Below are 55,195 nucleotides of genomic sequence, written 5' to 3'. Positions count from 1 at the left end.
CCAGAACAGCGGCAATGGCGACCACCTGGGCGAACCCTGGGCCATACCGCTTGAAGAAGCCCGGCTGACCAGCTTTCTTGCGGTCGACAAGAACAACAACACCGACGATGTGCTGCAGGCCTTTCTGTCGGGCGAGATCATCGACCTGCAATCGCGCATGAATTTCACTAACCTGGTCCGCGTGACCGGCGATGGCGCAGAGGCCAAGGCGGCCCTTTCGGAAACCGACATGCGGGCATTCACCCGCCTGTTCGAACTGCTGGATCTGCCGGCTTCGGAGTTGACCGCCGCGGCAAACGAGCTGGTGAAGACGCACAACCTGGCACTGAAGGACCCCAAGCCATCGCCCACCGCACTGGCGCCAAAGAAGCTGGCCCACCTGGCGTGGCTGGGCATTCGGCCGTCCAGTCTGGCGGTGCTGGAGCCGCATGTGGTGGTGCTGCCCACGCGAACGACGCTGAACATCAACACAGCCAGCGCGCAGGCCCTGGCGGCCAGCATCCCGGGGCTGGACATGGCCCAGGCACAGCAACTGATTTACGAACGGGAGCGCACGCCCTTCAAGAGTCTGAACGATGCCGAGGTGATGATGGCGCGCTACGAATCGGTGCAGCTGTCTGATCTCCACCACGGGGCACGCAGCCGCTTCTTTGAAATTCGCGGCCGCCTCAGGCTCGACGACGTGGTGATCGAGGAACGTTCCGTGGTGGTTCGCAGCGGTCTCAGCGTGAGGGTGGTGTGGCGTGAACGCATTGCCGGACAATGAGTGTTTCCCATTTGACACAGTGTCTCTCTAGAATGGGTGCCCGACCGATGGCCCCTCAACCCCTCACCACCCTGCCGTGCTGATCGTTACCGCCTCCGACTTTTCCGTCGCACCCACGGCTGGCCCATCGGCCATGGTCGACTGGGCGCTGTCTGCTGATGGCGAAATGGTGCTGGACCACGGACAGTGCGCCGCCTCACTGCTGCCGCGCGACGGGGACGTGGTTCTGGTGTTGCCGCCCCGTGCGGTGTCGTGGCACCGTGTGGTGCTGCCCAAGGTGCCGCAAGCGAAGTTGCGCGCCGTGCTCGATGGCCTGCTCGAAGAGCGTGTCCTGAGCGACATCAGCGAACTGCACTTCGCGCTGGAGCCCGGAGGGCGCTCCGGTCAGACGGTCTGGGTGGCGGCGTGTGCCAAGGCGTGGTTGCTGAGTTGGCTGCAGGCACTGGAAAGTGTGGGCCGACCCGTGTCCCGCATCGTGCCCTCGCTCTGGCCACTGACCCCGCTCACGCCCTCGACCGACGCCAACGACGCCAACCTCAGCGCCGAGCCCACCTTGCACTGGGCACATGACGAAGGGGAGCAGGTCTGGCTGGCCACGTCATGCCCTTTGGGTGTGCGTTGCACGCCTTTGCGGGACAGCGCCAACAGCACGTTTGGTGAATCGGCCTTTGGCGGCATGATGCCCGCCTCTTCAGGGCCACCCATCGATATCGCCACTTCTGATCCCAGCACGACGCGCTGGCTGGCCGATCCTTCGGTCGCTGCCATGGCAGAACGCGCGCTGAACCAGCGCTTTGACCTGGTGTCCCGCCCTTCGTGGCTGCTGCAATGCGCCTTTTCCGACTGGAACCTGGCCCAGTTCGACCTGAGCCTGTCGTCCGGCGCCCGCCGGGGACAGCGCTGGCGCCGCACCTTCCGGCGCTGGCGCAGTTCGCCCGCGTTTCGCGCGGCCCGCTGGGGACTGGCCGCCCTGGTGGCGGTTCAGCTTGTGGGGCTGAATGTGGCAGCCTGGGCAGAACGCAGCGCCATTGATGCCAAAAAGCTGGCGGTGAGGCAGACGCTTCAGCAAACCTTTCCTCACGTCAGCCTGGTGCTGGACGCCCCGGTACAAATGCAGCGAGAGTTGACCCAGTTGCTCAAAGTCAGTGGCACACTGTCGCCCGGCGATCTGGAGGCCCAGCTGGGGACCATTGCACAGTCATCGGTTGAGCCTCGTCCCTACCCCACCCAAATCGCCTTCAACAACAATGAAGGACGCTTTGGCGCGTGGAGGGGTTCCGAGGAATCGCTGAACGCAGTCATCCAGGCCATGGGGCGTGCCGGTTGGCAGGTGCGCATTGAAGGCACCGACTTGCTGGTCCGCCCACCCATGCCTTGAACACCATGGCCTCACCGTCTTCCACGCCCCCCTCCTTCTCAGCCCGCTTGGCCAACGGCCTGCAAACCACGTTGGAGCGCCTATCGCCCCGCGAGCGCAATGCGGTGATGGCCACGGCCTGGATTGCAGGTCTTCTGCTGCTCTGGTGGCTGGCGCTGGCACCGGCCATTCAGACACTGCGACAGGCTCCGGCGCAACACGCGCAGGTTGACGCACAGTTGGCCAGCCTCAGAGCCATGGCGGCGACCGCTGGCACGGTGCGCGCGCAGAACACGGCACAGCCCCTGGGAAGAACCGAAGCACTGCGCGCGCTCGAAGACAGCATGCAGACCCTCGGCGAGACCGGTCAACTCAATGTGGTCGGGGACCGGCCCACCGTGACACTTCGCGGAACGCCTCCTGAGGCATTGGCCAACTGGTTGGCCCGCGTGCGCCTGAATGCACGCCTCACCCCGGTGGAAGCACAACTCTCAGGCGGCACCACACCGGCCACCTGGAGCGGAACCCTGGTGCTGGCCGGACCATCACTCGGCGAAGGAAACTGACGCATGGCAACAGACTGGCCACACCGGATGGCATGGATCGGGCTTGTGCTAGGGTTTGTACTGGCTCTGCTGTTTTTTGCGCCGGCACGCTGGCTCGCGCAGGGCATCGAAAAGGCTTCAAGTGGCCAGTTGCGGCTGATCAACGCCAGTGGCACCGTCTGGCGAGGACAGGCCGATCTGATGTTCTCTGGCGGCGCCGGAAGCCGCACACAAACCGTGCTGCCGCGCGGCTTGCACTGGCAACTGGCTCCCCGGCTGGATGCCGGCATGCCAGCGCTCGGCATCCGGTTGCATGCGCCGTGTTGCACACCCAAACCCGTCCATCTGCAAGCCAGGCCCCGCTGGGGCGGCGGCGAGCTGAAGATCGCGGCGTCGAGCAGCCAGTGGCCTGCCGATCTGCTGAGTGGACTGGGCACACCCTGGAACACCCTGCGCATGGAGGGACAGCTCGCCTTGGAAACCGAAGGCATGACGCTGCGCTGGACGCAAGGCCGCGCCAACATGGAGGGCGCCGTTGCCATCGACGCGCTGGACATTGCTTCACGCCTGTCCACGCTGCGCCCGCTCGGGAGCTACCGTCTGGAACTTCAGGCGCTGGAGGATGGTCATTCCGCGTCGCTGGATCTGCAGACGCTGCGAGGCGATCTGCAGCTTCAGGGGTCCGGGCAGTGGGTCGGTGGGCGGCTCCGGTTCGAAGGCGAGGCCCGTGCTGCACCAGGCCGGGAGGTCACCCTGACCAACCTTCTCAACATCATCGGCCGCCGTGACGGCTCCCGTTCGCTGGTCAATATCGGTTAAGGAAACCCTGCATGACCCCCGCCTTGCCACTAGTCAAAAAACAGACATCGCGGCCTACTTCGCGATAGGATTCGGATATGAAAACTTTCTACTTCCGTGCGGCCCCAGTCCGGCGCGACCCCGAGGGTCCGCGAAAGCACGGTATGACACCAGCAGCGCTGGTCCTGAGCAGCCTCCTTCTGGGCGGGATCGGCTCTGCATTCGGGCCATCGGTGATGGCCCAGTCCCGCGCCAGCGAGCCGGTGGTGCTCAATTTTGTGGGCGCCGAGATTGAAGCTGTGGCGCGCACCATGGCCACCATCACAGGGCGCAACGTGGTGGTCGACCCCAGGGTCAGGGGAACCATCAACCTTGCCACCGAGCGTCCGGTGTCACCAGACGCGGCACTGAACCAGTTCGGCGCCGTGTTGCGCCTGCAAGGTTTTTCACTGGTGGACACGGGTGGCCTCTACAAGATCGTGCCTGAAGCGGACGCCAAGCTGCAGGGCAACATCGTGAGTGCGGGCTCGGTAGGCAAGCTGACCGCCTCCAACCAGGTGGTGACCCAGATCTTCCGCCTCAACCACGAATCTGCCAACAATCTGGTGCCGGTGCTGCGGCCCCTGATCGCACCCAACAACACGATCAACGTCAACCCGGGCAACAACTCGATCGTCATCACCGACTACGCCGACAACCTGCAGCGCATCGGCCGAATCATCTCGGCCCTTGACGTGGCCGGGGCAACGGATGTGGAAATCATTCCGCTGCAACATGCCGTGGCCGAAGATCTGGTGGGGCTGGTCACCAAGCTGATGGATTCCGGCGGTGCGGTGGCTGGCGGTGCGGCACCGGCTGACACCGCCGTCAAGACCAGCCTGGTCGCCGAGCCCCGAAGCAACAGCCTGATCCTGCGCGCCGCCAACCCCGCCCGGTTGGCGCTGGTGCGTTCGCTGGTGGCCAGGCTGGACCGCCCGACGTCCGATGCCGCGAGCGGCAACATTCACGTGGTGTACCTCAAGAACGCAGACGCGGTTTCGCTGGCGACCACCCTGCGGGCCGCCATGGCTGCCGAAGCCACCCCGGGCTCCGGCTCGGGCGCGGGCTCGGGAGGCGGCACTTCCGGCATCATGGCCACCTCCACCGCCGCCAGAGGGGGCGCGAGCGCTGACCCGGCCACGGCGCCCGTGTCTGCGAGCACCGGCCCGTCCACGGGCGGGCAGATTCAGGCAGACCCCGCCACCAACTCCCTGATCATCAGCGCCCCCGAGCCGGTCTTCCGCCAACTGCGCGCGGTGATCGACAAACTCGATTCGCGGCGCGCACAGGTTTATGTGGAGAGCCTGATCGCCGAGGTCAACGCCGACAAGGCGGCCGAGTTCGGGATTCAGTGGCAGGGCCCGCTGGGCGCGTTCGGCGATCGAATGGTCGGTGTGCTGGGCACCAACTTTGGCTCCGGGGGCAACAACATCCTCACCAACACACTGCCCATCGCCTCCGGGAACTTCGGTCAGGTGACCCCGCCAGGACAAGGCGTGAACCTGGGCGTGGCCGAGCGCCGCAACGGGGTGTACGTGCTGGGCTTCCTGGCGCGCATGCTGCAGCAGACCGGTGAAGGCAATATTCTGTCCACCCCCAACCTGCTCACCCTGGACAACGAAGAAGCCAAGATCGTCATCGGCCAGAACGTGCCTTTCGTGACGGGCCAGTTCACGAACACGGGCAGCAACGAAGGATCGGTCAACCCGTTCCAGACCATCGAGCGCCAGGACGTGGGCCTGACCTTGCGCGTGAAGCCACAGATCAGCGAAAACGGCACGATCAAGATGACCATCTACCAAGAGGTCAGCAGCGTGCAACCCTCATCGGTCAATTCAGCCACGGGGCTGATCACCAACAAGCGCACCATTGAATCCACGGTGCTGGTGGACGATGGCGCCATCGTGGTGCTGGGCGGCCTGTTGCAGGACGAATACGCGGGCAACAAGGACCAGGTTCCCGGGCTCGGGGACATTCCGTTGTTCGGCAACCTGTTCAAGAGCGAATCGCGCTCACGCAAGAAGACCAACCTGATGGTGTTCCTGCGCCCCGTGGTGATGCGCGACAGCCGCGAAACCAGCACGCTGGCACTGGACCGCTACGAACTCATGCGTGCGGTGCAGAAAGATGCGCAGCCCAAACCCAGTAGCGTGCTTCAGATCAACGAATCACCGGTGCTCGCCCCTCAACTGGCGCCTGGCGCGCTGCTCCCCCCCCTGGGCACCACGGCACCGGCAAATGCGCCTGCCAGCCCTGCGCCCGCCGAAGCAGGTCCTCAACAGTAGGGGTCGGGCTCGTGACGAAATACCCGCTCCCCTACGCCTTTGCGCGGGAACATCAGTGGCTGCTGGAAGACAACGGCGAAGAGGTCACGCTGCTGGGCAGCAACACACCTGCCGCAGATGCCCACACCCAGACACGGCGCCTGTCCGCCTTGTCAGAAATTCTGCGACGCCACAGTGTGAGCGACATTCAGTGGGAGAGCGGTGAGGCAATCTCGCAGCGCATCAGCGCCGCCTACGCGCAAGGCGAATCGAGTGCCGCAGCGGTGGTGAGCGAGGTTCAGGGCGACGCCGATCTCAGCCGCATGATGCAGGACTTGCCCGCCATTGAGGACTTGCTGGAAACGGCAGACGATGCGCCCATCATCCGCATGCTCAACGCCCTGCTCACCCAGGCCGCGCGCGACGGTGCCAGCGACATCCACATCGAGCCCTATGAGCGCCATTCCAGCGTGCGCTTCCGGGTGGACGGCACCTTGCGCGAAGTGGTGCAACCCAACCGGGCGCTGCACGCCGCCCTGATCTCGCGCCTGAAGATCATGGCCGAGCTCGACATTTCCGAGAAGCGCCTGCCGCAGGACGGTCGCATTTCGCTGCGCATCGGCACCCGCGCAGTGGATGTGCGGGTGTCGACGATTCCCAGTGCCCATGGCGAGCGCGCAGTGTTGCGCCTGCTGGACAAGAGCGAAAGCAAGCTCAATCTGGAAGCCGTGGGCATGCAGGGTGATGTGCTGGGACAGTTCGAGCGACTGATCCAGCAACCGCACGGCATCATCCTGGTCACCGGCCCCACCGGCTCGGGCAAGACCACGACGCTCTACGCCTCGCTGCAGCGGCTGGACGCCAGCACGCAGAACATCATGACGGTGGAAGACCCCATCGAATACGAACTGCCCGGCATTGGCCAGACGCAGGTCAACTCGCGCATCGAACTCACTTTTGCCAAGGCGCTGCGGGCCATCCTGCGGCAGGATCCTGACGTGATCATGATTGGCGAGATCCGCGATTTTGAAACCGCGCAGATTGCCATTCAGGCGTCCCTCACCGGCCACCTTGTGCTGGCCACGCTGCACACCAACGACGCACCCAGTGCGGTGACCCGTCTGACCGACATGGGTGTGGAGCCCTTCCTGCTGTCGTCCAGTCTGCTGGGCGTGCTGGCCCAGCGCCTGGTGCGGCGCCTGTGCGTGCATTGCCGGAAACAGGACGAGCGCGGGCGCTGGCAACCCGTGGGCTGTGAGCGCTGCAACCAGACCGGCTACAAAGGCCGAACGGGCATCTATGAGCTGATGGTGGCCGACGACAAGATCCGCGCGCTGATCCACAACCGCGCCGCTGAGAGCCAGGTTTATGTGGCGGCGGAGGCGGCGGGTCTGCGCTCCATGCGCGAAGACGGTCAACGCCTCATTGATGCAGGCATCACGTCTGTGGCCGAGGTGATGAGTGTCACTCGAGATTAGGTTGGAACACCCCCGCCGCGCTTCGCGCGACCCCCTCAAGGGGGCGATACCAGAGGCCCGGCGAAGCCGGTTCCTCGGTATCTCTGGACTGAGACACTTCACTCTGGAGGGACTGGCACAACCCCGCCGTACTGCGTGCGACCCGGCGACTGGCCCTCGCACCCCCACGCTCCATCGTTGCGCGGGTCGCTTTGAAACCTCTCTCTGAACATGCCTGCCTACACGTTTGAAGCCCTGGATGCGAAGGGCGCTACCCAGAAGGGATTGATCGATGCGGATACGGCGCGTTCGGCGCGGGGCATGCTTCGGGCGCGTTCGTTGGTGCCGATCCTGGTTGAGCCGGCGATGGGGTCGTCAGGCACCGGCGGGAGTTCCAGCGGGCTGAATGTCACGATCTGGGCCGGGCGCATCTTCAATGCCACGGCGCTGGCCGTGTGGACCCGCCAACTGGCCGGGCTTGTAGCGGCCGGGTTGCCGCTGGAGCGGGCGCTGGCGGCACTGACGGAAGAGGCCGAGGTAAGTCGCCAGCGCAACCTCATGGCCTCGCTGCGATCCGAGGTCAACGGCGGCTCGCCGTTTGCACGGGCCCTGGCCCAGTACCCCCGCGAGTTCTCCAATTCGTACACCGCCGTGATCGCAGCCGGTGAACAGAGTGGGCAGCTGGGCACCGTGCTGGAACGCCTGGCCGATGATCTGGAGACGAGCGAGGCGCTCAAGAACAAGCTCCTGGCGGCCTCGCTCTACCCCGCCATCGTCACCCTGGTGGCGATCGTCATCGTGGTGTTTCTCGTGACCTACGTGGTGCCCCAGGTGGCGGGCGTGTTCGCTGGCAGCAAGCGCGCCCTGCCCTTTCTCACGGTGGCCATGATCACCATCAGCGACTTCGTCCGTGACTACGGCTGGTGGATGCTGGGCGCCGCGGTGCTCGCTGTGATCGGTGTGGTGATGGCGCGGCGCAATCCGGGCATGCGCCTGAGCATGGACGCCGCCTGGCTGCGCTTGCCTCTGATCGGCCGCCTGGCGCGCGGCTACAACGCAGCCCGGTTCGCTGCCACTCTGGCCATGCTGGCTTCGGCGGGTGTGCCCATTCTGCGCTCACTGCAGACGGCTGCAGAAACGCTGTCGAACCAGGCCATGCGGGCCGACGCGCTTGATGCCTTGGTGCTGGTGCGTGAAGGGGCGCCTCTGGCTTCCGCGCTGGCGAGCAAGAAGCGGTTTCCCGCATTGGTGAGCATGTTTGCCCGGCTGGGTGAGCAGACCGGGCAGCTGCCGGCCATGCTGTCCCGGGCGGCGGAGCAGCTCAGTGCGGAAGTGCAGCGCCGCGCCATGCACATGGCCACCATTCTGGAGCCTTTGCTGATCGTAACCATGGGGCTGGTGGTCATGATGATTGTGCTGGCGGTGTTGATGCCCATCATTCAGTTGAACCAGCTGGTGACTTAGCCCACCCCTGCCGCGCTTCGCGCGACCCCCTCAAGGGGGCGATACCGGTCGTCCGGCAAAGCCGGCCCGACGGTATCTCTGGATTGGGTCATTTCGCGCCGGAAAGGTTGACCCACCCCCGCGCCGTGCCTTCGGCACGTCACCCCCTCAAAGGGGGCAACACCAGCGGCCTGGCAAAGCCAGTTCCGCGGTGTTCCTGGACTCTGGCATTTCGCGCCGGAGGATTGACCAGGGAATGACGGCATGAGCTGAGTTGGATGGGCTGCGGAAGCGCAGACCTTGCTGAATAGCTGATATGTTCGGGAGCCAGCGCGATGCGCTTGACGGACTCTTCCTCCCTCTGATGTTCACCTGGATACTCTGACATGGCAGCTTCGCTGGACGGTCAACTTGTGGTTGCGATTTCTTCTCGGGCGTTGTTCGACTTCGAGGAGGAGAACCGAATTTTTGAGACCGGCGACGACAAGGCCTACATGAATCTGCAGTTGCAGCGGCTGGACCAGCCGGCGGCGCCGGGTGTGGCGTTTTCGCTGGTGCACAAGCTGCTGGCCTTCAATGATGCGAATGCGCAGCGGGTCGAGGTGGTGATCCTGTCGCGCAACGATCCTGTGTCGGGTATGCGTGTTTTCCGCTCGGCACAGCACTACGGCTTGCCCATTCAGCGCGGCAGCTTCACGCGCGGCCAGCCGCCCTGGCGCTATCTGCGGCCGTTGCGGGCCAACCTGTTTCTCTCGACCCACCTGGCCGATGTGCGTGCCGCGCTCGATGCCGGGGTGCCGGCCGCCCAGGTCTACCCGCATTCGGTGCACGCCAGCGATGCGCACCCGAACGAAGTTCGCATTGCCTTTGACGGCGACGCCGTGCTGTTCTCTGACGAGGCGGAGCGGGTGTTTCAGTCACAAGGCCTCACCGCTTTTCAGACGCACGAGGCGAGCAATGCCGCCACACCGCTGGCCGGCGGCCCGTTCAAGCCGTTGCTTGAAGCGCTGCACCGGCTTCAGAACGAAGGCACGCCCATGATGCGCATCCGGACCGCGCTGGTGACCGCGCGCAGCGCGCCCGCGCACGAACGCGCCATCCGCACCCTGATGAACTGGAACATCGAGGTGGACGAGGCCATGTTCCTGGGCGGTCTGCCCAAGGGAGAGTTCCTGCGCGAGTTCGAGCCCGACTTCTTCTTTGACGATCAGACAGGGCACATCGAGTCGGCGTCGCGCCACGTGCCATCCGGTCATGTGGCCAGCGGCATATCTAATTTATGACCCCCCCGCGCCGCGCCTTCGGCGCGTCACCCCCCAGGGGGCAATGCCCTTGGACCGGCAAAGCCGGATCTTCGGCATTTCTCGATGGGGCACTTCGTTGATGAGACTGTTTGGCGCTCCCGTGCCGGGCCTCCGGCGCGTCATCCCCCAAGGGGGCAATGCCCTTGGACCGGCAAAGCCGGCTCTTCGGCATTTCTGGATGGGGCACTTCGTTGATGAAACTGTTTGACGCCCCGGACGTCGCGCCTTCGGCGCGTACACGACAGCCCTTGGCACTGATCCTGCGTCCAGCCTGCTGCGCCCACTGACACTCCTCTTTATCGCCGCTTCCGGAGCCATCGATGACCCAACCCCTGTCCAAGTTCCAGAGCTTTCTCGTCTTTGCCGGCAAGGTGCGGCGCCTGGCTGCGCCTTACTTCAATTCCGAAGAGAAATGGAAAGCGCGCGGGCTGCTTGCCGCCATCATTGCGCTCAATCTGGGCGCGGTCTACATGGCGGTGCTGTTCAACGAGTGGTATCGCTTGTTCTACGACGCGCTGCAAAACAAGGACCAGGAAGTCTTCTGGCGCGAGCTGGGTCGCTTCAGTTACCTGGCCTTTGGTTTCATCATCATTGCGGTCTACCGCTTCTACCTGACGCAGTTGCTGGAGATGCGATGGCGCGCCTGGATGACCGGGCACTACATGAACCGCTGGCTGGCCGACAAGGCGTTCTACCACCTGGAACTCGCGCGCTTTGCGAAAGGCGAAGACGCCCCGCCCGACAACCCGGACCAGCGCATTGCCGAAGACATGAACCTGTTCACCAGCTACTCGGTGACCCTGTCCATGGGTCTGCTCAATGCCGTGGTCACGCTGGTGAGTTTTGTCGGCATCCTGTGGTCGCTTTCGGGTAGCTTTGCGTTCAGCTTCAACGGCAGTGAATACAGCATTCCCGGCTTCATGGTCTGGATGGCGGTGCTGTATTGCCTGGTGGGCAGCGTGATCACGCACTACATTGGCCGACCACAAATTGCACTGAACTTCAATCAGCAGCGCTATGAGGCGGATTTCCGTCACCATCTGGTGCGGGTGCGCGAATACAGCGAATCGATTGCGCTGGACAGAGGCGAGCCGGTTGAGCGTAGACACCTGAGTGGAAGATTCGGCGAAGTGCTGGGCAACTATCTCAAGCTGATCAACGCGCAAAAGCGGCTGACTTGGTTTACCAGCAGCTTCGGTCAGGCTGCAGTCGTGTTCCCCTTTATCGTGGCCGCGCCGCGCTACTTCAGTGGCGCCATCCAACTGGGTGAATTGATACAGATTTCGTCTGCCTTTGGCCAGGTGCAGGACTCTCTCTCCTGGTTCGTGGACAACTACAGCCGCCTGGCCGCCTGGCGGGCCACCACCGATCGCATCACCAGTTTTGAAGAAAGTTTTCAGGCCCTGCAGGCACCAGAAGCGGCCACGGCAGCGACCACCCACGAGGAAGATGCGTTGGCCCTGGACGACCTGCAACTGGCGCTGCCCGGCGGCGTTGCGCTGCTGTCGGCACGTGGCCTGAGCCTGCATCCTGGCGACTCGGTGCTGGTCAAAGGCCCTTCGGGCAGCGGCAAGTCCACCTTGTTCCGGGGCCTGGCAGGCATCTGGCCCTGGGCGCAGCGGCACCTGCGGCTGCCCGCCGACTTCGCGGAGCGGGCCATGTTCCTGCCACAGCGGCCCTACTTCCCGCAAGGTTCGCTGCGCGACGCGCTCGCCTACCCGGCACCGGCCGATCGCTACAGCGACACCGAACTGCAGCAGGCCTTGCGCGAATCGCTGCTGCCCGATCTGGTGAACAAGCTGGACGAACCCGCCACCTGGGGACAGAAGCTCTCGGGTGGTGAACAGCAACGGCTGGCGATCGCGCGCGCGATTCTCAAGAAGCCGCGCTGGCTGTTCGTGGACGAGGCCACGAGTGCACTGGACGAGCCGGCCGAAGCCGCGCTGTACACCCGCTTGCAGGCCCTGGTGAAAGAAAGCGACGGCGCACTGATCTCGATCGCGCACCGGCCCACGGTGGCGGACTACCACGACACCCAATGGGGACTGCAACCCGGTGAGCCTGGCGGCGCGCGCTTTCGCTTGCTGCCGGCCTGAGGTGCCGAGCTGAGCTTGCGCCAGCGCACGTCGAGGCGCCGGGTGAGGACTCCCACGCGCCATCAAAGCGGCGTCAAAGGCAAGAATCAGGGTTTCTACCTATACTTGCCGCTCCTCCTCCGGCCGACGTGTCCGCGCGCCGTGGCCCCGCCCCTCTCCCTCCCTTCGCCGTGCACCACCCCTCCACCCCGGACCTCGCGTCGCCCGTTTCCCCCGTTTCCACTGCGGCCCATCCGGGCCGGGCCATGCTGGCCATGGGCGTGGGCTCCTTCGCCATAGGCACCGGTGAGTTCGTCATCATGGGCCTGCTGCCCGAGGTCGCCACCGATCTGGGTGTGAGCATCCCGCAGGCTGGGCATGTCATCAGCGCCTACGCACTGGGTGTGGTGGTCGGTGCGCCGGTGCTGGCCGTGGCGGCCGCCTCCTGGGGTCGGCGCGCGCTGCTGGTGGCGCTGATGCTGGTGTTCGCGCTGGGCAACTTTGCCAGCGCACTCGCGCCGGGCTATCTTTCGATGAATCTGCTGCGATTCATGACCGGCCTGCCCCATGGCACTTACTTCGGCGTGGCCGCGCTGGTGGCGGCTTCACTGGCGCGGCCAGGGCAGCGCGCGCGGGCGGTGGGTTGGGTCATGACGGGGTTGACGCTGGCCACCTTGCTGGGCGTGCCACTGGCCGCCTGGCTGGGTCAGCACTTTGGATGGCGCACCGCCTTCGTGCTGGTGGGCGGCATTGCCCTGCTGGCGGCCGGCCTGATCCGGCGCGAAGTGCCCGCGATGGCGGCATCCGTGGGGTCCAGCCCCTTGCGCGAACTGAACGCCTTGCGCAACAAGCAGGTGTGGCTCACGCTGGGCATTGGCGCGATCGGGTTCGGCGGCCTGTTCGCGGTGTTCAGCTATGTGAAGCCCACCATGATCGAAGTGGCAGGCCTGCCGCTGTCTGGTGTGCCGGTGGTGCTGGCTCTGTTCGGACTGGGCATGGTGGTGGGCAATGTGCTCGGCTCGCGCCTGGCCGACCGTGCGCTCATGCCCACCGTGGGTGGCGTGCTGGTGTGGTCCATCGTGGTGCTGGTGGCGTTTGTGTTCACTGCGCAGCATGTGGTGGCGGGCGCGATCACCATTTTCCTGATTGGCACTATCGCGGCGATCGGTCCTGCGCTGCAGATCCGCCTGATGGATGTGGCCGGCGAGGCCCAGGTGCTGGCGGCCGCCCTCAATCACTCCGCCTTCAACATCGCCAACGCCCTGGGCGCGTGGCTCGGTGGCGTGGCCATCAGCGCCGGCCTGGGCTGGACATCCACCGGCTGGGTGGGGGCGCTGCTGGCGCTGGCCGGGCTGGGGGTGTTTGGCTGGGCGGTGGTGGATGCGCGGACACATCCTTCGCTGGGGCACAAAGGGCCGGTGAAGGTGGTTTAGGACCCTGCGCGGTAGCGGTCCCAACCCCTGGCACGCAATTCGCACGCCGGGCAAGTGCCGCAGCCATAGCCCCAGGCATGCCGGTGTTCACGGTCGCCCAGGTAACAGGTGTGCGTGTGCTCCACGATCAGGTCCACCAGCGCCTGGCCACCGCCTTGCACCTGTGACGCCTCGCCAAGTTCGTGGGCCATGCGCCAGGTCTCGGCCTTGTCGATCCACATGAGTGGCGTATCGATGAGGAAGCGATGATCCATGCCCAGCGACAAGGCGACCTGCAAGGCCTTCATGGTGTCGTCGCGGCAGTCCGGATAGCCGGAAAAGTCGGTTTCGCACACGCCGGTGACGATGACCTGGATACCGCGGCGGTAGGCCAGCGCGGCGGCCAGCGTGAGGAACAGCAGATTGCGCCCGGGCACGAAGGTGTTGGGCAACCCACTCTCTTCCATGCGAAAGGCCATGTCGCGCGTGAGTGAGGTGTCGCTCACCTTCCCCAGCACAGCCAGGTCCAGCATATGGTCTTCGCCCAGGCGCATGGACCAGACGGGGAAACACTGACGCAACTCACGCAACACCACCTGCCGGGCCTGCAACTCGACGCTGTGGCGCTGACCGTAGTCAAACCCGATGGTTTCAACACGCTCGAAACGCGAGAGTGCATGCGCCAAGCAGGTGGTCGAGTCCTGCCCGCCAGAGAACAGGACCAGGGCGCTGGTGTGGTGGGGGGTGGAAGTCATGCCGTGGATGTTAAAGCCCCCGCGCCGCCGCAGACCCGCACCACACCCTCCCCAGCGGGGGAGGGTGTGGTGCACGGCATCTCATATAAAGGGGCGTAACGCCAACAAATTCCAGTGATGCGGTGGAACCGGCTTCGCCGGGCCACTCGCATCGCCCCCCCGGGGGGTGACGCCGAAGGCGGCGCGGGGGGACCCAATACCGCCCCCCTGGGGGGTGACGCGAAGCGGCGCGGGGGGGACTAATGAAATCTGCCAGGCCGCGGCCGGTCGTGATCCCGGCTGGTGGCCAGCATGCGGATAAGCGAGCGGTTGGCGTGTTCCACACTGAGGCCGTGCTGGTGGCACACGGACGCCAGGCGTTGCAGTTCGCCGGGTTCGCCCTGCACGCGAGCGACTTCCAGCAACGGGTGGTACGGTCCGTCGTTGCGCAGGGCGGCGTCGTATACGCGCCCGGACAGGGGCAGCTTGCCCAGCAATTCGGCCAGGGGTTGGTTCAACAACCGATCGAGCTGGGCAAACAAAGCGGTGGTGTAGACCTCGGCACGCAGGTTGTTCTCCGAGCCGTGCTCGAGCAAGTGCTGGGCCTGCCGCGAACGCATAACCATGGCGTAGCGCACCGGGTGCAGATCGGGATCGAGATCCTTGTCCTTGGGCATGTCGTTCAGCCAGCGGCTCAATGCGATGTAGCCCAGCATCATCAGGGCGTGGCGCAGGGAATCGATTTCGCGGCCCACGCCATAGGCGGCGGAGTTCACCAGCATGAGGATACGGTAGACCAGCACCGGATCCTGGCGCACCAGGCGTTCCAGGTGGTCGAGAGACGAATCTTCAGCGATCGCCTTCTGCACCTGAGCGATGACGCCGTTGTCACAAGCCACGGGCTTGTGGCGGTGGGCGTGCAGCACGTCTTCTTCCGGCCAGCCCAGCAAGCCCCAGGCACCGGCTTCGTCCAAGCAGTGGCGGGCCAGCATCTGGCTGCCCACGCCGGCGTAGATCTGCCCTGCCACCACCGGGCTGGGCGCGCGGCGGGCGGCCTGCGGAATGCCGGCGCTGGCGCTGGCCTGCAGGGCAGCCAGGGCGTCTTCGGCGTCCATGTCGAGCAGGCCGCGCACGTCCACCGACATCCGCGCCGCACCACGGTGCGCGGCCAGGGTGGTGCGCCGCAGCAGCTTGTGGCCCTTGCGGGCAGCGATCGAAAGTCGTGCCATTCGATCTGCGTCTTCGAACTGGCTCGCGGGCACCTCCAGCCAGGTGTTCTGTACCGGGTCGCACGCAAGCGCCTGGCGCAACAGCGTGGGTGAGTCCACCGCGATGATGAGCACCGGCGCACTCTCCGGCCAGTCGTCACCGAGCGCGCGCATGAGGTGCGCGGCATCCACCGCTTCGGGCTGCAGGGTGCGCACTTCAAGGCGCACGGCCGCCAGCTGGCGGGCGCTGTTCCACACGGGCTGGTAGCCCATGGCCATGCTGTCGAGGACGGTGTGACTCATGAACAAATGAAGTGGCGTGACCGCGCGAAGGTCAATTGATCACCTGGAACAGCGACAGGCGCTGCACCTGCCCGTAAGCCTTGATGGCGGCTTCCAGCGCGATCTGCTGGCTCTGGAAGTCCGAGATGCCTTTGACCAGATCGAGGTCTTCTAGTCGCGATTGTTCGGACTTGAAGTCGACCACGCGGTCTTCCATCAGGGTGTCGAGCGAATCGGCGCGGTTGAGCCATTCGCCAGCACGGCCGCGTGCCAGCAGCACGCGGTCATGGCCGGCGTCGAGCTCGGTCAGGGCGCGGGCCAGTTCGGTGGTCTGCAGGGCACTGCGGTTCGGGCTGGTGTCGCGCAGCACGTTGATGGCGTTCTGCACGACGCTGAAGATGTCGGTCGGTGTGCTGGGCACAATCTCGACGGTGTCGCCGGCGGCGGGCAGTCCGTCGAGCCGCAGCGTCAGGCCGTCGAACTGCACCGACCGGCCTTCCACGTAGGGCACGCCGGTGAGCCCGGCCATGGGGTTGTTGGCGGGCGTGGTGACGTTGACCACGGTGAACTGCATTTCACCCGCCACGTCGGCGAAATCGATACGGTACTCGTCACCGGTGAGCGCGGCCGGGTCAGTGACGGTGCCCACGCTGGTGCTCACGCCACCGGTGTTGCCGGCACCCAGGCCGAGCGTGTAGCTGCCGTTGCCACCAGGCACCTGCATCCAGATGGCGTGACCGTCGAGCGATTGTGGCAACGAGGCGGCTCCAGCGGCGGCCTGGCCGCGCAGGCCTTCAAACTGCACGCCGGCACCGGTGGAAGTGTAGAGATCGACAAAGGGCGTGGAAGAACCGCCCAGGCCACCAAAGAGGGTGCGACCGGCGTTGTCCTTGCGGTTGGCCACGTCGATGAGCTGTTCGCGCAGGCCTTCCAGCTGGCGGGCCACGTCTTCGCGCTCGCTGTCGGTGAAGGTGCCATTGCCGGCCGTGATGATGAGGTCGCGCACGCGCTGGATCAGGTCGCCCGACTCGGCCAGGCCGCTCTCGGCCTGCTGCAGGCTGGTCTTCGAAGCGTCGAGTGCACGCAGGTCGGCTTCCACGCGCGTGCGGCGGTTCTGTGCGGTCTCGGAAAGAGTGGCCGACACCGGGTCGTCGCTGGGCTTGAGCACCCGCTTGCCGGTGGCCAGGCGCTCCTGCTGGGCAGCCAGTTCGGCCTGTCGGCGCGCCAGCAAGGCAATGGTGTTGTCGTAGCTGTTGGCGGTGGAGATTCTCATGACAATTCCTCAAACACTCGGAGGACGAACCGTTGAAGCGCAGCACGAGGCAGAGGCGTTCCGCGCGCCATCCAGGGGCAGCGCGGGTCCGGCTTTGCCGGCCCAAGATGCCGTCCCCCTCCAAGCCGAAGGCGCCAGAGAGGGGGAAGCCGCGCAGCGACGCAAGGGGTGCAAGCGCCAGACCGTCCGGAGCGAAGTGCCTCCATCCAGGGGCGACAAGGGTCCGGCTTCGCCGGCCCAAGGCGCCGTCCCCCTCCAAGCCGAAGGCGCAAGAGAGGGGGAAGACGCGAAGCGGCGCAGGGGGTGTCTCATATTCAGCGACCCACGGTCTGCAACAGGCTGTCGAAGGTGCTTTGCGCCACCTGGAGGAACTTGGCAGACGCCTGGTAGGCCTGCTGAAATTGCAGCAGGCGCGCGGCTTCTTCGTCCAGGTTCACCCCCGCCACATTGGTTCGGGCAGTTTCGGCGCCTTGAGCGATGCTGGCGGAAAACTCTGACGCAAATTTGGCGCCCTGCACCTGGGTGCCCAACTCGGAAAACAGACTGATGTAACCATCGGCCAGCGCAATGCCCTCAAAGGTGGGGCGGTCGCGCATGGCGAGCACGCCCACCGCATTGCCCGAGTTCTGTGCGATGGAGCTGGCTGGCGCGGCGTCCACGGTAAAGGTGTCGCCAGCGGTCGGGGTGCCGCGCAGGGTGAGGCTCCAGCCGTTGAGTTCCATGGGAACGCCGGGGCTGAAGTTGTAGGTGGCGGGCGGGCCCACGTTGTCGGGCGGCGGGTTGCCTGGGCCCAGGCCGGTGGCGGTGAACGTGCCATCCGCCTGGAAGGTCAGCGTGACCGGGTCGGTGAGGTTGGGCGAATTCGAGACCGCGTACAGACTCTCGACACTCAGGCCGGTGCTGTTGCCCACACCAGGCACCACCTGCACCGGACTGGCCGCTGCCAGCCGGTCGGGCGACCCGATGGCGAGCTGGATGTTGCGCGCCACGGCCGCAAAAGGCCGCACCGCAAAACGGTCACCCACGTTGCCGGCACCCGCATCCAGGTTGAAGTTCAGCCCATCAATCACGGCAGGCAGGCTGGGGACGACCGTGCTCTGCCCGTCGGACATGCGGATGATGTTGACGCCACCGGCCTCGAAGCGAATGTCGTAGTCGGACGCCATCAATGCGGTGGGGTCGCTCACGCTGGTGCTGATCTGGGCGTTGCCGGTGTTGGTGTTGGCGCCCTGTGCGGTGGCGTTGGCTGGCGGCACGAAGAAATTGGTGCCGGGATTGCCTTGCAGGTCCAGGCCCAGTGCCTGCTGTTCGTTGAGCGATATAGCAGACGCCAGCGCCAGGCGACCGAGCTGGTTTTCCACCACGGTGAGATCCTGGTTCATGAAGCGGACCAGGCCGGCGATTTCGCCACCACCCAGGTTGGCGTCGGCAATCGGCGTGCTCATGCCAGCCTGTGTGAACAGCACCTGCACGCGGGAAGGGTCGGCGCTGTCGCGGCCCACGGCCAGACGCTGCGCGTTCTGGCCCAGCACCAGCGGCTGGCTGCCGCCGACGAAGAGGTTGATGGCGCCGCCCTCTCCCGCCACACTGCTGGTCTGCACGTATTTGTTGATCTCGCGCACCAGCTGATCACGCTGGTCGAACAGGTCATTCGGTGTGTGGGTGCCCCCCTGGGTTTCGATGATGCGTTGGTTCACCTTGGCCAGGTCGCTGGCCAGCTGGTTGACCACGTTGACCGCACCTTCGACCTGTTGGTAGGTGTTGCTGCGCAGGCTGTCCAGTTGACCGGCGGTGTTGCGCAGCCGGCTGGCAAATTCTTCGGCACGTGCAATGACCACGGTACGGGCGGTCAGGTCAGACGGCGAGGAGCTCACGTCGCCCCAGGCGTTGAGCATGCTGTTCAAGGCCGAACCCAGACCCCCTTCACCCAGCGGGAAGGCACTTTCGAGCTGCTGCAGCCGGGAATAACGAATCGCGTCAGCCGAGGCGATGGCCGAGGTGATCTGCGCTTCGCGCGTGAGGTAGGCGTCGTGCGAACGCTCCACCGTGGCGATGTTCACACCCTTGCCGAAGTAGCCGTTGCCAAACTTCTGGTAGCCCGCGGTCTCCAGCTGCACGTTCTGGCGCGAATAGCCCTCGGTGTTGACGTTGGCGATGTTGTGGCCAATGACCTGCAGCGCCGCCAGATTGGTGGTGAGCGCGTTCGCGCCAATGCTCAGCGCTCCCATGGGAACTCCTTTGTGTTTCCAATCAGAGCCAAGGCAGCCGCCGGCGCAAAATGCCCTAGATCCAGGAGTACCGCGGAACCGGCTTTGCCGGGCCGCTGGTGCTGCCCACTTGAGGGGGTCGCGCAAAGCGCGGCGGGGGTGGTCATGCGTTCACCCTCTGCAATGCGAGCGTCATGTTGATCGCTCGGCTGAGCTTGTTGGCGTACTGCGGATCGGTGGCGTAGCCGGCCTGCTGCAGGCCGGTGGCAAAGCCTTTCACCGAATCGAGCTGGCCCATCACCTCGTTGTAGCGCGGGCTCTGGCCGATCAGGCGGGCGTAGTCGCGGAACGAATCGGCATACGAATCGTAGGCACGGAACTTGGCCGTGACCTTGCGTGGCTCGCCATTGATGTATTCGGTGGTGGTGATCTCGGCAACCTTGCCTTTCCAGCCACCAGTGGCCTTGATGCCGAACAGGTTGAAGGAAGGGGAGCCGTCAGCGTGCTTGATTTCGCTCTTGCCCCAGCCGGTTTCATGCCCGGCCTGGCCGATCATGAAGCTGGCCGGAATGCCGGACTCGCGTGACACCACGGCCGCGGCGTCGCTGTGTTGCTCCACAAAACCGGCGGCCCGCGGCCCGCCCGTCTGGCGCCCCAACGTGCTGGGAGGGGTGAGGGCCGGCAGCGCTTCCCGCGCTTCTGCGCCGGTGGCAGCTTTGTCCTGCACGGTGCCTGCGGTGATCTGGCGGCTGAGCTGCCTTTCGATGGCCTCGGACAAGCCCCCGGGCAGGCCGGAGAGCTGCACCGCCATCTGCTGATCCAGCAGTTCGGTGCCCATGTCGCTGCCGGTTCCTTCCATGAGCCCGGACTTCTGCGTGGCTTCACGCATGCTCTTGATCAACTCGCGCATGAACAGCGACTCAAACTGCTTCGCCGCTTCCTTCAGCGCCGCCTTGTCGCCTTTTTCACCCGCAACACCGCTGCTGTACTTCAGCGCATTCAACGCATTCGGGTCAATCGCCAGACCCTGAGGAGACAAAGAAGATGCGTTCACATCAACCTCCCTGGTGGTGCCCCGATCAAACTCTGGCGGCGCGCGAAAGCGCTCACACGCAACATCCCATCAGAAGGACAACGAAGCCCGCAGGGCGAGAGAGCCGAAGCCACCAAACGGGCATCCGGCGCGAAATGCCCCATTCCAGGGCTCCCGTGGAACCGGCTTCGCCGGGCCACAGGGAGCGTCCCCCCTCCAAGCGGCGAAGCCGCGCCAGAGAGGGGGGAAGACGCGAAGCGGCGCAGGGGGGCGTACGTCATATGACTTCCAGCTCCGCGTTCATCGCGCCCGCGGCCTTGATCGCTTGCAGAATGGCCAGCAGATCCTGCGGCGTGGCGCCCAGGCCATTAAGCATGCGCACCAGATCGGCCAGCTTGGGCGCAGCGTCCATCTGCACCAGCGCGCCGCCTTGCTGGGTGATCTCAATGTTGGACTTTTCGGCCACCACGGTTTCGCCCCGGGCCAGCGGGTTGGGCTGGCTGATGACCGGGGTGGTGCTGATGCTGACCGACAGGTTGCCGTGTGCCACCGCCACCGGGCTCAACGTGACGGCCTGGTTCATGACGATGGAACCGGTGCGGGTGTTGATGATGACCTTGGCCACGGGAATGGTGGCTTCCAACGGAATCTCTTCGACCTGGGCCAGAAAGCCCACGCGTTCGTGGCTGTTGACGGGGGCACGCAGGCGCACCACGCGACCGTCGATGGCGTGGGCCACGCCTTGCCCCATGCGGCTGTTGATGGCTTCAGCCACACGGCGTGCGGTCTGGAAATCGAAGGCGTTCAGGCCAAGGTCGATGGTCTCACCCAAGGCAAAGTCAGTCTCCACCGTGCGTTCGACCTGTGCGCCAGCGGGAATGCGCCCGGCGCTCAGGTGGTTGATCTGCACCTTGCTGCCGCCGGCCGATGCGCCGGCACCGCCCACCAGCAGGTTGCCTTGTGCGAGCGCGTAGATCTCACCATCCGCGCCTTTGAGCGGGGTGCTGATGAGCGTACCGCCGCGCAGCGACTTGGCGTTGCCCATGGAAGACACGGTCACATCGATCATCTGGCCCGGCTGAGCAAAGGCAGGCAGCTGTGCCGTGACCATGACGGCGGCCACGTTCTTGAGCTGCACCTTGGCATCAGGGGGCAGGTTCAGTCCGAGCTGCTGCAAATAGTTGTTCATGCCCTGGGAGGTGTAGGGCATCTGGGTGGTCTGGTCCCCCGTGCCGTCCAGCCCCACCACCAGGCCAAAACCGGTCAACTGGTTGGTACGCACGCCCTGCACCGCCGCCACTTCCTTGATGCGCATGGTCTGCGCCTGGGCCAGTTGGGGCCAGGCCAGCACGCCAATCACGATCAGTACCCCAAGCCAGGCGCCCAGGCAGATGCGCATCAAGGCGCGGCTGTGCTCGCTGGCGGCAGATGCGGGCGGGTGGAGAGGGACGTTCATGGCAATCTTTTCGAGGCATGGAAAGGGTGACTCCATGCTAGGCCGACTCAGAACGGCATAACGTTCAAAAAGAACCGTCCCAACCAGCCAATTGAAAGCGCTTCGTCGATCTGACCGCGTCCCTTGGATTCAATACGGGCGTTGGCGACCTGTGCGGAAGCCACCACGTTGCCCGGGCGGATGTGGCGCGGATCGACGGTGCCGGAAAAGCGCAGCACATCCACGTTGTTGTTCACGCCGATCTGCTTGTCGCCCACCACGACGAGGTGGCCGTTGGGCAGCACTTCCTGCACGGTGGCGGTGATCACGCCAGAGAAGGTGTTGGCGTTCTCTGTGCCGCCCTTGCCACCAAACTCGGTGGACGACTCGCCGGCGAGCTTGAGGTTGTCGGCCTTGAGCAGGTCCTTGGGACGCACAAACGGCAGCGCGGTGACCCCGCCGGAGGAGCTGCCGGCACGGTCCACGTTGGACGAAGAACTTTGAGTGGCAGACACTTTTTCGGTGATCTGGATGGTCACCGTGTCGCCTGGCATGCGGGCACGCGGGTCTTCAAAGGCGGGTCGGTAGCTGGCGGCCTGGAACAGGCTGCCGCCGCGTGGCGCGGTGCGCACCACCTGGGGATAGGTCACAGGCTTGACTTCGACCAGTTCCACCGGCTTGGTCATGCAGCCGGCAAACAGGCCGGTGAAACCCAGCACGACGGCGCTCAGCAAGGTGCTGCTGCGCTGAAAGAGAGAGGTGGCTTGAGGCATGGTGGGCTCTCAAAAAATGGGAAACAAAACAGTGCCGATCAGATTTGGCTCAGACGCTGCAACATCTGGTCGGAGGTCTGGATGGCCTTGGAATTCATCTCGTAGGCGCGCTGGGTCTGGATCATGGTCACCAGTTCCTGCACCACGTTGACGTTAGAGCTCTCCACGTAGCCTTGCATCAGGTTGCCCAGGCCACCGGCTCCCGGGGCACCGTTGACCGGGCCGCCCGACGCCACCGACTCGGCGTACAGATTCTGACCCAGCGGCTCCAGGCCGGCCGGGTTCACGAAGCCGGCGAGTTCGATGTTTCCCACCTGCTGCGGTGCTGCGTTGCCAGGCACTTTCACGGTGACCACACCGTCGCCGGAAATGGTGATGCTTTGAGCTTCAGCAGGAATGGTGATGTCGCCGGCGATGGGCAGGCCGCCGGAGGTGACCATGCGGCCCTGCTGGTCGAGCTGCATGCTGCCGTCGCGGGTGTAGCCGATGGTGCCGTCCGGCATGTTGACCTGCAGAAAGCCGTTGCCGTTGATGGCCAGATCGAGCTGGTTGCCCGACTGCTGCAGGCTACCCTGGGTGTGTGAACGAGATGTGGCCACCGTGCGCACGCCCAGACCGATCTGCAAACCGGTGGGCAGCGTGTTCTGCTCGTCGGCCGCGGCGCCCACCTGGCGCAGGTTCTGGTACATGAGGTCTTCGAACACGGCGGTGCCCCGCTTGAAGCCGTTCGTGGACACGTTGGCCATGTTGTTGGAAATCACGTCCAGCTGCGTCTGCTGGGCCTGCATGCCGGTCTTGGAAATCATCAACGAGTTGATCATGGTGCTTGCTCCTAATTCAGTTGCGGCTTGGTCCAGAGATACCGAGGAACTGGCTTTGCCAGGCCTCTGGTATCGCCCCCCTTCCAGGGGGGTGGCACCGAAGGTGACGCGGGGGGTTATTCATGTTCATCCATTGAGGCTTAAGAGCTGGGCGGCCGACTTGTCGTTGGCTTCACCGTTTTGCAGCATGCGCATCTGCACTTCGAACTGACGGGCCACGGCGATCATGCCGACCATGGCTTCAATGGGGTTCACGTTGGAGCCTTCCAGCGCGCCGCTCTGCACACCCGCTTGCGCGTCGGCCTGCAACTGCTGGCCTTGCGTGCCCCGAAACAGACCGTCGCCACCACGGGCCAGCTGGTTGTCTGCGTCGGGCGTGACCAGCTTGATGCGGCCCAGTTCCTGCGGGGGCTGGTCGCCCACACGGGCGGTCACCATGCCGCTGCCGGCAATGTCCACCGTGGCATTGGCCGGCACCACGATGGGCGCATCGCCGTCGCTGAGCACCGGCAGGCCTTGTGCGTTGACCAGCGTGCCATCGGCGTCCACTTCAAAGGCACCGGCACGGGTATAGGCCTCGGTGCCGTCCAGTGCCTGCACAGCGAAGTACGACTGTCCCTTGGCCAGCACGTCCAGATTGCGCCCGGTGGGATTGACCGCGCCCGGTGCATCGAGATGCCCGGCCGTGGCTTCCAGCGAGTACACCCGTGTGCTCGAACCATCGCCATTCACCGGCACTGCACGGAAGGTGGACAGCTCCGCGCGAAAACCGGGCGTGGACACATTGGCCAGGTTGTTCGACAGCACCTGCTGCCGATGCATCGCTGCATTGGCGCCGGTCATCGCGGTGTAGATCATGCGGTCCATGGGGGGCTCCGATGCGTTCTAGGGGTGTGCAGCCAGGTGCGATGGCAAAGCCCTGTCGTGCTGCGAACGAGGTGTCTTCGTCCAGTGGCACCGAGGAACCGGCTTTGCCGGGCCTCTGGTGCCGCCCCCTTGAGGGGGTCGCGCGCAGCGCGGCGGGGGTGGGCCATCACTACCTCATGCTCAGGAGAGTGTTGAGCACCTGGTCCTGCGTCTTGATGGTCTGTGCATTGGCCTGGTAGGCGCGTTGCGCAGTCATCATGTTGACCAGCTCGGCGGTGAGGTCGACGTTGGAGTCTTCCAGCGCACCGGACTTGAGCACGCCGAAATTGCCTTCGCCAGGGGCACCTCGCACCGGTTCGCCCGACGCGGCGGTCCTGACCCAGTTGCCACCACCGGTGGGCGACAGGCCCTGCACGTTGCGGAAGTTCACCATCGCCACCTGGCCCGCCGCATGGGTTTCGCCGTTTGAATAGCGGGCGGTCACGATGCCTTGTTCATCGATGTTCAGACCGGTGAACTCGCCGGGACGGTAGCCGTCCTGGTCGATGTCGGCCACGGCAAACGCGGTGCCGAACTGGGTCACGTCCTCGAAGTTGAGGTCGACGTTGAACACCTGGGCCGGGTCGTTGGGCGAGGCCAGTTGCAGCGGCGGGACCACGTTGGCGGGGTCGTAGGAGCCGTCCGGCAGAAAGTTGATCTGGAACGGCACAGCAGCGGCGGGGTCATCGCCGTTGGCGGCGGCATAAACGTTCCACTGGTTGTTGCCGATCTTCTCGAACGCCAGTGTCACAGGGATCTCCAGGCCTTGCTGGTCGAAGGCCACGATGGAGGTCGCGTAGGTGGCCAGCGGGGTGGGCGGCACCTGCGCGGCTGCGATGCCGGCACGCGCGTCGAGGTTGAATTCGGCGGTGATGGCGGTGGTCTGGCGCGCGGGAATGGGACCGCCGGTGGGCAGGCGCAGGGGCTGCGACTCGAAGGCCGTGCGGTTGCCATCCACATCCGTGGGGTAGCCCATGAGATTGGCGCCCTCGTTGTTGATGATGTTGCCATCGGCGTCGAGCTTGAACATGCCGGCGCGCGAGTAGGCCATGGAGCCGTCGCGCTGGCCCAGCTCGAAGAAGCCCGCGCCATTGATGGCCAGGTCCAGTTCATTGCCGGTCACGCTGATGTTGCCTTGGGTGAACATTTGCGAGACGGTGGCCACCGACACCCCGATGCCGGCATTGATGCCGCCAGAGGAGTTGATGGAGCTGGCGTAGAGCTCGGCGAACTCGGCACGCGAGGTTTTCATGCCCACGGTGTTGGCGTTGGCGATGTTGTGGCCGATCACGTCCAGATTGCGGCTGGCGCTGTTCAAACCCGAGAGACCTTGCTGGAATGCCATGGTGATGTCCTTGTGACGGAGAGAAAGGGAGTGTTCGGTTGGAGATGAAAATCGGTTCGCACTTACATGAAGGCGCGGACCTGGTCGTAGGTGGTGGTGCGGCCGTTCTGCAACTGCATCACCATGGCGCCGTTGGCAAAGGCCACCGATGCCACCTTCACGCGGGCCAGTGGCGTGGCCTCCACCTGGTCTGCGCCGTTGTTCGCGCGCACCCGGAAGTTGCCCACATCGGCCGGGTTGATGCTGCCGGCGTCCCACTGGAAGGCGTGATGACCCTTCGTGAGTGAACCCATGTCGACGGTGTCGATCACGCTGCCGTTCTTGTTGAGGATGTCCACGTAGACACGGTTGGCGTCGCCAGCAAGCGCCAGTGCACCCTTGCCGGTGGTGCCGTCGAAAGTGACTGTGTTGCCCTCGACCAGCGCGTCGCGCCCGATCAGCGCGGTGCCCTGCAGCGACTGCATGGACGCGCTCTGTTCGGCCATGCCTTTGAGCGTGGCGTTGAGTTCCTGAATGCCGCTGACCGTGTTGATCTGCGCCATCTGGGTCGTCATCTGTGCGTTGTCCATCGGGTTGAGCGGGTCCTGGTTGTTCAGCTGCGCGACCAGCAGCTTCAGGAAACGGTCTTGCGAGGCCTGGGGGTCGGTGGCGTTGTTGCCGCCCTTGGTGGCCGTGGTGCTGCCCACGGCGGTGCCCAGGTTGCTGAGGTCAAGCGGTTGCGAGAGCATCATGGTTCGTCGTCCTTTTCATGCCGGGATCACTGCCCCATCTGGAGCGTTTTGAGCAGAAGCGACTTGGCCGTGTTCATGACCTCGACGTTGTTCTGATAGGAGCGCGAGGCCGAGATCATGTTGACCATCTCCTCGACCGGGTTCACGTTGGAGTGCGTCACATAGCCGTCCGCATCGGCGCTGGGGTGGTGCGGCGAATGCACCCGCCGCCCAGGCGCTTCGCTCTCGGTGATGTTCTGCACCTTCACGCCCGCCGAGCCCGCGCCACCCATGGGCACGGTCTGGAACGTGATGTGCCGCGCCTTGTAGCTCTGGCCATCCGGCCCCGCCACCGCATCAGCATTGGCCAGGTTGCTGGCCACCACGTTCAGTCGCTGAGACTGCGAACTGATCGCACTGCCCGACACACCAAAAATCGTAAACATGGACATGGTTCAAGTCCTTTCAATGCAAGAGCGCCGGACGGGCCGAGCGCCAGTAGCCGAGAAACACGGCCGAAGAAGCAACACAGACATTCAGGGATGCCACAGACGATGCATCTCCGAGGCGAACGGCTTGTGCCGGAGCGCGTGCCCCCCGATCCAGAAATACCGCGGAACCGGCTTCGCCGGGCCGCAGGTATTGCCCCCCTTCCAGGGGGGTGGCACCGAAGGTGACGCGGGGGGTAGTCATGCTCACTGTCCTTGAATCGCGCTGAGCATGGTCTTCACATGCCCGTTGATGAAACGCAGCGTGGACTCGTAGCGGATGCTGTTGTCCACGAAGTTGGCGCGCTCGCGGTCGATGTCGACCGTGTTGCCGTCCAGGCTGGGCTGGGTCTGCACGGTGTAGGCCATGGCCGGGTTGCGCGCGTCGGTGGTGCCCAGGCGCATGTGCTTGCCATCGGTGATGCTCACGCCAGCACTGGCCGCGCCGCCTGCCACGCTCTTGAGTGCAGCAGCGAAGTCGAAGTCGCGGGCCACATAGCCGGGGGTGTCGGCGTTGGCGATGTTGCTGGCAATCACCTGCTGGCGCTGCGAACGCAGCAGCAAGGCCTTGGATTGGAAATCCAGCCGTGCGGTCATCTGTTCAAGCATGTTCGCCTCCTGGCGGTGTTTGCGGAGTCGGTCAAAGCAAGGGCTTTCACCGGGTTGAAGGGAAGTATGGAAAAACTTGAGGGCGGGCAATGAGCAGAAGAAGCAGGGCTTTCACGGGCATTTCCCTGCTTTGCTGCGATGGCTCGCAGCAAGAATGGACCCACCCCCGCCGCGCTGCGCGCGACCCCCTCAAGGGGGCGGCACAGCCGTCCGGCAAAGCCGGCCCGGCGGTGCCACTGGACTCGAGCCTCCTGCTCGTTGCGGCTGTGGATTACCGGAGCACATATATGAAGACACTGTTCAAACTGCCGCGACTTACTCGACTCGGTCTGAATGCCTTACTAGGAATGGCAACCCTGACAATGGCTTCTGGCGCCGCCGCACAGATCACCGTGCAGCAGAACCCCAGTCTGCCGGCGGCGAATGGCCACAGCATCGAGCAGGTGGCCATGGACTGGCTGCAGCCGGCGCTGGACGCCTCGCTGGGCCGTGAAGGGGCGCAGATACTGCGCCCTGAAGTGATCATGGGTTCACTGGACCCGCGCCTCAAGCTGGCGCCTTGCGGGCGGGTGGAACCTTATTTGCCACCGGGCACCCGCCTGTGGGGCCGCAGCCGCGTGGGCCTGCGCTGCCTGGAGGGTGCGGTGCGCTGGAATGTGTTTCTGCCGGTGACCGTGAAGGCCTGGGGCCCGGCCTGGGTGCTGGTGCGCCCGGTGACCGCCGGCACGCCGCTGGTTCAAGAAGACGCCGAAATCGCCGAAATCGATTGGGCAGAGCAGCACGCCAGCGTGCTGGGCACGCCGGAACTGTGGGTGGGCCATGAGGCGGTGTACGCCCTGCGCCCCGGGCAGGCCCTGCGCCAGCACATGGTGCGGCCTGTGCCGGCCTTTGGTCCGGGCGAGCAGGTGCGGGTGAGCACGTCGGGCGGCGGCATGATCGTGGTGGTCACGGGCCAGTCGCTGGGCACGGGGGTGCCAGGCCAGTCCGTTCGGGTGCGGTTGGCCGGCGGAAAGGTGGTCACAGGCACCGTCCAGGAAGACCAGACGGTGCTGATTTCACTTTGACCACCACCCCCGCCGCGCTTCGCGCGACCCCCTTCGAGGGGGCGAGGCCAGCCGTCCCGCAAAGCCGGCCCGGCGGCATCCCTTGATGGGGTGGGTTCCCTTGCAAAGGGAGATGTTGCCAAGGCTGTTTTCGCACCTTGAGCCCAGAATTTCAGTTTTTCGTGAACTGTTCGACAAAAAAAGCCTAAAGATCCCCTTCACTTTCGCCGATAGTCATTCCACAACCCCCTGAATGCAGGGTCTGGAGAGTGAAATGAAAGTCGATTCATCACCCGATTCGTACATTGGATCCGTTGCCGGAGGCCCCCAGAAGGTGGCCGAGAAGCCGGCGGCTGGTTCCGAAATGGCTGCCGGGTCTGCCGCGCAGTCGAAACCCGCACAGCCACAACCCGGCGTGACGGTGAGCCTGTCTGCATCGACCGCCCAGGCGCTGTCGGCCACGGGATCGGGCGGTAGCGAGGTGTTCAACGCGGAAAAAGTGGAAGCCATGAAGCTGTCGATCGCCAACGGCACTTTCCAGGTGAACGCCGAAGCCATCGCCGACAAGATGCTGTCCAACGCCGCCGAAATGCTCAGCGGCAGCGTCAACCGCAGCTGATCCACCTCTTTCAGGACATCCTTCCCATGAAAACCGCAGCGATTGCCCCCCAAGCCTGGATTGCTTCGCTGCACGAGGGCCTGGACGCCCTCGAAACCGCCTTGCTCAAGAACGATGCCCTTGCCGTCGAACAGGCCAGCACCCAGGTGCATGGCGTGCTTCAGGCTTTGCTCAGCCGGGTGGAACTGGCTTCTCAAGGCCCCGCCGTGCGCGAAGACCTGCACGCTGCCGCCCGCCGCTTCAGCCAGCTGCGCCAGGCTGTGCTGCGCGCCAGTGCCCAGAGCCAGCGCGCCGTGAGCAGCCTGCTGCCCCAGCAGAACGTGAACACCTACCAGCGCCGCCCGGGCCAGATGGGCGGTCGCGGGCCCAGCCAGGGGTATCTGTCGGCCTGATCCGCAGGCCTCGATCCCCGCCGGGAAGATCAGCGATCCGCGCGCCGACTCAGCAAACAGACAGCGCGGCGCAAGCCGGCATCGGCTGGTCGCCGTCATTCCAGTGCGGAACGCACCGCGTCAATGAACCGCGACACCAACGGGTTATCCACGTCTTTGCGCCAGCAAACCGCCACCTCCAACCCCTCTTCTGCACCCTGCAACCGCCGGAACACCACGCCTGGCGGACTGCCAACGGACGCGCATGCCGGCAATATCGCAAGGCCTTCGCCGGCGAGTACCAGCGCCAGGGCGGAATGAACCGTTTCGACCCTGTGCACCGTGCGGACCGTCACGTTGTGCCTGCTCAGCAATGTGCTGACGGTGGATGTCCGTGCGGACTTGTCGGGGACCGGTAAACCGATAAGCTGCACGCCTTGAAGCTTTTCCACGGCCACGACGGTCTGCCGAGCCAACACAGACCGCGTCGGCATGACCAGCATCAACGGCTGCTGCCCGACCGACTCTGACGCCACACCTTCCCTCACCAGCGGTGGCATGCACAGGCCAACCGTCACCTTGAGTTCCCAGATCAGTGCTTCGTAGGTGCGCGTGCTCATTTCGACGAACTGCAACTCGACCCCCGGCAAGGTGCGGCGCAACTGCGGCACGAGCCTGGGCAGCACGGCGTAGCCGAGCGCGAACATGTAGCCGATCGTCAGTCTGCCCCGGTGGCCCGCCGCCACGGCACGCGCGGCCTCGAAACCGTCCTCGGCCAGCGCCAGCGCCTCCTTGGCGCGGGTGAACAGCGCGCGGCCGGCTTCCGTCAGGTGCATGCCGTCTGGCTCGCGGCGAAAAAGCGTGGTGCCCAGGCGCGACTCCAGATTGCGGATCTGGACCGACAGTGGCGGCTGCGCCATGTGCAGCCGCATGGCGGCCTTGCCGACGCTGCGCGCCTCGGCCACCTCGACGAAATAGCGAAGCATCTTCAAGTCCATCGACCCATACTAATCTCGTATGGCCTCGTCGCAAAACAGTATTGGACGCACGTTGACTGCGGTGGGAAGCTGGCGCCGTTTCCACACACGCTTGCCACACCAAGGAGATCGGTTCGACATGAGCGAAGACCTTTGCCTGATGACGGCCGCCACGCTGCGCAGGCGCATTGCCCATCGCGACGTCTCCCCGGTGGAGGTCACGCGAGCCGTGCTGCAACGGGCCGAGCAGTTGCAACCCGAACTGAACTGCTTCATCACCCTGTGTGCCGAAGAAGCGATGCAGGAGGCTCGCGAAGCCGAGCGCGCCGTGATGGCCGGGGAGCCGCTGGGCCTGCTGCACGGCATCCCCTACACCTGCAAGGACATCGTCAACACCCGAGGTGTGCGCACCACGTTCGGCTCGCGCCTATTCGAGAACAACATTCCCAATGAGGATGCGCAGGCGGTCGCCCGGATGCGGCGTCATGGAGCCATCCTCATCGGCAAGACAACGACTTCGGAATTTGGCGCGAAGTGCCTGACCGATGCGCCGTTGTTCGGCCGCACGCGCAACGCCTGTAGCGCGGCGCACACCAGCGGTGGCTCCAGCGGCGGGGCCGCTGTAGCCGTGGCCGCCGGCATCGCACCTTTGGCCATCGCCACGGATGGCGGTGGCTCCACAAGAATCCCCGCAGCTTGCAATGGGGTGGTCGGCTTGAAGCAGTCGCTCGGCACCGTCCCGCACAGCCAGGCAGAAGATGCCTTCGGCAACCTCACCTACGTCACGCCCACCACGCGCACCGTGGCCGACACGGCCCTGATGCTCCAGGCCATGGCGGGGGGCGATCCGTGCGATCCCTGGTCAGTCGATGCACCCGTTCCAGACTATGTGGAACGCGTGCGCAGCGCGGTCGACCTTCGCGGCAAGAAGATCCTGTTCGGTCTGGCACTGGGGGACCGGCCGGTGGCCGGTGAAGTGGCCGAGGCGTTCGAAGCGGCGCTGGGGCATCTGCGCGCGCTGGGCGCCGAGCTTTCGCAACTGCAGGACACGGCCGAATTCGAGGTCGAGCCCCTGTGGCGCACCATCAACCACACGGTCTGGCTCACACGCTTCGGCGCGATGGCAAGCGAACGGCCCGACGATCTCAGCCCTTCGCTGCTGCGGCAACTCGAGCTCGCCACCCAGGTGAGCGGCATCGACTACCAGCGTGCCATGTTCGCCCGCACCCGCCTGTTTCGCCACGTGCAGTCGCTCTTGCGCGACAACGATTTCATTGTCACGCCCACCCTGTCGCGCACGGCGCTTCCCATCGACCAGGACCTGTTCGGCGAGATCGACATCGACGGTCGCAGCTACCCGGAACTGCGCGCCAACTGGTTCCCCTGGCTGATGCCCTTCAACCTGACGGGACATCCGGCGGTGACATTGCCCTGCGGTTTCGGCCGCCACGGATTGCCGATCGGCATCCAGTTGGTGGGAAGGTTCCGCGCAGAAGCAGATCTTCTGCCGGTCGCCGCAATGCTGGAGTCCTCGCTCGCCCTTCCTTCACTTCGACCACGACTGGAGTTCGCATGAAAACCCTGCACGCGCATCGTCTCGTTCTCGTTGGACTGGTATCTACCTTGGCAGTGTCCAGCCCGCTTGCGCAGGCGCCGGACGCCTCCAAGACACCCCTGAAGCTGATTGTCGGGTTCCCGGCGGGGGGCGCGCTCGACACCTTGGCGCGTGCGCTTGCCGAGCATTTGCGCGCCTCCAGCGGAGAAACTGTCCTGGTCGAAAACCGTCCTGGCGCCGCGACGCGAATCGCGATCGACCATGTGAAACGAGCACCTGCGGACGGCAGAACAGTGCTGCTGGCGTCGAGCGCGCCCTTCATCATTTTTCCGATGACCTACAAACGGATCGACTACGACGTAGAGCGAGACTTCCAACCAGTCGCACACCTGGTGGACGTGCCGACGGTGATCTCGACAGCGAGCAGCAGCCCCTACCAGACGGTGGACCAGTACGCCACCTGGGTCCGCAGCCATCCCGGCAACGGCAATGTCGGCCTCACCTCCCTGGGGGGTGCACTGCACTTCTCCATCCTCGCTTTCTCCAAGGCCATCGACGTGCCGTTGACGCCCGTTCCGTACAAAGGCGGTGCACAACTGGTCTCCAACGTGGTCGGCGGGCATGTACCGCTTGCAACCGACGCCCTAGCGAGCCAACTACAACTGCATCACGCGGGGAGAGTGCGCATCCTTGCCGTTTCGGGCACGCAGCGCAACCGCGCACTGCCCGATGTGCCGACCCTGAAGGAGACCGGTATCGACGCCTTCGCGCACGCCAATGCGTGGTACGGGGCCTACGTGCCGGCCAAGACCCCGAAAGCCGTGGTCCAGCAACTCGAGAAGGCCTTCGTCGCCGCTGTCCAGCAACCACACGTACAGGCGCAGTTGCAAAGCGCCGGGCTGGAGCCGACCGGCAGGGATGCTGCTGCAGTTGCCAGCCAACTGCGAGCCGAACGCGATTTCTGGCGCCCTATTGTGAAATCGTCCGGCTTCAAGAGCGAAGACTGATCTGCGTCGGGGGCGTGCCACTGAACCGGTCCGCGACAGGCATCCGGCCATGGCTCCTTACCGCGGAGCACAGCTGGCCCCCCCGGCATCTGGGGCCACAGCACATGCACTTCCGCAGGAAGTTTCGGTGCCACAGGCTTTCACCCGCCTGCGCCGCGCCCAGACCGTGGCGCTCCACACGAGCGCAGCCAGGGAGGCGATCACCATCAGGATCAACATCTCCACCCCGATCCGGGACGCCACGCTCAGCCACGAGGTCAGCCCCAGCGCAGCCGCTCCCCCAAACAGCGGAACCGCCAATGGAATGGTGCAGCAGGCCACACACGCACCGGCCACACCCAGCGCTGTCAGTGCAGGTTTTTTCACGCGTTTTCTCCAGTTGATCCATGCGGGTCGATTCCCGTGGACTCACTGTAGGATCTCAAGTTACTTGAGATGCAAGGCGTGCCATGAAGAATTCCGAAACCGCCCCAGAACCCTCGCCAGAGCTACTGACCATCGGCACCCTGGCCAAGCGAGTCGGCTTGGCGGTGTCTGCTCTTCGCTACTACGAGGAAGTGGGCTTGATCCCCCCTGCCTTGCGTCGCGAGAGCGGACATCGTGTCTACCCGGAATCGGTGCAAGGCGTGCTCATCCTCATCCGCCATTGCCGCGATCTGGGCTTTTCCATTGAAGAGACGCGAGAGCTGGTCACGCTGTCCACCAGCAGCGAACGCGACTGCGTGGAGGCGCGCGCCATTGCCCAGGCGCATCTGACGGCCGTGCGGGCCAAGATGGCCGAGTTGCGCCGCCTGGACCAATGCCTGTCGCGCTACATCCGCGCCTGCAGTGCAAGCTGTGCAGGCGGTCCAGCGCCCGACTGCACCATCCTGAGCGATCTTCGCCAGGGCGCACCTGCATCGACCGATTCTTCAGGGTGTTGCGCTTGAGCCGTTTCGCGCTGGAGCGCCATCAGGTCTGGGTCTACCTCATCGTTATCGGCCTGGGTCTGGCTGCGGGGACTGCTTGGCCATCACTTGGCCCGGCGATGGAGCATCTGCTGTGGCCCACCCTGGCCACCCTGCTGTTCGTGACCTTCCTGCAAGTGCCGCTGCTGCACGTGCGGCATGCCCTGCGCGACCGCCGCTTCGCAGCCGCTGTGCTGCTGGGTAATTTTGTGATGCTGCCCCTGCTGGTCTGGGCGTTGGTGGTGGTTTTTGACTTCGACCCGGTCGTGCGACTTGGCGTGCTGCTGGTGCTGCTGGTGCCATGCACCGACTGGTTCATCACCTTCAGCCAGTTGGGCAAGGGCGACTTGCCCCGGGCGATGGCCATCACACCACTGAATCTGGGGTTGCAACTGGTGCTGCTGCCGTTGTACCTGTGGCTGATGACCGACGCCCAGAGCGTGGGCTCATGGGCCTGGTCCACGCTGGCACCGGCCGTGCTGATCGTGCTGGCGCCCCTGGCTTTGGCAGCTCTGGCTGAGCGGTGGCTGGAAACGCAAGCCAAAACCGAGGGGCTGCGCGAAACCCTGGCGTGGTGGCCCGTGCCGCTTTTGTCTCTCGTGGTGTTTCTGATTGCGGGCGCTCAGGTGGGCACCGTGCTGAACGCGCTGCATGAGCTGCAGATGGTGTTGCCAGTGTTCGTGCTGTTCCTCGTGGCAGCTGCCTTGCTGGCCAAAGGCATCGCGCTTCAGTTGCGCTTACCAGCCGAACAAGGCCGAACGCTGGCGTTCAGCATGGGCACCCGCAATTCCTTCGTGGTGTTGCCCTTGGCCCTATTGTTGCCCGCAGGCTGGGAGGTGGTCGCCGTGGTCATCGTCGTGCAGTCAATGGTGGAGCTGTTCGGCATGGCGGCGTATGTGTGGGTGATACCGAGGTACCTGTTCAGGTAGCGCTGTATCGCGCGCCGCCATGGGCACTATGCCCACGCGCATTTGCGAACCGTATCGATGGTGCGTGTCGTGATGTCAGTACCGAACGTGCGCTCAAGCAGCCTCATGAAGACCGGGCCATTGGGGCCAGGAACATAGGTCACGAAAACCTCTGAGCCCACCACCTTGAGAATGCGCGCATCATCGAGCGTGATCGGCAGCGAGAGCTGCCGCGCGCAAGGTTGACGCAGGAACGCCACAACACACTTGGCTCCAGGCGGCAGATCGAACTCGCCAAACGGATCGGCTTCCAGCATGGTCTGGAGGTACTCACTGGATCGAACGAAGGTGATGAACGTGCGGTCAAGATGCGTTTGCATGGCGCGTTCGGCCCGCTGCCGAAGCACCTGTGCGGACCTGGCCCGATCGCTGAAAACAACGTTGCCACTTGACAGCAGCGTTCGCACCTCCGAGAAACCGGCAAGCTCGAAGGCACGCTTGAGCTCCGGCATCGAAGCGTTCATCGGGCTGACTCCGCGGAGGAATGCGACGTGGCGGGGCAATGGTACAGCGTTGGGGTTTGCTTTGGGCAGATTGTCGTTCGGAATGCGAGGTGAGCAGAAGCGCAACACCACCACACGGCGGACCTGACGTGAAAAGTACGCCGCCACATTTGACCGCTTCAAGGAGATGCCTGACAAGGGTGCTGACCCAATTGCGCAGATTTTTGTGCCCGCGGTTCAGCCCCCCACAAGAGGGTGGCCGAGGTCAGCTCACTGGCCTGTTCACTGGCGCTTGGTTTCTGCGGTGGCGTTGGTACGTCAGCGCGGCAGCCACACAGAAGGCCAGCGTGTCCGTGGGCACCACCTGCGAATCATGAAACACGATGGCACGGTTGCCTTCAAACTGCAAGTCGTCCGGGAACAGGGATCTGAACGTATCGACCAGGGTGGTCTGGCAGTTGAAGTACATGGCGTATTCGGTGGGCCTGGACTTCTTCCAGCCGATTCGAACCGTGCTTCCGCTCTTGCTGCGCGTGGTGAGGTAGGCGGGTTCACCCCACTTCATCGTTTCCTCGAGTTCACCAACCCCTGGCGTGGAGGCAGCCGTTCGGAAGATGAGTTCACGCAGCGCCAGCAACTGGCGGCGCATGGCAGGCGGATAGGCTTCGAACGCCTGCGCGACGGCGTTGCTCTGGAACGGCGTCACCATGGCTTCGATCATCAGCTTGCGAGACCGGCGTTCAGTCAACGATGAAAAGGGTGGCGCCAGCGTCAGTGCGCGAGCGATGTGGCTCGGCCCCGTCCGCCACCTGGTAGCTCATGCCGGGCTTCAGGGTGAACTTGCGGCCATCCTTCAGCTCGGTTTCGAGCTCCCCGTCCAGGCACAGCAGGATGTGGCCCTTGGAACACCAGTGGTCGGCCTCGTATCCCCGCGAGTACTCGACCATGCGCACCCGGACGCTGCCGAAGTTCGCCGTGCGCCAGTAGGCAGTGCCGGTGGTGCCTTTGTGCTCCGTGCGGGGAATCGACGCCCAGTCGGTGGTGCCGAAGGGGATGTCTTCCATCTTCATGGTCGATCTCTCTCAAGGTGGGTGTCTGAAGCCCCGATTCTGGCCCAGCAATCGCCCATGTGACGCGTCAAGCCTGGCGCAAGGCAGCGCGGACGAACCCGGTTTTGGCCATGGTGTAAGCCTCCCGGTCATGGGGATACGCAGTGGCGAGTTGCGTCTTGAGAGCCACATACTCTGCGGCGAGTGCTGGTCTTGACCGCAGCGCATTGCGAAACGCCAGTCGATCGTGCCAGACGGGTCCGCCATGAACAACGAGATGAAGATGATGGGTTCGATGCCCGTTGGCCCAGCGCATGAACCACTTGCGATCTGACAAGGAATCATTGAACGCTGCTGACGTGGCGTAGCCGGACTGGCACAAAGGCAGTGCAAGTCTTTCAGCATCGTTGATGGATCGCACACCGGCAAGCATGTCGATCACGGGTTTGGCTCTGAGGCCTGGAACCGCAGTGCTTCCAATGTGCTCAACTTCCACCAACTCGCCTGGGAAAAGAGACAGGAGACGGCTTCGTTCGGCCTCAAACGCCTGTGGCCAAGTGGCTTCATAGGGGTGCAGCGCTATGTCTTCTTGGATCGCAGCGTGAAGCGACTCTTCTTCAGTCATGGATGAGCACTGGGCAACACCGAACCGGTCCGACTCATGTCAATTGCCACCGGAAAGTCCGAAAAACGCAAACGGAAAAGAAATGCATCGCACCGTCTTTGGGAAGATGAGTCCAGAAACAGCGAGGGCAACCGCCATAGCTATTGCGTACCAGAACACCTCCACAAGAGGCACGGGCGTTCCGCCAATGATCAGGCGACCGATAAGGCCCAGCCACAGACCGGCCCAGGCACCCAGAACAAAAGCCCAGGCGCGGTCGGCAGGCGTTGCAGGCGCGTGCCACCAGGACTGGAATTTGGCCCGCTTTTCTGCGACATACGATGCGCTCATTCGTAGGGGCCTTGTTCCGTGAGAGCCGCATCCGTTCAAATGCGGCTAGCGAGAGGGCACAGATATCGTGGAGGCAATCTTATTCACGTCAGCGTACTTCATGTAGCTCGAGAGGGAAGCCGTGACCTTCGGATCTGCTGTTATCTCCGCCATTGCCACCTGGGCAATCATCTGAAATGCTTCTTGAACGGCCAGAGGGCTGAACTCGTATGCCGCTTTTGTTTCGGAGGGACAGTTCTCCGTGATCAGACGCGTCATCAAACCTCCATAAACCCTTTCTGCTGCGTCGCGCTCCTCGGCGGTGATATTCGAGGCAGATGACAGTTCAGGGTGGCTGGCCAGTGCGAAGAACATGAACTTGACGAGTTGTTTCCGTTCCTTCCCATTGAGCGCATCGACCAAACAAGTCGCGAGCTTCTCAGTGGGGGTTGCAGCATAGGACGGGACCGAAAGCAACACGCTCAATCCCAATGCGAGCGCTTTGAATGTTTTTATCACGAGGGTTTCCTTGATGGCTTGGTCCATTCCTTGGGACGCTGACAACGACCCTCACAAGAAGTGGCACGCGAGGGATTATGTCTGGCCCCGCCCACCCTCATCGTTCACTTGCCCCGGCGACTCTTCCCTGAGAAACAGATCGGGATAGAAAACGATGACGCCTTCCGGGGACAATTTCAGCGTGCCGCGGTAGCCGACACTGGGTGCCTCGTAGTCATATTCGGTATCTGACAAGCGTTTGTAACGCTGCGGGAGCACTTCAAACTTCAGCTGCGGGAACGCCAGGTACGCGGCGGGCGCTTGTGCGTCTTCGCCAATGATCAGGCCCAGGCGCCGCGCGGGAAGAAAGTTCGCTGCGGGCGTGAACCCCAGATCCAGATCGATACAACCAGCGATTGGAGGCTGCTCTGTGCCATTCACCGTCCATGTCCCATTGCCGACGGCACAGATTCGCAAGTCCACGGGCACCTCGCCAAGCCACCCCACGACCGCCGCTTCTCGTGTCTGAAAGGCCGCATCCGCCAACACCTCGTAGCGGAGTTGGCAGACCTTGTGTTCGTCCAGAAAGACGGCCGAACCACGCAAGCTCCAACCGGACTTGCTTTGCTCGAATTGGCAGGCATCGTGGCCCGGTGCGTCAAGCCGGCGCCACAAGACCGCAAACGGGGTGTTCATTCAAGCGCTCCTTGAAAATGGCGATGGTCAGAAATATCACCGACCCTGCAAGGCCTGTCGAGTTCGGCTTTCAATCCACGAAGCCCTGGCGGCAGGCACCACGGCACCGTGCAGGATGCATCAGACGCCTGCATCAACCATTTTCTTGATCTTGGTGGCTTTCTCAAAGTGATCAAGCTTGTGGACTTGAATCCACCACGTGGCGGCCTCCATCAGAAGCTCCGGGTCGTCATTCCTGTTCGCAAAGAAGGCGTAAAAGGAAACGCCAACGGATTCGCCCTTGGCCAGTATCTTCTTGGCGCACACGTCTGTGATTTTTTCTCTTAGACAAAGTCTCATTGCGATGCCTCGGCCATCATGCGGTCTCCGCTCAGTACGTCTGCCAGATCCAGCTTGCTCTGCGTCTGGTTGTACGCAGCAGCCGCTTGCATGGCCACCAAGGCCAACTGTTGCGAAACTCGAGAGAGATGAAGTTCTGCAGAATCCATGACTTTGACCATCCTTGGTGCTACACCTCGACCGTGAATCCAAGATCGATTTCCGATCCGGGCTTGCCACCGGAGAGTCCCCAGTTCTCCAGCGGTATTTCGCGCAGCAAAATCTTGACGTGATCCCGAGGAATACCTGTGGATTCGAGGTTCTCCACGATGCACCGGTACAGCTTGCGCTTGGCATCCAGGGAGCGGCCCGTAAAAGCATCAATGCTCACGTGGGTGTACAGGTCGGGCTTGGTTCGGTCCGGCGGGCACTCGAACCGGTGAGGCTCATGCACCAGCAAGCGCAGGTTTCGGTCGTTCGCCGGAATCTGAAAGGCGGTGCGCAGCGCGCTGTGCACGGCTTCCATGATCCTCAGTTCTTGCTCGCGTTCGTGCTGCATGCGAACTTCAATCAGAACACTTGGCATTGAAATCCTCTGTTGCTTTGCATTAGGTGCCTCCCCTGCATTCGGGCAGGTGGTCTGCCCAAGCAGGGGGAGATGCTAACAAGTCGCGGGCATTGAGCGACCGTTTTGACTATGCTCGGACTTTGATTGCTCACCCATGCCAGCGATGATCGCAGGCAGCCCTCGCCCAGGAGAGGTCATGTCGTCCCAAACGCAAATTCAAACCCATTCCGCCATGCCCGCCTCAACTTTGGACCACCTCACCACCCTGCCCCCCACCGAACGCATGCCGGTGCTGTTCATCGGCCATGGCAGCCCCATGAACGCGATCGAAGACAACGCCTACCGACGCAGCTGGCAGGCGCTGGGCGAGCAGCTGCTGGCCAGGCCCGCGCGGCCCCGGTTGATTCTGTGTGTGTCGGCCCACTGGCTCACGCGGGGCTGGCAGCTCACCGCCATGGCGGACCCGCGCACCATTCACGACTTTGGTGGCTTCCCCCAAGCCTTGTTTGACCAGCAGTACCCGGCGCCCGGTGACCCGGCGGCGGCGCAGGCGATCAGTGAACTGGTGCGGCAGCCGGGCAGCGATGCGCCGCTGGGGCTGGACGGGCATGAGTGGGGGCTGGACCATGGGGCGTGGTCGGTGTTGAAGCCGATGTTTCCGGACGCGAGCATTCCGGTGATTCAGCTGGGCATGGATTACGGCCGCCCGCCGGCGGAGCATGCGGCCGTGGGGCGGCAGTTGCGGGAGCTACGCGACCGCGGGGTGCTGATCGTGGGCAGCGGCAACATCGTGCACAACCTGCGGGCCATGCGCCGGGGCATCGGGCCAGGCCAGGCCTACGACTGGGCGATCGAGTTCGACCAGCTCACCACCGGGCATTTGAACCAGGGCAACCTGGACGCGCTGAGCGATTTCCAGCGCAATGCCGCGCTGGCGGCCAATGCCCACCCCACCTGGGAACATTACCTGCCGCTGCTGTACGCGGCCGGTGCGGCGTACGAAGATGAAGCACCCACCTACTTCAACGACGTGTTTGACATGGCTTCGCTGTCCATGCGTTCGGTGGTGTGGGGCGGATGACGCGCGGCACCTCGCCTGATGCCGCGGGTGTGGAGGCGGCGCGCCAGCACTGGGCCAGTGCCTTCAACGCGGGCGACCTGCCCGCCCTGCTGGCCTTGTACGACCCGGCTGCGGTGCTGTGGGGCACCACGTCGGCGGTGTTGATTGACACGCCTGAAGGCATTGCTGCCTACTTTGCGCGCACCTTCGCGGCCCGGCCCGCGCCACGCGTGCAAATGGGCGAAGCCCGTGTGCGCCTTCTAGGCGATGGCGTGGCGCTGTGCAGCGGCGCCTACACCTTGCATCTGAGCAGCGGAGCCGGCGAGCCTCGCGCCCTGCCCGCGCGGTTCAGCCTGGCCTACCGCCGCACGGGCGGGCACTGGCTGATCGTGGACCACCATTCCTCGTTGTCGCCCTGACACCTGCTCTCCTTTTTCCTGCCCGGATGGAATCTCCCTGTTGCCCCATGTCCCTTGAAGTTCGCCCCTTCCAGCCCGTTGATGCACCCGCCGCCACCGACCTGCTCAATGCCATCATCCGCACCGGTGGCACCACAGCCCTGCAAACGCCGCTGAGCGTCGAAGAGAACACCGCCTACTTTCTGGAAGGCCCCAAAGTGCTGTGCTGCCATGTGGCGGTGCTGGACGGCCAACTGGTGGGGTTTCAGTCGCTCGGCCGCCTGCCAGAGTTGCCCGAAGGCTGGGGTGACATCGCCACCTTTGCCGCGGAAGGCCTCACCGGGCGCGGCATTGGCTCTGCCCTGCTGGCGGCCACGCGGGCCAAGGCGCTGGCACTGGGCCTGCACCACATCAATGCCCGCATTCGCGCCGACAACACCGGCGGCCTCACTTACTACAGCCGCATGGGCTTCGTGGACTACCACATGGACCGCGCCGTGCCGCTGGCGGACGGCACGCCGGTGGACCGGGTGTTCAAGCAGTTGGTGCTGTAAGCGAAGTCAGCACTCAGCGCGCCTGCGGGCGACAGCGAGCCGAGTGATCAGCAGCCGGCTGGCATTCCGGCGCAAAGGCAGAGAGCGCGACCGATTCGCCCACGTGCTTGTCGCTCAGCGCTGCGTCTGCCAGGAATTCGCCCACCTGCTGGCGCGACACCTTCATGCTCTGGTAGTCGCCTTCGGCGGAAGCAAAAGCGGGCGTCACCACGGCGTCGTCCGTGAGGTTCACCGGCTGCACCAGCACCCAGTCCAGTCCACTGTCGCGCACGGCGTCTTCCTGTCGCCCTGTGTCGCGAATCTGGGGGCGCAGCATCAAGGCGAACATCAGTCTGAACACCAGCGGCAGGCGCCCTTGCGTGGCGCCAACGCCAAAGCTGGTCTGCACCACCAGCCGGCGCACACCGTGACGGTGCATGGCCTCGATCACGTGGCGCGTGCCCCGGGATCGCACGTCCATGGCGGTGTGGGCGCTGCCCAGCAGGCGCACTCGGATGGGGTTCTCTCGAATGCCCAGCGCCACCACCACCGCGTCGTGGCCTGGCATGGCGCGGTCAATGTCTTCAAAGCGGGTGGCGTCGCCGGTCAATTTGGTGAGTGGTCCGTGCAGGGGCGGCAGTGAATCGGGATTTCGAGCGAAGGCGGTGACCTGCGCCCCCCGGGCGAGCAGGCTGCGGGTGGCGGCGAGGCCGGAGCCGCCGGTGGCGCCAATGACGAGGACTTTCATGAGGATCTCCTGGGCTGATAGAACAAGGCACCAAGTGTGTTGGCTCCAGGATCATGAAACAACGCCCAGAACATCGGATTTCATGATCAATCGTCCAGAACACTTGGACACACAGCAGATTTGCGGCACAGTCGCCCCATGACGCCAGACACCCTCGACCGCTTCTGCGACCCCCTGGGCGAAGCCCTGCATCAATTGCGCATGAGCGGGGTGTTCTATTGCCAGTCCGCCCTCACGACGCCCTGGGGTGCGCATCTGCCGGCCATGCCGGGTTGCCTGCTGATCCACCTGGTCACGCGCGGCCGATGCTGGCTGAGCACCGACAGTGGTGAGGCCAGCGGGCGCTGGCTGCAGGCCGGTGATTTCGCGCTGGTGCCGCACGGCCTGGGGCACAGCGTGCAAAGCGACCCGCAGGCCCTCACGCCCGATCTGTTTGACCTGCCCAGGGAGCTGGTGAGCGAGCGCTTCGAGATTCTTCGCAGCGGCGGCGGGGGCGAGCCGACCCAGATGGTGTGCGCCGCCGTGCGGCTGGATCATCCGGTGGCGCCGCAGTTGCTGTCTGCACTGCCGCCGGTGATCTGCATCGAAGCCGCCGGGCTCACGGCAGACAACTGGCTGCCGTCGCTGTTGCGCCTGATGGCCGATGAAGCGCGACAGATGCGGGCCGGAGGTGAAGCGGTGATCACACGGCTGGCCGACATTCTGGTGATCCAGGCGATCCGGCACTGGGTGCAGCACGACGCGACTGCGCAGTCTGGCTGGCTGGGCGCCTTGAAGGACAAGCGCATTGGTCGGGCCATGGCGATGATCCACCGAGATCCTTCCAAGGACTGGACCGTGGCAACGTTGGCGCAGGCGTCGAGCATGTCACGCTCGGCGTTTGCACAGCGCTTCACGGCACTGGTGGGTGTGCCAGCGGTGGAGTACCTCACTGGCTGGCGCATGAATCTGGCACAGGCGTGGCTGTCTCAGGGACTGAGCATGGCCGAGGTGGCAGCGCGCACGGGCTACCAGTCGGACGTGGCGTTTGCGCGTGCGTTCAAGCGCGTGCAGGGCTCGACCCCGGGTCGGCTTCGACGGGCGGTGAGCGATGCTGTGGTGACATCTGAAAGCGACTCACTCCAGCGACACCGAGGAACCATTCTTCGTCAGCCTCAGGAGAGCCACAGGCATCGCTCCCCTTGAGAGTGATCGCGTGAAGCGCGGCAGGGAGTGCCAGTCCCTCCGGCGCGAAGTGTCGCAGTCCAGAGATACCGTGGAACCGGCTTTGCCGGGCCACTGGTATCGCCCCCTTGAGGGGGTCGCGTGAAGCGCGGCGGGGGTGCTTCCCCGTCAGTGCTCGCGCAGCTTGGCCCGCAGGCGAGCGATCGACTGGCTGTGCAACTGGCAGATGCGCGATTCGGTGACACCGAGCACGGCGGCGATTTCCTTCAGGTTCATGTCGTGCTCGTAGTACATCGACATGATCTGCTGCTCACGCTCGGGCAGGTTCTGGATGGCGCCCACCAGAGCCGTGCGCATGCGCTGGTCCTGCAACACGGCAGACGGGTCGGCATCGTCGTCGCCCATGTGGCGGTCCAGAAAGCCGTCGTCATCGTCGCCATGGCCGCTGATGTCCTCCAGGTACACCAGCTGGGTGCCGCGCACCTTGGCCAGCAGGTGCTGGTAGTCGGCGAGGTCCATGCCCAGCTCTTTGGCGATCTCGGATTCCATGGGCGCGCGGTGCAGCTTCTGCTGCAGACGGTGCACGGCCTGTTCAATGTCTTTCTGGCTCTTGCGCGAGCCACGCGACATCCAGTCGCCGTCGCGCAGCTCGTCGATCATGGCCCCGCGGATGCGCTGGCTGGCAAAGGTCTCGAACTGCACACCCTGGGTGGGCTCGAAACGGGCGATGGCTTCGGTCAGGCCGATCATGCCGACCTGGATCAGGTCGTCGAGCTCCACGCTGGCGGGCAGTTTGGCAATCATGTGGTGGGCCAGGCGGCGCACCAGTGGGCTGTACTTTTTCAGCTGGTCGTCCCGGTTGAGGGTGCCTTTGGCGGTGTACATCGTGATCAGCTCCAGAGCGATTGGGCAGCCCCGTGATGGACTGCGCCCATGCCATCGAACGCAGGCGTGCGATGCAGGTTGGCCAGTGCAGCCGGGCGGTGCTGCCGGGAAATCGTGCTCACCGGTACCCGCTGGGCCCAGGTGGCTTCGGGCCAGTGGTCCAGCGTCAGGCCCAGGTGGCGTTGCGCGCATTCGGTCACCGTGCGCACCACCTGGTCGAGCGGCACAGGGCCGGGCATGTCGGTACTGTGCATGGGCGCCAGCACCGGAGAGAGACCAGCAGCGTGCAGCAGCTTGACGGCGCCGTAGGCGTCGATGCTGGCCTGGGGCTGACCCAGCACCGGCACCAGGGCGCGGCCGCTCAAGCCAGACAACAGGCCGGCCAGATCGAAGGCCGGGGCAAACAGCAGCACCGTGACGCTGGAGGCGAAGGGAGCGAACAGGCGCGAGAGTGCGGCGTCTGCGCCACCGGCGGCGGCTGTGAGCTGCAGGGCCTGCAGGCCGCGGGCACCGGGCATCACCAGCCACTCGCCGCCGTCTGCAGGCCGCTCCAGGCCAGACACGGAAGGATCTTGCAGTGCGCGCAGCAGGCCCAGCGGCGAGCCGTCGTGGCGTTGCCCGCTGGTGGCTTCGGTTTCGGTGGCATCGATGATGACCACCGCATCACCCTGCGCCGTGAGGCGTGTGGCCAGCTTGCACAGCAGCTCGTACGCCAGGGCCGGCTGGGCGGGGCTGGCCAGTGGCATGAGGCTGGGGCCATGACCGAGCGCATCGCTGCGCAGGCCGGCGGCCTGGTCGAAGCCGATGTCAAACATGGGCACCCCCCAGGTCAATGCCACGGGTGGAGATTTGCGAGAAGTACAGGCCCAGGTCGGTCGACTGCGGATCGTAGGCCGACTTGCTCTGGCTGCCCATGGACATGCGCACCAGGGTGGCGGCATCCGGGTTCTGCCAGTCTTCGGGCACACGCTGGCCGTTGGCCACGCCGCGCAGCACCACCTGGTGGCGAATGAGCGCATCGATGGCCGGGCCGAGCTTGACGGCTTCGTCCACCTTGGAGAGCACCACGCCGTGCAACGAGCGCGACTGGAACGAGGTGAGCACGTCGTCGATGGTGTCGCCGTGGGCACCGGCGTTGAGCACCAGGGCCTTCTTCACGTTGGGCACGTCGAGCATGTCGAGCATGTCCTGGATGCGCTGGTCGCGCTGGCCCAGGCCGGCGGTGTCGATGACCACCATGCGCTTGTTGGCCAGCAGGTTGAGCAGGTCCTTGAGTGCGGCGCGGTCGTGGGCCAGGTGGGCCACCACGCCCATGAGGCGGCCGTAAGCGCGCAGCTGCTCAAAGCCGGAGACGCGGTAGCTGTCCAGTGTGATGAGGCCCACGCTGCCAGCGCCGAACTGCTTCACGCATTGCGCGGCGAGCTTGGCGGCGGTGGTGGTCTTGCCCACACCGGTCGCGCCGATCAGCGAGATCACCCCACCTTCGTCACACAGGCCAGCGCCGGGAGCCGCCACCTTGAGGTTGCGGGTGATCACGTCCATCACCCAGCGCACCGCTTCGGCGGGCGAGGCATCCACAGACACGCGTTCGATCACGGCGCGGGCCATGGCCGGTGAGTAACCCGAGCGGATGAGCTTGAGCATGAGGTTGGACTGGATCGGGTGCTGCTTGGACGAGCCCAGCCAGGCCAGGGTGTTGAAGCGCTCTTCGATCATTTCCTTGAGCGCGTTCAGTTCCACGTTCGTGGTGGCGTTGCCACCCAGGCGCGGCGGGGTGGCGTCTTCGAAAGCGGTCGGCGCCGAATTGCGGGTGCGAATGGGCTGCGGCATGTGCGCAGCGGCCACAGGGCGCTCGGGCGTGTTGAAGCGCTGCACCGGCACCTCGATGGGTTGGGCGCGGGTCTGAATGGGGGCCGGGGTGTGCAGTGACTGACGCGCGGGTGTCTGTGCCGGCGTGGCCACGGGTGCGGCAAAAGCGGCGTGGGGTGCCGCAGCAGGCACGGGGGCCTCCGCCTGCCCGGTGAGGGCTTCGCGGCGCTTGCGCAGCATGCGTTCGCGCACATAGTCCTGGAACGACAAGGTGCTCATGGCCAGGGCTTCGGTGTCGCTTTCCACCGAATCGGCAGAAACGGACAGTGGTGCCGCCTGCGCGGCGCGTTCGCTCAGGCTGGCGCGGGGCCGGGCGGCGGTACGGGGCTGCTCGTTCTGCACAGTGGCGGCCAGGCTACCCAGGCTTTCCTCGGCGGCGGCCATCACTTCAAAACCGTGGTCGGTGTTGCGGGTGGAGAGAATGACCGCGCTGTCGCCCAGGGCGTGGCGGGCCTTGGCCATGGCTTCGCGCGAGGTGGGGGCGGTGAATCGCTGGATGTTCATGATGTCATTTCTCCAAGAATCGGGCCAATGCGGATCAGGTGGGTCTCAGGAATTTCGCTGTGTGCCAGCACTTGCAGACGGGGCGCTGCTCGGCGCAGCAGGCGTGCCATGGCGTTGCGGATGGCATCGGGCACCAGCAGGCAGGCGGGCACGCCCTTTTCTTCCTGGCTGTTGGCGATGTCGGTGGCGGACTTGCTCAGCATCTCGGCCACACCGGGGTCCAGCGCGCCAGCGTTCTGACCGGTGAGGGCCTGCATCAGCAGGCGCTCCAGGCCGGGTTCGATGGCAATGACTTCGAGTTCCTTCACCGGGCCATAGATCTGCTGCACGATGGCAGGGGCCAGTGCCATGCGCACGCGGCGGGCCAGTTCCAGCGGGTCGGTGGTGTGGGGCGCGTGTTCGGCGATGGCTTCGATGATGGTGCGGATGTCGCGCACGTGCACCGACTCTTCCAGCAGCAGCTGCAGCACTTTCTGGAAGGTGGCGACGGAGATCATCTTGGGCACGACTTCTTCGATCAGTTTCGGGGCCAGGCGGGTCACGTGTTCGACCAGGTCCTGGGTCTCCGTCCGGCTCAGCAACTTGGCGGCCTGGACTTGCATCAAGTGTGAAAGATGCGTGGCCAACACAGTCTCGGAATCAACCACGGTAAAACCGGCCATCTGCGCGTTTTCCTTCTGCTTTTCTTCGATCCAGTGCGCTGGAAGGCCAAAAGCAGGGTCGGTGGTGGGGGTGCCGATGAGCGGTGTGCCGATGCCACCCGGGTCGATGGCCAGGAACTGGCCGGGGAACACCTCGCCCTCGCCCACCACCACGCCACGCAGGGTGATGCGGTAGGCGCTGGGGCGCAGTTCCAGGTTGTCGCGCACATGCACGGCAGGCGGCAGAAAGCCCACTTCTTGCGCAAATTTCTTGCGCACGCCCTTGATACGGGTGAGCAGGTCGCCCTGGCGCGTCTTGTCGACCATGGCGATCAGGCGGTAGCCCAGTTCCAGGCCCAGCAGGTCCACCGGCTGCAGGTCGTCCCAGGTGGCCTCGCCGTCGCCGGCGGCTTCTGGAGCGCTGCTCTCCACGGGCTTGGGTGCGTTTTCCTGCTGGTAACGCCACCAGGTGAGTCCACCCAGCAGGGCCGCGAACAGCAGGAACACCACATGCGGCATGCCGGGAATGATGCCCAGCAGAAACAGCACCGACGCTGCAATGCCCAGCACGCGCGAAGAGCTGAACATCTGCTGCGTGACTTGCTTGCCCAGGTCGTTGCCCTTGCCCACACGAGACACCACCATGGCCGCCGCCACCGAGATCAGCAGCGAAGGAATCTGTGCCACCAGCGCATCGCCCACCGCCAGCAGGATGTAGCTGTTGGCTGCATCGCCGGCTGAGAGGCCATGCTGCACCATGCCGATGGCAAATCCGCCAACGATGTTGATGATCAGGATCAGGATGCCGGCGATGGCATCGCCGCGCACGAACTTGGCTGCACCGTCCATGGAGCCAAAGAACTCGGCCTCTTCGCCCACTTCGGCGCGGCGGCGCTTGGCTTCCTTTTCGTCGATCAGGCCGGCGCCCAGGTCGGCGTCGATAGCCATCTGCTTGCCGGGCATGGCGTCCAGCGTGAAGCGGGCCGACACTTCGGCGATGCGCTCCGAGCCCTTGGTGATCACGATGAAGTTGATCACCACCAGGATGATGAACACCACAAAACCGACCGCGAAGTTGCCGCCAATGAGGAAGTGGCCGAAGGCCTCGATCACCGCGCCGGCCGCGCCCGGGCCGGTGTGGCCTTCGAGCAGCACCACACGCGTGGAGGCCACGTTGAGCGACAGGCGCAGCAGCGTGGTCAGCAGCAGCACCGTGGGAAAGACCGAGAAGTCCAGCGGGCGCTGCATGTAGGCGGCCACCATCATCACCAGCAGCGCGAGCGCGATGTTGAGCGTGAAGAAGGTGTCCAGCAGCCAGGGCGGCAGGGGCAGCACCATCATCGACAACACCGTCATGACCAGCATGGGTGCGGCCAGGCCGCCGGCGAGCGCGCCGTTGCGCTGGAACCATTGCTGCAGGGGCTGCAGGGCGTTCATCGGATTTCCTCCGTGCGTGTAGTGGCCACGGCTTTGTGGTGGGGATCGAGTTCAGGCGGCACCTGCGGCGTGGGCACTTCGCGGGGCATGACGCCCTCGCCCTTCATGGCGGCCTTGAGCTGGTACACATAGGCCAGCACCTGCGCCACGGCGGTGTACAGGGCCGACGGAATTTCGTCGTCAATCTCAGCGTGGGCGTACAGGGCACGCGCCAGCATGGGTGCCTGCAACACCGGCACCTGGTTGGCCTGGGCCACCTCGCGGATCTTCATGGCCAGCAGGTCCGCGCCCTTGGCCACCACGCGCGGTGCGCCCATGGTGGCGTCGTCGTACTTGATGGCCACGGCGTAGTGGGTCGGGTTCATCACCACCAGGTCGGCCTTGGGCACGGCACCAATGCTGTTGCGCTGCGCCAACTGGCGCTGGCGCGCACGGCGCTGGCCCTTCACATGCGGGTCGCCTTCCATTTCCTTGTGCTCGCGCTTCACTTCCTGGTGCGACATGCGCATCTTTTGCGCGTGCAGGAATTTCTGCGCCGGCACGTCAAGCACGGCCACCAGCAGAATCACCGTGAGCAGAAAGCCCACGCCCATCGAAAGCCAACTGCCCAATTGCCCCAACGCGCCTTCCAGCGGGCGCATCAGCAAGGTGGCGAACTGCTCCACATGGACAGAGATGAACTGCCAGGCCACCAGGCCCAAGAGAATGGTGATGCCTGTGAGCTTGGCCACCTCGACAAGTTGCTGCTTGGAGAACAGACGCTTGAGGCCGGCCAGTGGGCTCAGGCGGGTGAGGTCGGGCGTGATGGGTTTGGTGCTGTAGGCGTAGCTGCCGGCAGCCACCGTGGTGGCAATGGCCAAGGCGAGCACCAGCAGGCCCATCGGCAGGTAGATCATCAGACCGTCACCAAAACCACTGGCCAGACGCTCCACCACCGCTTGCGGGTGCTGCAGGGTGGCATGGTCAAAACGCAGCTGCCTTTGCAGCGCACTGCGCATCATCTCGAACCCCATGGGGGCCAGCACCATCAGGGCCGCCGCGCCACCACCGAGCACCGCCAGGTTCGACAAGTCCTTGGAACGCGCAACCTGACCGTCCTGCCGCGCCTTTTTCAGGCGCTGCGGCGTCGCGGGTAGGTTCTTGTCCTGACTGGAAGATTCCATGGTGCTGTCTCATCGGAGGGATGAGACAGATTGTGGAAGTCGGGTTGGAAAACTAAAGGGGAATAAGGAGGATGGAACCGTGCTTATTCGGATTCCTTCTTGTCTTTCTCCGGCTGGGTGGCTTGGCCGGGTCTCGGCCCGGCGGCCGACCTTCTTTCTTTTGCGTCGCCAAAAGAAAGAAGGCAAAGAAAAGGCGAGCCGGATGCGCTGTCCCTTCGCTTCGCTACGGGCACACTGCGTTGCTCGGTCCGGGCGGGGGTGCGCGCAAACTCGCCTTCGGCTCAAACATGCGCGCCCCTTGTCCCGCCCGGCCCTGCGCTACTCGCCAGCGCATGACGGCGGGAGCGGGGTCGGGGGCATTTCCTCCGGCAACTTGGCTGGCGCGGCCCCCACCCCAGCCCTCCCCCAGCGGGGGAGGGAGTGAAGGCACGCTCACCTGAGGGGGAGTCCGCTCCCGATCCCGCCATTGCCGTGTGGCCGGGCTGAGCAGCGCAGCGGCGTGGGGATCAGAAATTCGCATGTCCGAAGGCCGCGCAGCGGACAAGTTTGCGAATTTCCCCCACGACGCGAGCAGCGCATGGGACCCCGCAGGGGCCCGGACTTCGGCTCGCCTTTCTTTTGGGTACTTTTCTTTGGCGAAGCAAAGAAAAGTACCTCGGCCGCCGGGCCGAGACCCGGCCAAACCAAGCATCCGGAGAAGAAGAGAACTGGCGCGCAAAGGCCCCTCACCCCAACCCTCTCCCCAAAGGGGCGAGGGAGTGAAGTCAAAGCAACCTCAGAACCCCAGACTCGCCAACAAATCGTCCACCTGCGCCTGATCACTCACCACGTCCGTGCGCCCCTCAGGGTTCACCACCGGCCCCGCCAGCTCAAACGCCTGATCGTGCCCCGGCTGGCCAGATGGTGCCGACTGCAGCAGCAAGCCCAGCAGCTGTTCCTCGATGGTGCTGGCCAGTTGCACCACGCGGTTGATCACCTGGCCGGTGAGGTCGTGGAAGTCCTGCGCCATCATGATGTCGGTCAGGCGTGCGTCGGTCTGTTCGCTGATGCGCACCACGTCGTTGGACCACTCCATCAGCTCCGGCATGGCCTTGGCCAGGGCCGGCACGCGGCTGATGGTATCGGCCAGCTTGCGGCCACGTTCGGCCAGCTCGGCCTGTTCGTTCTTGCCCAGTTCGACGTGATTAAGCACTTTTTCGGCCGCCTCGCCGGTGAGACGGGCAATGTAGGACAGGCGGCTTTGTGCGTCGGGCAACTGGTCGACCGAGCCCTTGAGCTTGTCGGTGTAGCCCAGTTCTTTCAGTGCGTCGTGCAGCTGCCGGGTGATGGAGCCCAGCTGCTGGAACATTTCATTGCCGCCGGTGCCTGTGGGTTGTTCTTCATGCATGGTCGTGCTCCCCTCACAGGCCCAGTTTCTTGAAGATGTTGGCCATCTTGTCTTCCAGCGTCGCCTTGGTGAAGGGCTTGACGATGTAGCCAGCCGCTCCGTTTTGCGCTGCCAGCACGATGTCTTCCTTGCGCGCCTCGGCGGTGACCATGAGCACGGGCAGGTGTTTGAGCTTTTCGTCCTTCTTGATTTCAGCAAGCAGCTCGAAACCGTTCATGTTCGGCATGTTGATGTCGGACACCACGAAATTGAAATTGCCGTTGCGCAGCTTGTTCAGCGCGATGGCACCGTCCTCGGCCTCGTCGGCGTCGGCATGGCCAATCTCTTTCAGGAGGTTGCGCACGATGCGACGCATGGTGGAGAAGTCGTCAACGATCAGGAATTTCATCGGGGTGGACATGCAGGCCTCCGTCGGTGCGGTTGGAGCAGAAATAGGGCGAAAAGGGGCGGATAGGGGGCAGCGGCGACTCAGCGACCGCTTTCTATGGGAATCTTCGTCACTTGTGGCGAATTCTGAAGGGATGAATTGGGCGTGGCGGCCGGCATCAGCCGTTCCTGTGCTTCCTCCGTCAGCACCACGATGCTGATGCGGCGGTTGATCGGGTCGGTGGGCGACTCCGGGCGCAGCAACTGGCTGGAGGCCAGACCTTCCACGCGCAGCAGCTTGTTGTCGGGCAGGCCGCCGACCACCAGTTCACGGCGCGAGGCGTTGGCCCGGTCGGCCGAGAGTTCCCAGTTGCTGTAGCCGCGCTCGCCGCTGCCATAGGGCGTGGCGTCGGTGTGGCCGGCCAGTGCGATGCGGTTCTCCACATCGCCCAGTGCGGCACCGATGCCTCGCAGGATCTCGCTCATGTACGGCTTCACCAGGGCGCTGCCGGTGTCGAACATGGGCCGGTTCTGCTGATCGACGATCTGGATGTGCAGGCCGTCGAGCGTGGTCTCCAGCTGGATCTGCGAGCCGTATTCGGCCAGTTTCGGGTTGCTGGAAATGACCGTCTGGATCTTGCTCTGCAGTTCCTGAATGCGGTTTGCCTCGTTGCGCGCGCGTTCTTCCTTGGCCATCTGCGTCCACATCTGCTTGGAGGCGCGCTCGGCGTCGCCACCGTCGACCTGGCCGGCGGACTTGCTCAGGTCGCGCCCGCCACCGGGCAGGATGCTGTTGCTGTTGCCGGTGCCATCACCACCCATGAGCGAGACCTTGACCGGGTTGCTGAAGTAGCTGGCAATGCCTTGCAGCTCACCCTTGGAGGTGGAGCCCAGCAGCCACATGAGCAGAAAAAACGCCATCATGGCCGTCACGAAGTCGGCGTAGGCAATCTTCCAGGCACCGCCGTGCGCGACGTGCCCAGTCTTCTTGATGCGCTTGATGATGATGGGCTGTAGCTTTCTTCCGTCGGCCATGGCGGTCCTCCGTTGCGTGCGGTGTCAGTGCGTTGGTGAATGCTTCAGGCTCAGGCTGGTGCCTTCTTGCCCTTGACGTGGCCTTCGAGCTCCGTGAATGTGGGGCGCTCGGTGGACTGCAGCACCTTGCGACCGAATTCAATGGCGGTGGCGGGCGCGTAGCCCTGCATGCTGGCCAGCAGCGTGCTCTTGATGCATTGCAGCTCCTTGGTGCCCTCTTCCATCTTCTGGTCGATCACACCGGCCAGGGGTTCGGCAATGGCGTAGGCCAGGAAAATACCTAGAAACGTACCCACCAGGGCAGAGCCGATCATGGCGCCCAGCACCGCTGGTGGCTGACCCACCGAACCCATGGTCTTGATCACGCCCAGCACCGCGGCCACGATGCCGAAGGCAGGCAGACCACCGGCCACGCGGGTGATGGCCGCCACGGGCGCATGGCCCTCCTGGTGGTGGGTTTCGATTTCACTGTCCATCAGCGATTCGATCTCGTGCGCATTGAGGTTGCCCGAAACCATCATGCGCAGGTAATCGGTGATGAACTCGACCACATGGTGATCGCTCGCAATGGCGGGGTATTTCTTGAACACCGGCGATTCGTGCGGGTTCTCCACATCGTTCTCGATGGCCATCAGGCCTTCCTTGCGGGCTTTTTGCAGCAGGTCGTACTGCAGCGCCAGCAACTGCATGTAGCGCTCCTTGGTGTACTTGGAGCCCTTGAGCGCCATGGGAATGGCCTTCATGGTGGCCTTGAGCACCTTGGGCTGGTTGTTCACCACAAACGCACCGATCGCACCGCCGCCGATGATCAGCATCTCCAGCGGCAAGGCCTTCATGATCACGGCCATGTTGCCACCCGCAATGGCAAAGCCGCCAAAGATGCAGCCAAGTGCGACAACGTATCCGATGATGACAAACATGTTCGTGTGCCTGAAACAGAACGCTGGAAGCGGGCGCCAGCGTGGTGTGAGGGGTTTAACTTTCTAGCGGTCAACTCTATGGGCGATCGACCACGGCCATAAACGCGAAATGGACCCGCATCGGGGTCCATTTCGGGGTTTGCAAATCGCCGCCAATCCCGCTGCATATTTTCCAGAGACACCGCGGAACCGGCTTCGCCGGGCCGCAGGTGTCGCCCCCTGGGGGGTGACGCACTGAAAGTGCGGCGCGGGGGGGCGTCAATGAAGGCGCAAACCACCGCTGGCTGCAGCACCCTTGCCTGCCCGGGCCGGTGGCTCGCACATGCCGCAGATGAAGTTGCGCGCATTCTCATAGGGTTCGGTCACGAAGTGACCACCGCAGCAGGAGCACTTGGTCAAGGTCAGCATGCCGTTGTCCACAAACTTCACCAGGCGCCAGGCCCTTGTGATGGACAACAGCGGCTCGATCGCGCTGGCCTGCATCTGGTCGGCGTAAAGGCGGAAGGCCTTGATCACGGTATCGATCTCTTCCAGCTCGCTGGTCTTGGAGAGGTACTCGTGGATGTTCAGGAACAGCGACGAATGGATGTTGGGCTGCCAGGTCAGGAACCAGTCGGTGGAGAAAGGCAACTGGCCTTTCGAAGGGCTCTTGCCCGCAACCTCCTTGTACAGGCGCAACAGGCGCTCATACGACAGGCTGGTTTCATACTCCAGCACCTGCAGCCGCGCACCCAGCTGGATCAGGGCAATGGCGCGCTCGATGTCACGCGACTCGTTGAGGATGCTTTTTTGCGTGGCCATTGCTGTCTCCAGGATGGAAGTGAGAGATGTCTTGTCCAGAGGTGCCGAGGAACCGGCTTCGCCGGGCCTCTGGCACCGCCCCCTTGAAGGGGGTGACGCCGAAGGCGGCGCGGGGGTGATCCAGATTCAGTGCGCCGTGGCGCTGCTCATCGATTCAGCAAACTTTCCGGCCATCAGGATGCTGGCGTGCAACTGTGTGGTGGTGGCGTTGTCCACCTTCTTCACGTTGTGGTTGGTCAGCAGGTTCCACACCAGGTCGTCGTCCACACGGAAACGGCACAGCAACATGTTGCTCGAAGCGATCTTGAGCAGCTGAGCAGTGGAGAGCATGCCCAGCAGATCGGCAGCCTCTTCGCTCACACCCAGACGGTACAGCGCTTCGGCGCGGTCCTTGCGGATCAGGTTCTGAGCCAGCATCAGGTAGGTCAGGTTGGCTTCGCGGATTTCGGCCAAGAGTTGTTCGCTGTCCATGGTGTTCTCCTTAGTTGTCGAGTCGCTGAGGGCGGGAGGCTTGCTTGCGTTTGCTTTCTCGATGTATGTAATTGTGTCGACCCGTGAAAAAACTTGAATCGGCGAATGGCTGTTTGACGTGTCGGGACCCCCCTACGGCTTGTCAGGCAAATTCCTACAACCTTGGTTCTCATTTTGGTGATTCCTGTAACCCCCCGCGCCGCCTTCGGCGTCACCCCCCTGAGGGGGGCGATGCGAGTGGCCCAGCGAAGCCGGTTCCACCGCATCTCTGATCGAGGCGCGGGGCTCTCCGCCACACACCAGCGCATGACGGCGGAGACCGGGAGCGGGGACATTTCCTCCGGTTGCATGGTTGGCGCGAGCCCTCACCCCAACCCTCCCCAAATGGGCGAGGGAGTGAAGACAAGGCTCCGAGAAGGGAAGTCCGCTCCCGATCCCGCTTGTGCCGTGTGGCCGGGCTGAGCAGCGCAGCGGCGTGGGGATCAGAAATTCGCATGTCCGAAGGACGCGCAGCGGACAAGTTTGCGAATTTCCCC

At 64.3% G+C, this 55,195-nt stretch carries 59 protein-coding genes (1 of these 59 cut by a window edge); 21 read left to right on the top strand and 38 right to left on the bottom strand.

The window, feature by feature from the left end:
• The 10 genes from gspK to J2W49_RS14685 all read left to right on the top strand — a co-directional run.
• Positions 1-766, top strand: the 3' portion of a protein-coding gene (gspK, locus tag J2W49_RS14730) for a type II secretion system minor pseudopilin GspK (RefSeq protein WP_310317526.1). It extends 233 nt beyond the left edge of the window; only the last 766 of its 999 coding nucleotides appear in the window; the start codon falls outside the window, past its left edge; it ends in the stop codon at positions 764-766.
• Positions 767-842: 76 nt separating this feature from the next.
• Positions 843-2,144 (top strand): type II secretion system protein GspL, encoded by a 1,302-nt coding sequence (gspL, locus tag J2W49_RS14725; protein ID WP_310317522.1) that lies wholly within the window; start codon positions 843-845, stop codon positions 2,142-2,144.
• 5 nt (positions 2,145-2,149) lie between these two features.
• The gene (gene gspM / locus J2W49_RS14720; protein WP_310317519.1) at positions 2,150-2,689 is read left to right on the top strand and encodes a type II secretion system protein GspM; all 540 of its coding nucleotides are present in this window, start codon (positions 2,150-2,152) and stop codon (positions 2,687-2,689) included.
• A 3-nt stretch (positions 2,690-2,692) separates the two neighbouring features.
• Positions 2,693-3,487, top strand: a complete 795-nt coding sequence (gene gspN, locus J2W49_RS14715; protein WP_310317516.1) for a type II secretion system protein N — start codon at positions 2,693-2,695, stop codon at positions 3,485-3,487.
• 143 nt (positions 3,488-3,630) lie between these two features.
• Positions 3,631-5,790, top strand: coding sequence for a type II secretion system secretin GspD (gene gspD, locus J2W49_RS14710; RefSeq protein ID WP_405001038.1), 2,160 nt, complete (start codon positions 3,631-3,633; stop codon positions 5,788-5,790).
• Between the two features lie 11 nt (positions 5,791-5,801).
• Positions 5,802-7,247: a type II secretion system ATPase GspE gene (gspE, locus tag J2W49_RS14705; protein WP_310317510.1), complete on the top strand. Its 1,446-nt coding sequence runs from the start codon at positions 5,802-5,804 to the stop codon at positions 7,245-7,247.
• 210 nt (positions 7,248-7,457) lie between these two features.
• A complete protein-coding gene (gspF, locus tag J2W49_RS14700) occupies positions 7,458-8,690 on the top strand; it encodes a type II secretion system inner membrane protein GspF (RefSeq protein ID WP_310317507.1) in 1,233 nt (410 codons plus the stop codon).
• Positions 8,691-9,055: 365 nt separating this feature from the next.
• Positions 9,056-9,952, top strand: coding sequence for a 5'-nucleotidase (locus tag J2W49_RS14695; protein ID WP_310317506.1), 897 nt, complete (start codon positions 9,056-9,058; stop codon positions 9,950-9,952).
• A gap of 341 nt (positions 9,953-10,293) precedes the next feature.
• Positions 10,294-12,069, top strand: a complete 1,776-nt coding sequence (locus J2W49_RS14690) for an ABC transporter ATP-binding protein/permease (protein WP_310317503.1) — start codon at positions 10,294-10,296, stop codon at positions 12,067-12,069.
• A 245-nt stretch (positions 12,070-12,314) separates the two neighbouring features.
• Positions 12,315-13,481 carry an MFS transporter gene (locus J2W49_RS14685; RefSeq protein ID WP_310318326.1) on the top strand — a complete coding sequence of 389 codons (1,167 nt, stop codon included), beginning with the start codon at positions 12,315-12,317 and terminating at the stop codon, positions 13,479-13,481.
• Here the strand turns inward: J2W49_RS14685 and queC are convergent.
• From queC to flgB, 14 genes are all read right to left on the bottom strand, one after another.
• Complete coding sequence (gene queC, locus J2W49_RS14680) at positions 13,478-14,215, bottom strand: 7-cyano-7-deazaguanine synthase QueC (protein WP_310317502.1); 738 nt, start codon at positions 14,213-14,215, stop codon at positions 13,478-13,480. The two genes, J2W49_RS14685 and queC, sit on opposite strands and share 4 nt — an antisense overlap.
• A 239-nt stretch (positions 14,216-14,454) precedes the next feature.
• Positions 14,455-15,705: an HDOD domain-containing protein gene (locus tag J2W49_RS14675; RefSeq protein WP_310317499.1), complete on the bottom strand. Its 1,251-nt coding sequence runs from the start codon at positions 15,703-15,705 to the stop codon at positions 14,455-14,457.
• Positions 15,706-15,736: 31 nt separating this feature from the next.
• The gene (gene flgL / locus J2W49_RS14670; RefSeq protein ID WP_310317497.1) at positions 15,737-16,957 is read right to left on the bottom strand and encodes a flagellar hook-associated protein FlgL; all 1,221 of its coding nucleotides are present in this window, start codon (positions 16,955-16,957) and stop codon (positions 15,737-15,739) included.
• A gap of 314 nt (positions 16,958-17,271) precedes the next feature.
• Complete coding sequence (flgK, locus tag J2W49_RS14665) at positions 17,272-19,185, bottom strand: flagellar hook-associated protein FlgK (RefSeq protein WP_310317495.1); 1,914 nt, start codon at positions 19,183-19,185, stop codon at positions 17,272-17,274.
• A gap of 142 nt (positions 19,186-19,327) precedes the next feature.
• A complete protein-coding gene (flgJ, locus tag J2W49_RS14660; protein WP_310317492.1) occupies positions 19,328-20,218 on the bottom strand; it encodes a flagellar assembly peptidoglycan hydrolase FlgJ in 891 nt (296 codons plus the stop codon).
• A gap of 256 nt (positions 20,219-20,474) precedes the next feature.
• A complete protein-coding gene (locus tag J2W49_RS14655; protein WP_310317490.1) occupies positions 20,475-21,653 on the bottom strand; it encodes a flagellar basal body P-ring protein FlgI in 1,179 nt (392 codons plus the stop codon).
• Between the two features lie 47 nt (positions 21,654-21,700).
• Positions 21,701-22,405, bottom strand: coding sequence for a flagellar basal body L-ring protein FlgH (locus tag J2W49_RS14650; protein ID WP_310317488.1), 705 nt, complete (start codon positions 22,403-22,405; stop codon positions 21,701-21,703).
• A 38-nt stretch (positions 22,406-22,443) separates the two neighbouring features.
• Entirely contained in the window at positions 22,444-23,226 is a 783-nt protein-coding gene (gene flgG / locus J2W49_RS14645; RefSeq protein ID WP_310317486.1) for a flagellar basal-body rod protein FlgG, read from the bottom strand.
• Between the two features lie 126 nt (positions 23,227-23,352).
• Complete coding sequence (gene flgF, locus J2W49_RS14640; RefSeq protein ID WP_310317484.1) at positions 23,353-24,093, bottom strand: flagellar basal-body rod protein FlgF; 741 nt, start codon at positions 24,091-24,093, stop codon at positions 23,353-23,355.
• Between the two features lie 169 nt (positions 24,094-24,262).
• A complete protein-coding gene (flgE, locus tag J2W49_RS14635; RefSeq protein WP_310317482.1) occupies positions 24,263-25,477 on the bottom strand; it encodes a flagellar hook protein FlgE in 1,215 nt (404 codons plus the stop codon).
• Between the two features lie 62 nt (positions 25,478-25,539).
• Positions 25,540-26,208, bottom strand: coding sequence for a flagellar hook assembly protein FlgD (locus tag J2W49_RS14630; protein ID WP_310317479.1), 669 nt, complete (start codon positions 26,206-26,208; stop codon positions 25,540-25,542).
• A gap of 26 nt (positions 26,209-26,234) precedes the next feature.
• Positions 26,235-26,639 (bottom strand): flagellar basal body rod protein FlgC, encoded by a 405-nt coding sequence (gene flgC / locus J2W49_RS14625; RefSeq protein ID WP_304913975.1) that lies wholly within the window; start codon positions 26,637-26,639, stop codon positions 26,235-26,237.
• A 13-nt stretch (positions 26,640-26,652) separates the two neighbouring features.
• A complete protein-coding gene (locus tag J2W49_RS14620) occupies positions 26,653-26,880 on the bottom strand; it encodes a hypothetical protein (RefSeq protein ID WP_310317475.1) in 228 nt (75 codons plus the stop codon).
• 2 nt (positions 26,881-26,882) lie between these two features.
• Positions 26,883-27,284: a flagellar basal body rod protein FlgB gene (gene flgB / locus J2W49_RS14615; protein ID WP_310317472.1), complete on the bottom strand. Its 402-nt coding sequence runs from the start codon at positions 27,282-27,284 to the stop codon at positions 26,883-26,885.
• Between the two features lie 347 nt (positions 27,285-27,631).
• Between flgB and flgA the strand changes: the two genes are divergently transcribed.
• From flgA to J2W49_RS14600, 3 genes are all read left to right on the top strand, one after another.
• Complete coding sequence (flgA, locus tag J2W49_RS14610) at positions 27,632-28,348, top strand: flagellar basal body P-ring formation chaperone FlgA (protein WP_310317470.1); 717 nt, start codon at positions 27,632-27,634, stop codon at positions 28,346-28,348.
• 253 nt (positions 28,349-28,601) lie between these two features.
• Positions 28,602-28,946, top strand: a complete 345-nt coding sequence (flgM, locus tag J2W49_RS14605; RefSeq protein ID WP_310317467.1) for a flagellar biosynthesis anti-sigma factor FlgM — start codon at positions 28,602-28,604, stop codon at positions 28,944-28,946.
• Between the two features lie 26 nt (positions 28,947-28,972).
• Positions 28,973-29,338 (top strand): hypothetical protein, encoded by a 366-nt coding sequence (locus tag J2W49_RS14600; RefSeq protein WP_310317464.1) that lies wholly within the window; start codon positions 28,973-28,975, stop codon positions 29,336-29,338.
• Between the two features lie 95 nt (positions 29,339-29,433).
• Here J2W49_RS14600 and J2W49_RS14595 read toward each other — a convergent pair whose 3' ends face one another.
• Positions 29,434-30,315, bottom strand: coding sequence for a LysR family transcriptional regulator (locus J2W49_RS14595; protein WP_310317462.1), 882 nt, complete (start codon positions 30,313-30,315; stop codon positions 29,434-29,436).
• A 118-nt stretch (positions 30,316-30,433) separates the two neighbouring features.
• Between J2W49_RS14595 and J2W49_RS14590 the strand changes: the two genes are divergently transcribed.
• Both J2W49_RS14590 and J2W49_RS14585 read left to right on the top strand, forming a co-directional pair.
• A complete protein-coding gene (locus tag J2W49_RS14590) occupies positions 30,434-31,870 on the top strand; it encodes an amidase (RefSeq protein WP_310317461.1) in 1,437 nt (478 codons plus the stop codon).
• On the top strand, positions 31,867-32,856 hold the full coding sequence (locus tag J2W49_RS14585) for a tripartite tricarboxylate transporter substrate-binding protein (RefSeq protein WP_310317457.1): 990 nt from the start codon (positions 31,867-31,869) through the stop codon (positions 32,854-32,856). Before J2W49_RS14590 ends, J2W49_RS14585 begins: the two co-directional genes overlap by 4 nt.
• 57 nt (positions 32,857-32,913) lie before the next feature.
• Here J2W49_RS14585 and J2W49_RS14580 read toward each other — a convergent pair whose 3' ends face one another.
• Entirely contained in the window at positions 32,914-33,222 is a 309-nt protein-coding gene (locus tag J2W49_RS14580) for a hypothetical protein (RefSeq protein ID WP_310317455.1), read from the bottom strand.
• A gap of 83 nt (positions 33,223-33,305) precedes the next feature.
• Here J2W49_RS14580 and J2W49_RS14575 point away from each other — a divergent pair, with 83 nt between their 5' ends.
• Both J2W49_RS14575 and J2W49_RS14570 read left to right on the top strand, forming a co-directional pair.
• Positions 33,306-33,785, top strand: coding sequence for a MerR family DNA-binding protein (locus J2W49_RS14575; RefSeq protein WP_310317452.1), 480 nt, complete (start codon positions 33,306-33,308; stop codon positions 33,783-33,785).
• Positions 33,782-34,732, top strand: coding sequence for an arsenic resistance protein (locus tag J2W49_RS14570; protein ID WP_310317449.1), 951 nt, complete (start codon positions 33,782-33,784; stop codon positions 34,730-34,732). The genes J2W49_RS14575 and J2W49_RS14570 overlap by 4 nt, the downstream gene beginning before the upstream one ends.
• 26 nt (positions 34,733-34,758) lie before the next feature.
• On the opposite strand, the gene J2W49_RS14565 is transcribed toward J2W49_RS14570, so the two are convergent.
• From J2W49_RS14565 to J2W49_RS14520, 10 genes are all read right to left on the bottom strand, one after another.
• Positions 34,759-35,412 (bottom strand): DUF1697 domain-containing protein, encoded by a 654-nt coding sequence (locus tag J2W49_RS14565; RefSeq protein ID WP_310317447.1) that lies wholly within the window; start codon positions 35,410-35,412, stop codon positions 34,759-34,761.
• A 67-nt stretch (positions 35,413-35,479) separates the two neighbouring features.
• Positions 35,480-35,962, bottom strand: a complete 483-nt coding sequence (locus tag J2W49_RS14560; RefSeq protein WP_310317444.1) for a DUF1801 domain-containing protein — start codon at positions 35,960-35,962, stop codon at positions 35,480-35,482.
• A complete protein-coding gene (locus tag J2W49_RS14555) occupies positions 35,955-36,284 on the bottom strand; it encodes a DHCW motif cupin fold protein (RefSeq protein WP_310317441.1) in 330 nt (109 codons plus the stop codon). The genes J2W49_RS14560 and J2W49_RS14555 overlap by 8 nt, the downstream gene beginning before the upstream one ends.
• Before the next feature lie 67 nt (positions 36,285-36,351).
• A complete protein-coding gene (locus J2W49_RS14550; RefSeq protein WP_310317440.1) occupies positions 36,352-36,888 on the bottom strand; it encodes a GrpB family protein in 537 nt (178 codons plus the stop codon).
• Positions 36,889-36,927: 39 nt separating this feature from the next.
• A complete protein-coding gene (locus tag J2W49_RS14545; protein WP_310317437.1) occupies positions 36,928-37,218 on the bottom strand; it encodes a hypothetical protein in 291 nt (96 codons plus the stop codon).
• Between the two features lie 45 nt (positions 37,219-37,263).
• On the bottom strand, positions 37,264-37,743 hold the full coding sequence (locus J2W49_RS14540) for a hypothetical protein (RefSeq protein ID WP_310317434.1): 480 nt from the start codon (positions 37,741-37,743) through the stop codon (positions 37,264-37,266).
• A 48-nt stretch (positions 37,744-37,791) separates the two neighbouring features.
• A complete protein-coding gene (locus J2W49_RS14535; RefSeq protein WP_310317430.1) occupies positions 37,792-38,391 on the bottom strand; it encodes a putative glycolipid-binding domain-containing protein in 600 nt (199 codons plus the stop codon).
• Between the two features lie 120 nt (positions 38,392-38,511).
• Positions 38,512-38,697: a DUF6500 family protein gene (locus J2W49_RS14530; protein WP_310317427.1), complete on the bottom strand. Its 186-nt coding sequence runs from the start codon at positions 38,695-38,697 to the stop codon at positions 38,512-38,514.
• Positions 38,698-38,726: 29 nt separating this feature from the next.
• Entirely contained in the window at positions 38,727-38,879 is a 153-nt protein-coding gene (locus J2W49_RS14525) for a hypothetical protein (RefSeq protein WP_310317425.1), read from the bottom strand.
• Between the two features lie 20 nt (positions 38,880-38,899).
• A complete protein-coding gene (locus J2W49_RS14520; protein ID WP_310317422.1) occupies positions 38,900-39,295 on the bottom strand; it encodes a tautomerase family protein in 396 nt (131 codons plus the stop codon).
• 214 nt (positions 39,296-39,509) lie between these two features.
• Here J2W49_RS14520 and ygiD point away from each other — a divergent pair, with 214 nt between their 5' ends.
• From ygiD to J2W49_RS14505, 3 genes are read left to right on the top strand one after another with little or no spacing between them, the layout of a single operon-like run.
• Positions 39,510-40,358 (top strand): 4,5-DOPA-extradiol-dioxygenase, encoded by an 849-nt coding sequence (gene ygiD, locus J2W49_RS14515; protein ID WP_310317420.1) that lies wholly within the window; start codon positions 39,510-39,512, stop codon positions 40,356-40,358.
• Complete coding sequence (locus J2W49_RS14510) at positions 40,355-40,756, top strand: SgcJ/EcaC family oxidoreductase (protein ID WP_310317419.1); 402 nt, start codon at positions 40,355-40,357, stop codon at positions 40,754-40,756. Before ygiD ends, J2W49_RS14510 begins: the two co-directional genes overlap by 4 nt.
• A gap of 47 nt (positions 40,757-40,803) precedes the next feature.
• Positions 40,804-41,289 (top strand): GNAT family N-acetyltransferase, encoded by a 486-nt coding sequence (locus tag J2W49_RS14505; protein WP_310317416.1) that lies wholly within the window; start codon positions 40,804-40,806, stop codon positions 41,287-41,289.
• Positions 41,290-41,302: 13 nt separating this feature from the next.
• Here the strand turns inward: J2W49_RS14505 and J2W49_RS14500 are convergent, their stop codons facing one another.
• Complete coding sequence (locus J2W49_RS14500) at positions 41,303-42,016, bottom strand: NAD(P)-dependent oxidoreductase (protein WP_310317413.1); 714 nt, start codon at positions 42,014-42,016, stop codon at positions 41,303-41,305.
• A 138-nt stretch (positions 42,017-42,154) separates the two neighbouring features.
• On the opposite strand from J2W49_RS14500, the gene J2W49_RS14495 reads away from it, so the two are divergent.
• Positions 42,155-43,201: an AraC family transcriptional regulator gene (locus J2W49_RS14495; RefSeq protein WP_310317409.1), complete on the top strand. Its 1,047-nt coding sequence runs from the start codon at positions 42,155-42,157 to the stop codon at positions 43,199-43,201.
• Between the two features lie 147 nt (positions 43,202-43,348).
• Here J2W49_RS14495 and J2W49_RS14490 read toward each other — a convergent pair whose 3' ends face one another.
• The 11 genes from J2W49_RS14490 to flhD form a co-directional block, all read right to left on the bottom strand.
• Entirely contained in the window at positions 43,349-44,065 is a 717-nt protein-coding gene (locus J2W49_RS14490) for an RNA polymerase sigma factor FliA (RefSeq protein ID WP_310317406.1), read from the bottom strand.
• A 5-nt stretch (positions 44,066-44,070) separates the two neighbouring features.
• On the bottom strand, positions 44,071-44,904 hold the full coding sequence (locus J2W49_RS14485; RefSeq protein WP_310317402.1) for a hypothetical protein: 834 nt from the start codon (positions 44,902-44,904) through the stop codon (positions 44,071-44,073).
• Positions 44,873-46,438: a flagellar biosynthesis GTPase FlhF gene (gene flhF, locus J2W49_RS14480; RefSeq protein ID WP_310317399.1), complete on the bottom strand. Its 1,566-nt coding sequence runs from the start codon at positions 46,436-46,438 to the stop codon at positions 44,873-44,875. The genes J2W49_RS14485 and flhF overlap by 32 nt, the downstream gene beginning before the upstream one ends.
• Complete coding sequence (gene flhA, locus J2W49_RS14475; RefSeq protein WP_310317397.1) at positions 46,435-48,516, bottom strand: flagellar biosynthesis protein FlhA; 2,082 nt, start codon at positions 48,514-48,516, stop codon at positions 46,435-46,437. Before flhA ends, flhF begins: the two co-directional genes overlap by 4 nt.
• On the bottom strand, positions 48,513-49,679 hold the full coding sequence (flhB, locus tag J2W49_RS14470; RefSeq protein WP_310317395.1) for a flagellar biosynthesis protein FlhB: 1,167 nt from the start codon (positions 49,677-49,679) through the stop codon (positions 48,513-48,515). Before flhB ends, flhA begins: the two co-directional genes overlap by 4 nt.
• A 775-nt stretch (positions 49,680-50,454) precedes the next feature.
• Positions 50,455-51,066, bottom strand: coding sequence for a protein phosphatase CheZ (locus J2W49_RS14465; RefSeq protein ID WP_310317392.1), 612 nt, complete (start codon positions 51,064-51,066; stop codon positions 50,455-50,457).
• 13 nt (positions 51,067-51,079) lie between these two features.
• Positions 51,080-51,466 carry a chemotaxis response regulator CheY gene (gene cheY, locus J2W49_RS14460; protein WP_304913995.1) on the bottom strand — a complete coding sequence of 129 codons (387 nt, stop codon included), beginning with the start codon at positions 51,464-51,466 and terminating at the stop codon, positions 51,080-51,082.
• Between the two features lie 68 nt (positions 51,467-51,534).
• Positions 51,535-52,467 (bottom strand): flagellar motor protein MotB, encoded by a 933-nt coding sequence (gene motB / locus J2W49_RS14455; protein WP_310317387.1) that lies wholly within the window; start codon positions 52,465-52,467, stop codon positions 51,535-51,537.
• Positions 52,468-52,517: 50 nt separating this feature from the next.
• Complete coding sequence (motA, locus tag J2W49_RS14450; protein ID WP_310317384.1) at positions 52,518-53,387, bottom strand: flagellar motor stator protein MotA; 870 nt, start codon at positions 53,385-53,387, stop codon at positions 52,518-52,520.
• A gap of 258 nt (positions 53,388-53,645) precedes the next feature.
• Positions 53,646-54,188, bottom strand: coding sequence for a flagellar transcriptional regulator FlhC (gene flhC, locus J2W49_RS14445; RefSeq protein WP_310317380.1), 543 nt, complete (start codon positions 54,186-54,188; stop codon positions 53,646-53,648).
• A gap of 126 nt (positions 54,189-54,314) precedes the next feature.
• On the bottom strand, positions 54,315-54,659 hold the full coding sequence (gene flhD / locus J2W49_RS14440) for a flagellar transcriptional regulator FlhD (protein ID WP_310317377.1): 345 nt from the start codon (positions 54,657-54,659) through the stop codon (positions 54,315-54,317).
• Positions 54,660-55,195 lie beyond the last annotated feature (536 nt).

The sequence above is a fragment of the Hydrogenophaga palleronii genome, from assembly GCF_031457455.1.
Classification (GTDB): Bacteria; Pseudomonadota; Gammaproteobacteria; order Burkholderiales; family Burkholderiaceae_C; genus Hydrogenophaga; species Hydrogenophaga palleronii_A.
The sequence above is the reverse complement of the archived record's forward strand: the minus strand, read 5'-3'. Positions and strand labels throughout refer to the sequence as shown.

Excerpts from the sequence above, each read along its gene's own strand:
- gspN (WP_310317516.1), top strand. The coding sequence starts at position 2,693 with ATGGCAACAGACTGGCCACACCGGATGGCATGGATCGGGCTTGTGCTA.
- J2W49_RS14520 (WP_310317422.1), bottom strand. The coding sequence starts at position 39,295 with ATGCCAAGTGTTCTGATTGAAGTTCGCATGCAGCACGAACGCGAGCAA.
- J2W49_RS14600 (WP_310317464.1), top strand. The coding sequence starts at position 28,973 with ATGAAAACCGCAGCGATTGCCCCCCAAGCCTGGATTGCTTCGCTGCAC.
- flhD (WP_310317377.1), bottom strand. The coding sequence starts at position 54,659 with ATGGACAGCGAACAACTCTTGGCCGAAATCCGCGAAGCCAACCTGACC.
- J2W49_RS14525 (WP_310317425.1), bottom strand. The coding sequence starts at position 38,879 with ATGGATTCTGCAGAACTTCATCTCTCTCGAGTTTCGCAACAGTTGGCC.
- motB (WP_310317387.1), bottom strand. The coding sequence starts at position 52,467 with ATGGCCGACGGAAGAAAGCTACAGCCCATCATCATCAAGCGCATCAAG.
- flhB (WP_310317395.1), bottom strand. The coding sequence starts at position 49,679 with ATGGAATCTTCCAGTCAGGACAAGAACCTACCCGCGACGCCGCAGCGC.
- queC (WP_310317502.1), bottom strand. The coding sequence starts at position 14,215 with ATGACTTCCACCCCCCACCACACCAGCGCCCTGGTCCTGTTCTCTGGC.
- J2W49_RS14555 (WP_310317441.1), bottom strand. The coding sequence starts at position 36,284 with ATGAAGATGGAAGACATCCCCTTCGGCACCACCGACTGGGCGTCGATT.
- flgF (WP_310317484.1), bottom strand. The coding sequence starts at position 24,093 with ATGGACCGCATGATCTACACCGCGATGACCGGCGCCAATGCAGCGATG.
- motA (WP_310317384.1), bottom strand. The coding sequence starts at position 53,387 with ATGTTTGTCATCATCGGATACGTTGTCGCACTTGGCTGCATCTTTGGC.
- J2W49_RS14595 (WP_310317462.1), bottom strand. The coding sequence starts at position 30,315 with ATGGACTTGAAGATGCTTCGCTATTTCGTCGAGGTGGCCGAGGCGCGC.
- J2W49_RS14620 (WP_310317475.1), bottom strand. The coding sequence starts at position 26,880 with ATGACTACCCCCCGCGTCACCTTCGGTGCCACCCCCCTGGAAGGGGGG.
- J2W49_RS14500 (WP_310317413.1), bottom strand. The coding sequence starts at position 42,016 with ATGAAAGTCCTCGTCATTGGCGCCACCGGCGGCTCCGGCCTCGCCGCC.
- flhA (WP_310317397.1), bottom strand. The coding sequence starts at position 48,516 with ATGAACGCCCTGCAGCCCCTGCAGCAATGGTTCCAGCGCAACGGCGCG.
- flgG (WP_310317486.1), bottom strand. The coding sequence starts at position 23,226 with ATGATCAACTCGTTGATGATTTCCAAGACCGGCATGCAGGCCCAGCAG.
- J2W49_RS14465 (WP_310317392.1), bottom strand. The coding sequence starts at position 51,066 with ATGCATGAAGAACAACCCACAGGCACCGGCGGCAATGAAATGTTCCAG.
- flgK (WP_310317495.1), bottom strand. The coding sequence starts at position 19,185 with ATGGGAGCGCTGAGCATTGGCGCGAACGCGCTCACCACCAATCTGGCG.
- flgB (WP_310317472.1), bottom strand. The coding sequence starts at position 27,284 with ATGCTTGAACAGATGACCGCACGGCTGGATTTCCAATCCAAGGCCTTG.
- J2W49_RS14510 (WP_310317419.1), top strand. The coding sequence starts at position 40,355 with ATGACGCGCGGCACCTCGCCTGATGCCGCGGGTGTGGAGGCGGCGCGC.
- J2W49_RS14650 (WP_310317488.1), bottom strand. The coding sequence starts at position 22,405 with ATGCCTCAAGCCACCTCTCTCTTTCAGCGCAGCAGCACCTTGCTGAGC.
- flgE (WP_310317482.1), bottom strand. The coding sequence starts at position 25,477 with ATGGCATTCCAGCAAGGTCTCTCGGGTTTGAACAGCGCCAGCCGCAAT.
- J2W49_RS14490 (WP_310317406.1), bottom strand. The coding sequence starts at position 44,065 with ATGTACACCGCCAAAGGCACCCTCAACCGGGACGACCAGCTGAAAAAG.
- flgM (WP_310317467.1), top strand. The coding sequence starts at position 28,602 with ATGAAAGTCGATTCATCACCCGATTCGTACATTGGATCCGTTGCCGGA.
- J2W49_RS14550 (WP_310317440.1), bottom strand. The coding sequence starts at position 36,888 with ATGACTGAAGAAGAGTCGCTTCACGCTGCGATCCAAGAAGACATAGCG.
- gspF (WP_310317507.1), top strand. The coding sequence starts at position 7,458 with ATGCCTGCCTACACGTTTGAAGCCCTGGATGCGAAGGGCGCTACCCAG.
- J2W49_RS14545 (WP_310317437.1), bottom strand. The coding sequence starts at position 37,218 with ATGAGCGCATCGTATGTCGCAGAAAAGCGGGCCAAATTCCAGTCCTGG.
- J2W49_RS14505 (WP_310317416.1), top strand. The coding sequence starts at position 40,804 with ATGTCCCTTGAAGTTCGCCCCTTCCAGCCCGTTGATGCACCCGCCGCC.
- J2W49_RS14690 (WP_310317503.1), top strand. The coding sequence starts at position 10,294 with ATGACCCAACCCCTGTCCAAGTTCCAGAGCTTTCTCGTCTTTGCCGGC.
- cheY (WP_304913995.1), bottom strand. The coding sequence starts at position 51,466 with ATGTCCACCCCGATGAAATTCCTGATCGTTGACGACTTCTCCACCATG.
- J2W49_RS14655 (WP_310317490.1), bottom strand. The coding sequence starts at position 21,653 with ATGAACGTCCCTCTCCACCCGCCCGCATCTGCCGCCAGCGAGCACAGC.
- J2W49_RS14585 (WP_310317457.1), top strand. The coding sequence starts at position 31,867 with ATGAAAACCCTGCACGCGCATCGTCTCGTTCTCGTTGGACTGGTATCT.
- J2W49_RS14630 (WP_310317479.1), bottom strand. The coding sequence starts at position 26,208 with ATGATGCTCTCGCAACCGCTTGACCTCAGCAACCTGGGCACCGCCGTG.
- flhF (WP_310317399.1), bottom strand. The coding sequence starts at position 46,438 with ATGAACATCCAGCGATTCACCGCCCCCACCTCGCGCGAAGCCATGGCC.
- J2W49_RS14590 (WP_310317461.1), top strand. The coding sequence starts at position 30,434 with ATGAGCGAAGACCTTTGCCTGATGACGGCCGCCACGCTGCGCAGGCGC.
- flgL (WP_310317497.1), bottom strand. The coding sequence starts at position 16,957 with ATGAGAATCTCCACCGCCAACAGCTACGACAACACCATTGCCTTGCTG.
- flhC (WP_310317380.1), bottom strand. The coding sequence starts at position 54,188 with ATGGCCACGCAAAAAAGCATCCTCAACGAGTCGCGTGACATCGAGCGC.
- J2W49_RS14695 (WP_310317506.1), top strand. The coding sequence starts at position 9,056 with ATGGCAGCTTCGCTGGACGGTCAACTTGTGGTTGCGATTTCTTCTCGG.
- flgA (WP_310317470.1), top strand. The coding sequence starts at position 27,632 with ATGGCAACCCTGACAATGGCTTCTGGCGCCGCCGCACAGATCACCGTG.
- flgC (WP_304913975.1), bottom strand. The coding sequence starts at position 26,639 with ATGTCCATGTTTACGATTTTTGGTGTGTCGGGCAGTGCGATCAGTTCG.
- ygiD (WP_310317420.1), top strand. The coding sequence starts at position 39,510 with ATGCCCGCCTCAACTTTGGACCACCTCACCACCCTGCCCCCCACCGAA.
- J2W49_RS14535 (WP_310317430.1), bottom strand. The coding sequence starts at position 38,391 with ATGAACACCCCGTTTGCGGTCTTGTGGCGCCGGCTTGACGCACCGGGC.
- J2W49_RS14675 (WP_310317499.1), bottom strand. The coding sequence starts at position 15,705 with ATGAGTCACACCGTCCTCGACAGCATGGCCATGGGCTACCAGCCCGTG.
- gspM (WP_310317519.1), top strand. The coding sequence starts at position 2,150 with ATGGCCTCACCGTCTTCCACGCCCCCCTCCTTCTCAGCCCGCTTGGCC.
- J2W49_RS14540 (WP_310317434.1), bottom strand. The coding sequence starts at position 37,743 with ATGGACCAAGCCATCAAGGAAACCCTCGTGATAAAAACATTCAAAGCG.
- J2W49_RS14685 (WP_310318326.1), top strand. The coding sequence starts at position 12,315 with ATGCTGGCCATGGGCGTGGGCTCCTTCGCCATAGGCACCGGTGAGTTC.
- gspD (WP_405001038.1), top strand. The coding sequence starts at position 3,631 with ATGACACCAGCAGCGCTGGTCCTGAGCAGCCTCCTTCTGGGCGGGATC.
- J2W49_RS14575 (WP_310317452.1), top strand. The coding sequence starts at position 33,306 with ATGAAGAATTCCGAAACCGCCCCAGAACCCTCGCCAGAGCTACTGACC.
- J2W49_RS14495 (WP_310317409.1), top strand. The coding sequence starts at position 42,155 with ATGACGCCAGACACCCTCGACCGCTTCTGCGACCCCCTGGGCGAAGCC.